The following is a 57671-nucleotide window of genomic DNA, read 5'->3' on the forward strand; positions in this document are numbered from 1 at the left end:
TTAATTAATCTCGCTAGTTTATTGTTCTTCCGTCTAGACCACTCCAAGTCCACAATAAGGCCAAAACGTTCCTCAAAGCTTAGCTCCTGGTAGGAATTATCCTTTAGCTGTTCCCTAAAGGAATCAGCCATTGCAGTCAAACGCATTTCATTTAATTTTGATACAGTAGTCTCGTTAATCATTACTGTTCACCCCCGTAGTATCCTGAACCTCTAGTAAAACCAAAGTTTGCTGTGGATTCATTACTAGGTGGGGTGGGATCTTCTTCTGTAGCAACTTTATCCTGACCCGTTTTCAGGATTGTTTGAACGCTCTTGTAACTGGGCTGTGGTGTATAAGTAAGAGCCTTTTTACAGGCAGCCTCTACACGGGTGACAGAATATTTATCCGCTAGTTTTAGCAGTGCCATGCAGGACTTATAGCCTTGTTGCTCTACCTTGTGTGCAGATAAGATCGCCCTAATGGTTGTAGCGGCATTAGGACCAACCCCTTCTGCCCAGGAAATAAACCTTTCAGCGTTCCAAGAGGTATAGTTTTTATGGTCGTCTGGCATATGGTCTACGATGGTACTATATTGTCCTACCCGCCCATGAAGCTTTACATGAGAAGCAATGCGGTGGTTGTTGAAGAAAACTTCTACTACATTTCTGGTTATGCGAACGTCGACTTTATGCTTGATATATTCATAGGGCACGGAATAATGCATTTTGTCCACAGATATGTGATAATTGAACTGCACAGTGGCTGTCTTCCAGATAGCTAATTCGTATGGGGTTGCAGGCAGTGGCATAAGAGCTGATTTCTCCTCTTCAAGAAATACGCTCAGCCTGCTCCCTGGTTTTTTCTGAAATGGCCTGATATTAAATTCAGCCAGCTTTTCTTGAATTGCATGATTCAACTCTCTTAAAGAGAAAAACTTCTGATTCCGTAAGGATGCTATGATCCATGTGGATATGTTACCCACAACACCTTCGGCATTTGGCTTATCTTTGGGCTTGCGAACACGGGCGGGGATAACCGCAGTACCGTAATACTCAGCCATTTCATGGTAAGTCTTGTTAATGGTAGGCGTATACCAAGAAGACTTTTCCACACCTGTTTTTAGGTTGTCAGGAACAAGAATTCTGGTCGCACCACCAAAGAAATTGTAGGCATTCACATGGGCTGCAATCCAGCATTCCTGATTCTGAGATAGAAATGCTTCTACATAGGCATACTGGCTGCAGGATAAAACCCCGACGAAAACATACGCTTTAATTGTTTCGCCCGTAATTCGGTCAACAATCTGGGCTGTTTGTCCAGCCCAATCCACTTCAAGTTGCTCCCCTGGCTTACGATCAATATGCATAGTGGCCTTTGTGGTATTGGCATATTTGCGATAATACCTGCAAAACTGGCTATACATGAGGGGAATCTCATTACTTAGCCTACACTGCTCACAATACTCATTCCACAAAAGGCTTAACGTCACTCCGCTCTTTGCCATCTCCCTGTGGATATACTCACAATCTGGAATTTTCCTCGAAGTGGGTAGGGCCTTTTCGGGAAACATTAAATCCTGAAGCTCGCTGTCCGATAGGTCTTTTTCAAACGGCCAGGATATTCCACATTCATCTGCTCGTTGAATAACAGCTGATGCGGTGTTACGTGAGCATTGGCAACTTGCTGCTATGCCACGCTGACTGATGCCTTGGCTATGGAGCCGAAGGATTTCACGGTACTTGATCATTTGCTGATCCTCCTAGATGTTATTTACACTGAAGAAGTGCAAATTCCATTATAGGGGGATTAAGAGGGCAGTGGCTCTCTTGAGTACCATGATGGCTCTATTTCATGCACATGGTGGCTCTCACAAATCGGAACGGTGGCTCTATCTCGTCATATTATTCACCCTAGAAAATCAACATAACTAGGTTCCTCCTCCATAGCTAGTTCGTTAGCGTCATTTAGAATTTCCCGGATATGTCCAAGCTTTAAGCGTTTTAATTTCTGATCCAGTGTAGATCGGTCTACTACGGCCATTTTGCGTATCATGAAACCACACCCCCGTAATAGTTCATATCACGTTTTTCAACATCCACCTGATAAGATGTGTCAAGCTCCTTTTTCCTTTTCTTATCCGGTGCATCAGGCAAACTTTTAGGATCTAACGCTTGTTTTTTAAGAATTCGTTTTAGTGTTGAGTAGCCAAAGGCATTAAAGGATAAAGATCTTTTCATAGCTTGGTTAATGGCCTCAGAATCATATTGCTTGCTTAGTTGAATAATTTCTTCCATTTGCCTCCTTAGGTGCCCCGGTTGATAACGACTTAATCCTTGTAAATAGGCGGCTGCTTCAAGCGCCAGTGCCTCAAATTCAGTTTGTAAGGCACATTTTCTTGGGGCTTTTTGCTTGTTATGTTCCGGGTAATGGGCATCGTCCATAACAGTCTTTCCTTTACCCTGGTTCAATCTATGTTTTGCAATAACTTTATTCTGGTGAATGATTTCAATATGATCTTCATAACGCTGGTAATTTACCGTTTTCCGGGATAAAAAGGAAGGTACTGAGTATTTGTTATTATCAATCGAAATTAAGCTTGTTTTGGTGGCCTTACGGGATTCATATACTGGGAGTGGTGTATCTATATTAGGAATGGGTTTTAGATAAGCTTGTTCTTCTACCAATTGCTCCATGGGAACACAACTAGTAGTGCTAACATAATAGTTGACCACCTTGGTGGCCAGTGATAATAAAAAAATTGACCACCCCGAGAGCCCTATCCTGTATGATTGAAGTTGACGAGACAACAACATACAGGAGGAAAGGACATGCTCAAGATGGTCGATATAGAGTATATCAGAAAAAAGCACTTTATTGAAGGTTGGTCAATACGTAAAATCAGCCGTAACCTTAACGTTGCACGGCAGACCGTCCGTAAAGCTCTTCAAAGCTCAGACATACCAAAATACAACCTATCCCAAAACAAGCCTTGTCCAGTTATGGACCCATACAAAAATATCATTAGGGAATGGCTAGAATTCGATAAAACCCAGCCTCCTAAACAACGGCATACTGCCAGACGTATTTTTAACCGACTCTGCGAAGAGTTTGACTTTACTGGCAGCGAATCATCGGTAAGACGTTTCATCCAGTTAGAAAGAAATACAACTAAAGAGGTGTTCGTTCCACTTACAGCTGATTGGGGTGAGCAAGCCCAGGTAGACTGGGGCAGAGCAAAGGTCTACATCAATGATCGCTTAACCGAGGTTTGCCTTTTCTGTCTAAGACTTAAAGCTAGTTTAGTTCCATTTGTTTGGGCCTCTCCTACTGAAAAATTAGAAGCATTTCTAGAAGGTCATAGACTTGCCTTTGAGTGGCTAGGTGGAGTACCCGAGACCATTGTGTATGATAACCCAAAGACAGCAGTTACTAAGATTTTAAAAGGGCCATATAGGGTTGAACACACCATGTTATCTAGCCTAAGATCCCATTACCTATTTGACAGTGAGTTTTGCACCCCTAGTAGGGCTAACCAGAAGGGTACCGTAGAGAACCTTGTTAAATATGTAAGGCGTAATGCCATGGTTCCCTTACCACGGGTTAATTCCCTTGAAGAACTAAATCAGAAATTAATAAGCTGGTGTGAAAAACAACGCCAAACTAACGCTAAAAATTGGGAATTGGAACGCCTGGAATTAAGACCTTTGCCAGCAAGTCCTTTTAGATGTTGTAAAACCAACGTAGTTAAGGCTAACAGTTTACTTCTGTTCCAGTTTGAACGCAATTATTACTCAGTTCCCATGGATTGTGGACACAAAAGACTCCGGGTAGAAGCATTTGTGGATAAGCTAGAAGTCTATGACAGTAACAAATTAGTAGCTGTTCATAACCGTTCCTATAAACGTGGCGAAAAAGTCATGGAACTGGAACACTATCTACCTGTAATTGCACGGAAGCCAAGGGCTGCCAAGAATGCCCTGGTAGTTAGAAAGCTTCCTGAAGTTTACCAAAAACTAAGGGTTATGTTGTGTAAACGTTCTCCGGAAGGATATCGGGAATATGCTAAAATTCTTCTCCTAAACATGGAGTATAATTTCAAAGATGTATTAACTGCCGTAGAAGATAGTCTAAAATCAGGCTACATAGGGCTTGAGCACATACGACAGTTGTTGATATCTAAAGGATTAAGAATAAAACATACAGTCAAAGGGGTCGCTACCAATACACTTCCCAACCTGGACATTCCCGTTGACAGCCCCTCTAAGTTTAATTACCTCATAGGGGGTGCCACAACATGAGTGAGCATTTAGATCCACGGGAGGCCATGGTGGATATCTACTGCAAGCAACTTAAGCTTCCAGGGTTAAAAGCTTCTTTCCGAGAACTAGCCCGGGATGCCATGGAACAAAACCAGACACCCACTTCATTTTTAGCTGCTTGTCTAGCTAAGGAAGTTGAAATACGGGTTCAAAAAAGATTATCTACAAGACTGAAACAAGCTAAATTTAGTGAAATTAAAACTCTGGAAAGCTTTGATTTCACCAGTATTCCTAAACTTCCTAAGACAAAGGTTATCTCCTTGGCAGAATGCAAATTCATCAAAGAACGAGAAAATGTCATTTGCATAGGCCAATCTGGCACTGGTAAGTCGCACATTGCCACAGCCATTGGGATTACAGCTATTCAGCTGGGATACAGGGTAAGATTCATAAAGGTTTATGACCTTATTCAAGAACTTTTAAAGGCAGAGAGTGAGTATCGCCTCCCGAGGTACCTTAAGATCTGGAATAAATATGACCTTGTTATTTTAGATGAGCTTGGCTACATAAACCTTGGTACCGGTAGCCCCCTTCTCTTCCAATTCTGCTCTGAGCGTTATGAACAGGGAAGCCTGGTCATAACTACAAACTTAGATTTTTCACGTTGGGAGGAGGTGTTTGGGGATAATGCACTAACAATCGCTCTCCTAGATCGGTTAACGCACCATGCCCATGTACTTCCGTTTGTGGGTGAGTCTTACCGATTTAAAGAGAGCAAGGAAAAACTAGACCCAGATTTAAATCAATAAACCGCCTCGAGGGTGGTCAATTTTTTGGTTGTCACGGTGGTCAACTTTTTGATTGACATTACTACCTTTTGAATTGTATCCTTAAAGAGGTCCTTCAGCATGTTATGAATGTCATCCATGCTCTTACATTCTTTAGCTAATTCCGCTACTAACCGATTCTTTGTGTCTTGCATAATTGAATCAACTCCTTATTGGTAGTTATATCCAATTACACAAAACTAGAGACGTTCTCATTAATTACCTTCAATTAATAGAAGCCATATCCCAACGCACCTAGTTAGGGAATGGCTTCTGCATTATCTTCTATCCATTCTGCGCGTTCTCCTTATTTTTTGACTACAAGGTTAGCTTAGGAAAGAAACCTGGGTCAAATATCCCGGGTTATATTTTTCAAAATATCCAAGTAGCCGCTTTGGTGGAATTTCTACGATATTCGGATAACATTTGTGGTCTGGTACTAAGTTTCTAGTTCTATAAGTATTTTGCGTATTTTTCAAAATTAGAGATAAACATTTAAAAGATTTCCTTCTTGAATTGTTTGGGAACTACGTCTTCGATTTTAATTCTTTTCTCAATGGTCTTGCTAGAAAGATGTTATATTTTCATAATTATTTATTGTTATCTCAACAAGAAGGAGTTATGTGATTTACATGGAAATTATTACAACATCTTCTTAAGAAGCTCTTATATAAGGAGGGTTTTATATTGGCTCATTCAAGTAAAAACATTTCTCTATCTGAATACCTAGAAGAAGTACATAACGAGAATATATTAGTTCCTCAGTTTCAAAGAGACTTTGTTTGGAAAAAAGCGAAAATGCTAAAGCTTGCTTCATCATTATTAAAGGGCTATCCCATTGGTAGCTTTTTACTAATGCAAAATTCAGGTGAATATGCTTGTAAATCTGTAGATGGTGTTATTACTGAGTCTAATGTAAATGACCAACATGTCAACAGCGAACAAATTGGGATAAATTTGAACGAAAAAGCTAACAGTTTACTAGTATTAGATGGTCAACAAAGGTCAACAACAGCATACCAAATTTTTTATGGGAAAGGTAAGTATAGGTTCTATTTTAACTATAAAAAGTTTATTGATGACATTAAAGAGGAACAAGGAAATACCATTGTGTCAATAATTGAAGATAAAATTGAAGACTGGTTAGTTTGTTTGCCTAAACATGACGCTATTACTCATCCTGATGACCAAAGAGCTAAAGGTTTTTTTCCATTAGATATTATTTTGCACGGACATAATGTACATGATTATTCACAGTGGCTGGATACTTACTCTATGTCTAATGCTTTAAATGAAAATCGCCAATTAGACATGGATAAACATGCAATGCTAATAAAATGCAAAAGCTACTTTATACGTCAACTTGTAGAATCGATAACTTCTTATCAAGCTAGTGAAATAATTATTGATAAGAATACAAGCCCAAATATTGTATGTACCATTTTTGAAACTATTAATTCAACAGGTCAAAAACTAACTATATTTGACTTATTAAATGCTAAATGTTTTCCTTCGGGATTTATTCTTAGAAATGAATTAGATGTTGCTTTTGAAAATAACGATATATTCAATGACTTTGACAAAGATAAAGACTCTCTAATTGGACTTTCTATCATTAAGATAATCGGTTTATTATGTAAAAAATCTTGCCATAAATCAGAATTATTAAGTTTAAAACCTAATGAAATAAAGAGTTACTGGAATAAAGCAGTTACATATTCGGCTAAAGCACTAGATTATATTAAGAATAATTTTGGAGTTTTGGGTTTGGATTTTTTTCCATACAAAGATATGTTACCAGTGATAGCAATCATTATTAATAACAAAAAGTTTATTGATAATGAAAATAACTGCAAAGCAAAATTAAACAAATGGTACTGGCATTGTGTGTTTACCGAATATTTCTCAAATGCAACTGATTCAAAAAGTAGTAGAGCTATTAAGGATATATTGGGTACTGATAAGGAAAAAGGCTGGTTTGATGATGATAACTTAATTCCAGAATTGATTAACACAAATCAAAGTAGAAATTATGATTACCTTGAAAACCTTGCTTCTTCTCAAAGCGCACAATATAAGGCAATTTTGAACCTTATAACGTTAAATCAAATCCAAGATTTTAGTAATCAAAGAACAAGTATCTTATTCCTAAAAGAGAGGCAATTAAATGACCACCACATATATCCCAAAAAGTTCCTAAAACTATATGGACTTAAGGGAAATGAAGCCAACACTATACTAAATAGAACACTTATTACGCAAGAGAGTAATTTAAAAATTAAGGACAGACCACCTTTTGATTATTTGAAATCACCAAATATAGTTGGGGATGTTGAATTTTCATCACAGGAATTATTCAGACATTGTATATTAAAAGATTTGGTTATGGATGATAATTTTACTTTTGAAAAATTCAATACCTTTAAGCAAAAGAGGAAAGAATTAATTATTGAACTGATTAAGATACATTTATAGTTACAGTTATTTGCCCCGGATTAGTCCTTTCTGTAGGAAGTAATGACTCACGCTTTAAGAGCTGAACAAAAACGTTAAAGAAAATGTGTAGGGGGGGGCTCTATGCAAGATAAAGAATTGCCATTATTAGATGAAGTGGTTGAAACCTTGGGTTTAACTAAGAAAATGCTGGAAGATGCAACTAGTTTTTTAGGTTCTTTAATAAAAGACCCTCTAAACGAACTGAGTCATCTTGTCCATGATAATGTAAGATACCTTAGAGTAAAAAATCAAGTAAGAATATTGTGTAAGGCTAAAAAATTTTTCGATAAAAACGGTTTATCTCCAAAAAAGATACCTGTTAAGGTTATAGTTCCGTTACTAGAAAACGGTTCGCTAGAGGAGGATATATTTATACAAGACAAATGGACAAGTCTACTAATTAACGCGGCTGACCCCAATAATATGGGTAATATTCTAATTAGTTACATAGAAATACTAAAGCAGATTAGTCCTGAAGAAGCGAGAATATTGGATTTCTTATATGAAAATAACTTAGAGAATAAATTCTATATCAACTATATGAAAGAAGCTTACGAAAAAAAATATGGTATTGTAGTCGAGCAATTTTATTTATATATTGAAAACTTTTTTAGACTTAACATAATAAAGTCATGCCTTAGTGAAGAAATCTATAACGAATTAGACAAAGAAAGAATGTTTAGTTATACCTGGGGTAGACAGGCTGAACCATATTATAATCATAATTGGAACATTAATACGGATACTATCAAATTTACACCACTTGGAATCGATTTTATAAGAAATTGTAAAATTGTTGATACAAAAACTGTCAATGAATAACCGGGCTTACGCCCGGTCTTCTTGTTCTTCAACCTTTTGAAATTTTATTCCACAATACCCGTATATTACGTTAATTTCGAGCTTTGTTCTTCTGATTATGGTTCCGTAATCACAAACCCATTTGACACTTGAACTATTCTTTTTGAAGTTCCTTTAAATAAAATATTAAAGGCTTCGGGTCGTCATAAGCCGTCCCCCTCTTAGGTCAAGATATTTTAACCCGTAGAAAAACAATAACCCGGGGAATGAAGCCCGGATTTTATAGCGTTTGTTGCTTATTCTATTTAAATCTTAATAATTTAGTAAATCATTTAGGCTACTTGTAACAAACGTATTATACCTTACATCAAGTTTATTTCGTTTTATCAAATCAACCCAAAGCCTTTCTGTAATTACAACATCACAATAGGGAACCGCTGTAGATAAAAATGCTATATCTTTAAAATCATTTTTATCAAAATTTCTTGAAACATTGTTTATAATTTCATAAGTTAATCTAATTTGTATTGCGAAAGAAGGGATTGATTCTAAGAAGTCCAAAGTACTTTCTTTAGTAGCAAACAACTTTTCAGGAAACATTTTCTCTTTAGGTATTCCAATCCTATGCATTGCGATATGGAATTCAAGCAATTCTTTTTTATAACCTTCAATATAATTATTAACAATAAACATAGAATATCTATGTTCTTTTGGTATTTTAATGTAGTGACTCCTCATTTTTTCGTATTCAGCTACATAGAAATCGTTATCCCTCTGAAGAGATGTGACCAATTCAATAATCGGAGTTAATTGCATAAATTCATAGAACATATTGTGACTATCCAAGATTCTCCGAGCAAACCTTTCCATTTCTTCTTTCATCATCGGGTCATCTACGCCAGAAATTATCAAAGATTTTCCATCTAACCCAACTGCTTTTACAAAATCCTTACTTATAACTTCATTTTTAAAGTCCACGGGTTCTAAATCATATACTTTTCGTAATGAATTTTGAAATTCGGCTTTATCAATATATATATAAGGTAGAATGCTGTAATTACATGATATTTCACCCATCACCTTTGCTAATTCGATTCTTGATCTAGTATCCAATCTAGACATTGTTTCAATGTGATGAATTATAGATAATGGGAACACCCATTCTTCATTCTTTACTTTCTCCAGTATTTTATTTTTTACATCTTCGAATCTTTCACTGCCAGGTTTATTAAGTATTGCTTTTGCAAGTTCTATCCACTTATTTTGATCTAAGTATATTACCTTTTTTTGACTCATCTATACTCTCTCCTACAATAAAATCTTTACAATAATTGGAATTATAGTATTCTTTGATAAACAACTATAATAAAAATATTACCATAATTTTGTTATCTTTTAAATGTGATATGTAGTATGAAACCAGAGTTTAAACCCCGGTTTGTTATTAAAAATTATGCATCTCTTGAGAGATTCATACTTAGATCATGCTTCAAACTCCACGTCTTCAACTGCCTTCTTCAATTCCTTCATACTTGGGGTTACATATCGCCGGGACGTTTCAATATTGCTATGACCCGCCAAATCCGCAACAACTTCCAACTTCCCGGTCTTGTCGGCAATCTGCTTACAAAATGTATGTCGGCACATATGCGGAGTAACTTCAAAGCCTACAGTCTTGGATATTCGTTCAAATAAATGTTGAACGGCTCGGTCTGTAAGCTTGGGCGAACGCTTAGAAGTAAAAAGGTAATCGGTTTCGGCGTCCTTCCGTTGCTCTAAATATTCATTAACGGCTTTGACCGTAGCTTTACCCAACGGAACCTTACGGAACTTGTTGCCCTTGCCGCTAAATACTGTCAATATCCCGTTGTCAAGATCGACGTCGGCGGTGCGTAGGTTAGCCAGTTCGGAAACGCGTAAGCCACAGTTCACCAAGATTGAAAGAATCGCCTTGTCGCGGGCTTTCTTTTCTTTTCCTTCGCGGGGCGCGGTTTCGATCGCATGGAAAAGCTTACTTACTTCGGGACGGGTAAGCCATTTAACTTCGTTTTGGGCTTGGATTGACTTTGTTTTGACGTCAGTTGTCGGGTTGGAAGTGATAACGCCCTTGTCGGTTAAGTATTTGAAGAACGCCCGAAGCGAAATGATACGTCGGTTGGCGGTGGCGGGCGCGAACTCACCCGAAGTTTTCAAAAATTGTGCGTAATCTTTTATTACTACTCTACCTATTTCCCCGGGGGTGGCGGGGGTGGTGTGGGGGTCGTGTCTGCCAAGCCATTCGACGAACTTGTTTAGGTCAACGCGGTAGTTGGTAACGGTGAGGTTGCTCTTACCTTGGGTTTCGAGTTCTTCGAGAAACTTGTTAATAGCTTCTTGGAATGTTATGGTATTGTTAGTTAGTAAGCGTAAAGGTTTAGTCATTACGATGAACCTCTTTTATTATACGACGTAAATCATTACTTGCTTTACCTATATTATACGACTAATCAAAGGGGTTAGTCTACATATTTCGTCGTATAATTTTTCTTATGCGACGTATCTAATAACGCCCCCGGGTCTTTAAAGGGAAATTATATCCTCTTATTTTGCAAGGTTCTTTAAGAACTTCACAACGCCCCGTTCTTAACAGAAGTCTTTAATAAACCTCTGTCATTGAACGTTAACTTTCAAAAGTGGAATTCGCCGGGGTGGACAGATTAGGACGCTCTACCGCTTATTTTATGTCAAGTTAAATAGCTTGACACTATATATTTCAAGGGTTAACGTTTCCCCCACGTCAATAACAACCGATTCCATTATGTCCAAATGCCCTTTTAGTCTAGAAATATTGGACATCTTGCATTTAATGCAGGGTGTACGACGATATAAACTCTCCCCCCTTACTTTTACCCCCCCGGGTGGTTTAGGTTTCACCTGTATAACGGGTGGAGTTAATAATGTAAATAGACGCCGACATTAAGCCGACGCCCTTTCCTTTTGTTCCTTGGCGTATTGCCGTTCAACCCAATCGTGGGCAAGTTCGTTGTACGCCTTATTGAAGTTTTCAATAGCCTTTTGGCTTGGCTTGTTGTGGTAAACGGCGATAATATTTAATTTACCGTTTTTAAACTTGCGAACGGTCTTCCCGTCTTCGGTTCGTTCTTCGCTAATCAACGGTATGCTTTTTTCAAGTTCGGGTGTTCCAAAGATAGTCATATAATACCTCCTCTAATTATTGTAAACTCTGAAAAAATATGTTATCTTTAACTACAGGACTTCCATTCAACGTGACCTGTACAAGAAAGGCAGTCCGTTAATTCTAAAGAACATCATAAAACGGGAACCCTTGAAAATAAAGGGCTAAGGTCGATAAATGGCGAAAAGTAGACTTAAAATCCTGCGATGGCAACATCGTGCCGGTTCGACCCCGGCTCCGGGCACCAACTTAGTATTTACAAGGGTTCCAGCGATCTAATAGGTCGTTGGAATTTTTGTTTTATAGCAAAAATCCTGTGTGTCTGAAAATGGTCTTTTAACACACAGGACTTGTTCCCTCTGTGGTGTTCTAAACACTAAGGAGGTTTTTTATTATGGCAAGGAAACAGACAACAATTAAACAAGTTATTGAGGTGTCCACAACATGGCAGGAAGCCGTACAGGGCTTTTTGTTTTGGAAACAAGCACAGGGTAAAAGCCTAACAGCGATTAATGACTATAGGCAACATTTACAAAAAGGTTCTTTAACCGCTACCCTGACAGTTGGCAATCTCCACAATTAAAGCAATGTCTAGTGGAGGAGAGCAGACAGCATGGATTATCTAAATGATTTCTTATCATGGTTACATAACGAGGGTAAAGACAGCAAAACTATCCAAGCGTATCGTACTTCTGTAGGACAATTCCTAACATGGTATGAAGGTAGTACAGGGCATCGCAGGATAGAAGAATCCAAACCCATTGATATTAAGGAGTTTCTTAGCTACCTCAAACATACTCTTAACAGGTCACAGGCTACTATTAATAAGGGAATAGCAGCACTAAAGACCTTCTTTTCTTTCCTTGCTGGCCAGGGCATTGTAAGGGATAACCCTATGACCAGGATTAAAATACAGAAGGTACAGCAGACCGACAAATTAAAAGGAACTACTAAATGCCTTACCAAAGAAGAACAATCCCGGTTTATATCTTACGTTGAACTGGAAAAGAACGAATTTAAAAGGCTTCGTAACTTGGCCGTGATTGACCTGAAGCTGGAGGATATGAAGGTCAATGGCAATATTGATATTACCATTAGAGAAGGTAAGCATGGGAAATATGCTGTACAGACTATGCTTGGCAAGTATTCACGGAATTTAAGAGCTTGGCTAAAATACCGTCTATCCTTAACAAAGGATATTTACAGTGATTCACCTTATGTCTTTATAAGTGAGAGGTCTGGTCAGTTTAGTGTTAGGGGTATCCAGCTAATGCTTAATAAATATGCTGAACTTGCGAACATGGGGTTCATTACTCCCCATAGGTTCAGACATAGCTTTAACAAGAACCTAGCTAATGCAGGGGTAGGTATTGAAACAATTCGTAGGCTTGCCCTTCATGAGAGCATCCACACCACAGCGATTTATATAGACCCTTCGCAGAAAGAGCAACTAGAAGCATTGGAAAAGTTATAATTATTGTCAATGAGAAGGATTAACCACCTTCTTATTTTTGTTTTATGCCGCGATATTTGATTGGGTAATGTAAGCGTACTAACTAAATATAACGTCCTGTGGAGCTAAATTGTGGACTTCTTAGGGGCATTTGAAAGTAGCAACTATCTGGTAACAATTTAAGTGACTTTATGGTCTGTATAATGCAATATCTATCTACAGAACTTATAAAGCAATTGGTGAACATTTGCTAAAAAGTGTGCACTAAGTGTTTAGCCAATATTATGAAGCGAATTAATTAGGATCGCTATAGAACCTAAGATAAGCAATATGTGGCAGATAATTCTTGCTTGATTATAAGGCAAGAAATAAACCAAGAAACCCATTAGAATTATTAAAAGAGAAACAATAATTCCTATTTTGCTAGATTTTTTCCTATAATTTTCGTCATTGTTAAAGATGAAGAAATTTATAGTACCCTTCCTATAAAGTACAAAAAAAGTCATGAGGACAAATCCGTAAAAACTTGTAAATAATACGAATGCTAGCTTAGGTTCAATTGTTTCTTCAAGGAGCCTATAAATAAAAACAAGTGCAAAATATGAGCCAGTTAATAAAACTAAAAACATAACCTCTTGTTTAGTAAGTTTCATGGTTCACACCTCTTGAATTTGCTAACTTGATTTTGAAATACATTCTTCAAAGCATTAATGATACCTTTAAAAAGTTTATCTATTTCTCATAACATCCATGTTGTTCAGCAAAAATATTACCCTTCAAATTCCTCCTCAACAGCCTTCTTCAATTCCTTCATACTAGGGGTTACATAACGCCTAGACGTTTCAAAATTGTAATGTCTGCAAGGTCGGCGAAGGCTTCTAACTTCCCGGTCTTGCCCAATACTTGTTGCGCCACATACAGAGTAAATCGAAGGTTAGCATTTGCTAAATTTTGTGCAGCAAATTTAGGATAATAAATTTATAGCATCACGGAAAATAAACAATGAAATTAATATAATACCGTATTTCCTTTACTGAACTAGCAAAGAAAACTAACAAGGAAGGTGAGGTCTAATGTTTCTTCAATACTTTGGTCTTAAATTCAATCCTTTCACTAAAGAAGTACCTGCAGACAAGCTCTATATCAGTCAGGATTTACAAGAGTTAGAGCAAAGACTAAAATATTTACAAACTACCCGGGGTATTGGTCTGGTAGCCGGAGAACCGGGGGCTGGTAAGTCCACAACCTTGCGTAAATTTGTCAGTGAGTTAAACCCATCCCTGTATCGGCACTGTTACTTTTTACTGGCTACGGTTACAGTATCAGAGTTTTATCAGGGACTTGCCCTCGAATTAGGCGAGCAGCCAGCCCATAAAAAAGTGGTCATCTTCCGTCAGATTCAGCAGGCGGTTAGTTCTATGTATTACGATAAATCGGATCATACCGGTTCATTATCTTAGATGAGATTCATCTGGCATCCAACAAACTACTGGAGGACTTGCGGTTAATCTTTAACTTTAAAATGGATTTACAGAATCCCTTCATCCTCATAATGTCTGGCCAGCCTACAATACGTAACAAATTGGATATGAATATTAACAAGCCTCTTCGACAGAGATTGACGGTTAAGCATATCATGCAAGGGTTAAAGAAAGAGGAGATTAAGGATTACTGCAAAAGCAGGCTTGAGTTGGCTGGAATGGTAGAAGATATTGTTACTGAGGCAGCCTTTGAGGCGATTTATGCAAATTCTAATGGGATGCCCAGAGTGGTAAACAGCCTAATGACAAACTCATTGATTTACGCTTGTAACCAAAACCAAAGAAGGATAGATGAGGAAGTGGTTTACCACGCACAAAACGAGCTTAATATTTAAACGATCGCCGGGGTGTTGCCCCGGTTATTTTTTTTAATGGCTATGGTGAGTGGTACTAATTTAATTTGATAACTGTACTGGTAACTGCCGAATTAATTTGCAAATCAGGGGTGGGTTTGGGTAGAAATGTGATATTTTAATGTGAGAATGCGGGCCTAATTAATTTGAGAATCGACAATTAATAACCCCCAGATAGTATCTAGGGGTTTATATAGCATAAGGTTTGCCTACTCTCAATATTTTAGTTTTCATGCCTTATGCTATAAATATTAATCAATAGAAATTTTTAAGCATGTGCTTCGGTTATTGTCTGTGAAAACTGGAATGTTTCCTGTAATTGTTCCTGTTCAGGCTTATATGGACGATACCAGTCTTTTTTTAGGGCTAATTCACTTGTACTTTGTTGTCCATTTAATACTTGAGTTACATAACTACTAAAGAGATTCTTTAACTCTGGAGTTGACGATTCGAGTGCTGCATTAAGATATCCCTGTGCTGCTGCTTTAGCTCCAGCTAGCATATCGTTTGCAATGATTTCATTGGAAATACCATGTTCAGCGTCACCGCCCATAAGCCCACCAAATAATGAAGGCATATTAATGCACCCCCTCTGTCCGAATTATTTCATTTTCGACAATAAATTGCTGTAACCCTCTAACCCTAGTATCCATTGCTTGAATACCGTTTACGGCTTCTCTCCGTAAATCATCATCGGTAATTAAGGGAAGTGTAGCCTTACTTTTAGCCAAAGCATTACTTTCCATTTGAAGCATTTCTCTAAGCTGAATAACTTCACTAGGTGTTAATTGTCTCAAAATTTTCCCCCCTAATTAAGTGTTTACTCTATTCTTCCAAAATCCATAAATTTTATTAATCGAAAAAAATAGTTAAACGTAAAAATTCTACATCCTCAATCGCCTTCTTTAACTCCTTCATACTTGGTGTTACATAACGCCTTGACGTTTCAATATTGCTATGCCCCGCCAAGTCCGCAACAACTTCAAGTTTCCCCGTCTTATCGGCAATCTGTTTACAAAAGGTATGACGGCACATATGCGGGGTAACTTTGAAACCTACGGTCTTGGATATGCGTTCGAATAAGTGTTGAACGGCTCGGTCTGTAAGCTTGGGCGAACGTTTAGAAGTAAACAGGTAATCGGTTTCGGCATTTTTCTGTTGCTCTAAATATTCATTGACGGCTTTGACGGTTGCCTTGCCCAACGGAACCTTACGGAACTTGTCGCCCTTGCCGCTAAAGATCGTCAATATACCGTTGTCAAGATCGACGTCGGCGGTGCGTAGGTTTGCCAGTTCGGAAACGCGCAAGCCGCAGTTCACCAAGATTGAAAGTTGGATTACTGACTCGTCATCACAGACATGGTCATTGTATGCTTAATTTAATGCGTAAACACTTTAAAGAAATGCACAATAAGTAATTCCAAGAAGAACTATTTTGAAACAAGAATGCGCCACTAAACCGCTTTGACGGTGTGGCGCATTCTTTATTAAAGAGATGCTAGTATTTTAAATATTTTTTCGTTCCGGTTGTCTCTCTATGGGATGTACATCTATAAAACGGATTTTACCTTCCTTATCGATGAATTGGTTTTGAGCAATTTAAGGAAAGTCAAAAGGTCATTAGTAATTTATAAATTAGCCTCCAATTGTTTTTCTCTTGGAAGTTAGCAAACTATACTTTTCATTTAACTTTATGAATCCTGCAGCAGCTTGCCCCTGAATCAGGAAGGCTAAAGAAACCATCAACGCTGCATTAGAGCCAAAGGCGGTTGCTGCCAAACCAATAGAAATAGATAGATTACGCAAAACAGTTGAAAACACTAGAGTAAGGCTGTCTTTTTCTTCAAAGAATTTTCGTCCGAGCAATATAGCTACCCCATAGTTGACAGCATAAAAAACAAGTTGAACCCCAAAAGCCACTGCAAAAACATCTAGATGAGAAGCTATTCTTTGTGCATTCATGCCCATACTAATGAAGATGATAAGCACCATACCCCAAGTGCTTGATGCAGGCAAATAGGGCTTGATTTGTTTTTGAAAATAATCCTGAGAGTATTTTTTCAGCAGGTAGTTATAGGTAAGCACTCCCAGGATCAATGGAATCAGAATAACAAGAGCAATTGTCTTAATTGTTGCTAAGATATCCACCGGAACATACTTACCGACCAAAAGATAAAGGTACCAGGGTGCAAGAAAAGAACCAAGCAATAAGCCAAGCGTTGTCATCTTAATTGAAGCTGGAACATTTCCTTTAGCTAGCATTGTAAAAGCTATTGTCATGTTGCTGGTTGGTAATAAGGAAGTAATCGCTAGTCCGGCAAAAAGTTCAGGCTCATTTAGGAGGAATTGGGTCCCCAGTAGATAAGCAAAAGCGGGGATTAATAGGAAGTTTAAAAGCATAACAGTGACTAGAAGTTTGCCGTGCGCGAAACCTAATATTTCGTTTGCTTTGAATCCGATCATAGTCGGATAAATCATAAGCACTGTAATAGGTAGGATTAGTTTTTTTAGTGAGCTGATATCCGTTAATATACCTGTAAAAAACCCCAGTAAAAGAATTATCGGTATAGCCCGAGAAATATTCTTTGAAGGCCAAAAAAATAACTGTTTAGCAAAACCTGTTTTTATTTGATCCATATTTCACTCATCCTTTTATTAATTACTAGTTATGTCCATTATTAATAAAACTTTGGACAAGCTTAGATAAACCGAGAAAAACAAACTATTCGAAACTTCTATTTGCAATTATGCTTCCATTGGGCTTTGTTAATGCAATACTAGTGTAGTTTGGATACTTTTTTAAGAGTCTTCAACAATTAATAGATGAGTTGTTCAAAATGGTTATCCCCGCGTTATAATAGTTTTAGTATGGAACTTAGCCACTAGTTTTGATAAGGGAAGTAGAGGCGATCGAAACTGAACTATTTATGCGTGGGTATGGGTGGTGTTTTTGGTGCTTTGGTGCGATTTTATCTAGGTACATCCATTCAGCAATTGACTATGACTGGCTTTCCCTACGGTACTTTGACTGTAAACCTGCTGGGAAGTTTTTTACTTAGCTTTATCGCTTATGGCAGTACCCTGCTCTGGAAACTGCCCAGGAATTATCTTTTAGCCATTAACACTGGGTGCATTGGTTCCTTTACCACCTTTTCCACCTTTTCTGTAGAAACTATTAATTTGCTAGAACAAGGTAATTTCTTAGCGGCCCTGGTATATGTGATAATTAGTGTGGCTGGTGGGCTGGCGTTGTCGTGGATGGGAATCAGAATGGCTAATAAGTTCTACATATGAAAATAAACGCAACAGGGGTGGCCAAGTAATGAATGTATTTTTATTGGTAGCTGTAGGGGGCTTCTTAGGAGCTATGAGCCGTTTTGGGTTGAATAACTATATCCAGTCTAAGCACAACAAGCCTTTTCCCTTTGGCACCTTTACCATCAATATTACCGGGTCCTTTTTACTGGGTCTGCTTTTTGGCTACAAGCAATTGCCGTCTGAAATGTTCTTCTTACTGGGTACCGGTTTTATGGGTGCCTTTACCACTTTTTCCACCTTTGAGTTGGAAGCAGTGGAGTTAATGCGTAAGAAAGAAGCGGTGACTTCGTTGTTGTATCTCGTTGTCAGTGTGGTGGTAGGGGTTATCTTGGCATATGGTGGCTTTATAATAGGAAAACAGCTTTAGAATTTAAAAAATCAACTTGGATTAAACACCATTTAACCATTGTCGAATAACTTCCCCCAGTTCCTGCTCGTGCTGGGAATAAAAATGACCAGATCCTTCAATTTCAACGATTTTACATTTCTCAAAATTACCAGCATTTTTCTTAATATTATCTAATAACTTACTGGAAACTGGCTGAAAATCCTGGGAGCCCCTTACAAGTAATATCGGACAAAAAATATTCTTGACTAACTCCTCGGTATCCGCGGGTGTATCAGGTCCGTAAAAACTTAGAAAGGTCTCAGGAGTAAAAATATAGGGCATAGTACCTCTCCCTCGCAAAACAATCAATTGATCCTCAACACCTAATTCCTTAAGTTCATTAGCTTTGAAAAGCCCTCTTTCATAGTAATTATCACCTACTAAAAAGCGCATCATTTTAGATACAGAGGGTGGGGGGCTAACCAGAACTAGACCTACAATTCTAGGATGCTGTTCGAGATTTTGCCAATATAAAATCTTGGGTACAGCTTGACTGTGCCCTAATAATATGATTTTTTCAAAGCCTTTCCGATGAAGATAATTGACCCAAGCCCACAAGTCATAAGCACAATCTTTAAAGCGTTCCCGCATAAGCCCTAATACTGGTTTTTTATCACTATCTGGTGCTGTACCAAAATCGTGTCCACGATGATTGGCACTCAGACAAGCATAACCATGTGGATTTAAGATCTCTGGTAAAAAACGGCCCACACCTGTATAAAAATTCATAGCAGCACCATGTAATATGAGTACAACTGGTTTGCTCAATGCACCTTCGAAAAAGGCTCCATGCAGAACCACCTGATCTTGTGTTTCTACCGAGACTAATTCAGATTTCATTAGAAATGTTCCTCCTGTAATTACTTTATCCATACACTATAACACAGACATGAAGAAAAAATGAAAATGAGTATAGTGTTAGTTATGAGTCCAAATTCAAAACTATATCCTAAAGACGCAAAATGCTATAATATACAAAATTTCTACTTTTTGGAGTTCGGATATGAAGATGCTAGATTTTTTTGTTAGAAAAAGACGAATTAGATCCTCTTTACTAATTATTTTTATGACCTTCATTATTCTACCAGCTCTTGCGGTGGGGATCTTTAGCTATGTGCAGAGTAAAAATGTACTAGAACGTTCAGTTTTTAATACCCTGGAATACCTAATTGATGCTGAGGAAAATGCTATTACTAACTGGTCAGATAATAGAAAGAATTTTCTTGTTGGCCTGGCTAATAATCAAAGGATTAAATCGATGGATTATGCTACAGCAAAAAGAATTCTTGAAAACTCATTAAATATGGATAAAAATTTTAAAACAATTGTTTTGGTAGGGACAGATGGTAAGATAAAGGTTGAACCCTTTAAGTCAAAGGTTAGTCATACATATATTGGTGACAGGGCGTATATTCAGCAAGCCATGAAGGGTGAAACCTACGTTAGTGAGGTTTTATTAAGCCGAAATACTAAAGAGCCAGTGATATTTATTGCTACTCCGGTCAAACAAAAGGATGAAATTGTAGGAATTCTTTTTGGTGTAGTTAAAATTGAGGTTATTACAAATTTGGTTCAGCAGACCTCCCTAGGGGAGCTTGGCGAAACTTATTTGGTAAACCAACAAGGGTTTATGGTTAGTCAATCTAAGTTTTTGCAGGAATTTACCTCATTAAGATTAAAGGTTATAAAAGAACCCCTTAATCAGTTTTCAGAGGGTAATAATAGTCGAGGTATTTACAAAAATTACCGAAATAAAAAAGTCTTTGGGGTGTACCGCAATTTAACAGAGATTAAAATAGGTCTAGTGGCTGAAATGGAATACCACAGTGCAATGATGAAATATGGTTTGCAAACTTACTTTCTTGCTGTGGTTGCTTCAGGCCTTATTGTTGTGGTGTTCCTATTGTTTGGTGTATATTACTCGAGGAAACTATCAAAACCCTTAGAGTTTCTTGCTGCAGAAGTAATCAGCATAGCCGAGGGAAATTACCGATCTATTATTAGTATCCCGGCTAACACTGAAATTCAAGAACTATCTACTGCAATCAACCATATGTCCGCAAATATACTTGAAAAGACAAACCAATTAAATAACCTAATTGAACAACTGGAGCAATATACTAATCACTTAAATCAAAAAAACTATCAGTTGGCCCAAATTTCTATCACAGATGAATTAACTGGACTTTATAACAGGAGATATCTGAATCAGGAAATAGAACGTCTAATTGTTCTCAGTGGTTCCATGAAGAAAAATATTTCGCTATTTATGCTGGATCTAGATCACTTTAAGCAGGTTAACGATAACTATGGTCACGCCACTGGGGATGTAGTGCTAAAGGAATTTGCTCAACTTCTCCGAAGCTGCAGTAGGGATCATGATGTGGTGGGGCGTTTTGGTGGTGAAGAATTCATTTTAATTGTTCCCTTTGTTAGAGGCCAACAGGTCAAGGAACTTGGCGAGCGCATCAGACAAGATGTGGAGAACTTTGTATTTGATAGAGAAAACTACAGGTTGAGAATTACTGTAAGTATTGGCATTGCCACCTTCACACCCTTACTAGAGGAACCAGTTGGTGATATTGCCGAGAAACTTCTAAAAACTGCAGATGATTGCCTATACCAGGCCAAAGAAACTGGTAGGAATAAAGTTATACAAGTAATTCTTAATGAGGAAAATACCTAAAAGGAGATTGAACGCGGTGTATAATAAAGGAAGCAAGAGAACTGTTCTCTTGCTTCCTTTTACTTAACGCCAGAATTTAACGCTAAAAACTAATAGAACTGTGTAAATCTCTAGTCTACCTAGCAACATTAAGGCAGTTAATATAACCTTACCTAAATCGGGGACTGTGGCGTAATTAGACATCGGCCCAACCATGCCTAATCCAGGTCCAGTGTTACTTAGGGCTGATAAGGCAGCTGATGAAGCTGATACCAAATCTAGACCCAAGGCGGTCATAGCGGCAGTGCCTAATGCTAAAAATAAAATATATAATGTAAAGAAGGTATGAGCAGACTCAACTACTACTTCAGGAACTACATCTTTGCCGATACGTACAGGAATAACAGCTTTAGGGTGGATAAGACGCATCAACTGGCGAGAAAAGGATTTCAGTAAAATCAATAATCTGCCAACCTTTAGGCCACCACTGGTCGACCCGGCACAGCCACCACAGAACATGATCAGCAATATAATAAGCTTACTAAAGGAGGACCATTGCTCAAAATCTGCTGTGGCATAACCAGTGGTGGTAATAATCGCAGAGACAGTAAAAGCAGCTTCCCTTAGGGCTTGCTCCCAGGCATTATCAGTAGTAAAGATTAGATTCAAGGTAATGACCAGAGTGCTAAGACCAACAATTCCAAGAAAAGTCCGGGTTTCCTTGTCCTTTAATAGTGGTCGTCCATTGCCCCGCATCCAATTGTAGTGTAGAGCAAAGTTTATACCGGAGATTAGCATAAAGAAAATAAGAATTGTTTCTATGATTGCACTTTGGAAATGTCCGACACTGGCATTGTAATTTGAAAAACCCCCTGTGGCCACCGTGCCAAAGGAATGAATTAGAGAGTCAAACCAAGAGAGACCTGCTAACTTCAAAGCTAGAATATTAGCTACTGTTATAATCAGATATACTTTATAAAGCTGACGAGATGTTTGAGCGACCCTTGGTACTACCTTACTTTTAGTCGGGCCAGGAACCTCCGCCTTAAACATCTGTATACCTGCTATATTTAAGGATGGAATAAGTGCTAAGGTTAGCACGATGATTCCCACGCCACCTAGCCAGTGGGTAAAGCTACGCCAAAAGAGAATGCTATGAGGTAGTACTTCAACATTGGGAATAACTGAAGCTCCAGTGGTAGTTAAACCTGACATTGTTTCGAATACCGCATCAATGTAACTAGGTACTGCTCCTGCTACAGTAAAGGGAATAGCCCCAAAGAGAGTTAAAAGAACCCAACCAAAGGTGGCAATAGCAAATCCTTCTCGGTAACCTACGTTCTTATTATGAATGGGCACGAGATAAAGCCCCATGCCAACTAAACCAGCAGCGCTGATTCCTACGATAAAGGGCAAGAGGCTAGATTCTTGATAAATGAGTTCCACTAAAAGGCTAGGAACCATTGCGACTGCCTCTATCAGTAGGACAAGTCCCAAAGTTTTTAACACCAAGTTGATATGCAATTCTAATTTCCCCCTGTATGTTAAGTGAATGGCCCACAGTTGGTTTTGAAGTCATTATATAGCCAATAAACATATTATTAGGATAAAGAAAATAATTATAGACATAAAGAAAGTATAAAGATGAATTAAGATTATATAAAACACCTCCAGTAATTAAAGGTTTTGTAAATTTTTTTATGATGCGTGCTGAGGGCCACTTGAAGGTACACTGAGAAGGAAAAACCAATCTGTCAAAGAATTAACTTTAAGTAACTAATGAAGGAGGATTGTAAAATGTCAGTTTGGGTTAAGGAATTTCCTGTATCAGTGACGGTATGTGATACAAACGGAAAAATTATTGAGATGAACGATAAGTCCTGCAAAAACTTTGAAAAGGATGGTGGAATGGACTTAATTGGCAAAAACGTATTGGATTGTCACGCTAGTAAATCTCAAGAGAAGCTTCAATTAATGTTAAAAAACCAGACCAACAATTGCTATTCTATTGAGAAAGAAGGGGTTAAAAAATTGGTTTATCAGTCCCCTTGGTATAAAGATGGTGTTTATCAGGGTATTGTGGAGCTGATTATTGAATTACCAAATGATATTCCACATTTTATTAGGAAATAGGGTAGAACGAGATAAAAAAATTGCAAGATTAAAATCGCCAGAATAGGAGAGGTGGAAATGTTTGTATCTTACTTTTTAGTATTTTTATTAGCTGCCATCCCTTTGTTTGAACTGGTTACAGTTGTACCACTGGCGATAATAGGAGGTCTATCACCGATACCCGTGGCTATACTAGGGTTCTTAGGAAATTTACTCACTGTGGTGCTGTTAATTGCCTTTCTAGATAAAGTAAAGGGATGGCTGAGGACAAGAAAATTAAAGCGTATATATGTGGAAGGTCATATTAAAGAAGAGTTGCCAAACAGTCAAGAATTACTATCAGAAAAAGGTTCTAAAAAGGAAGAACGAGCCAGAAGTCTTTTTAACAAATATGGTTTACCTGGGCTAACCATTTTTGGTCCACTCATCGTAGGTTCTCACATTTCTGCCTTTATGGCCATGAGCTTTGGTTCTAAAAGACGACTGGTGTTTATTTGGATGTTTGTTAGCTTAGTGTTATGGACGGTTGTATCTGCTATGACAGCCAGTTATGGGGTGACCATTTTTGTTCCCAATGTGGAGGAAAACGGATTTCTTATTCGAATATTTAATAAAAATTAAGAACACATTTATATAATGGCCTTATAGGAGGATAGAATGAACTTTAAGATGAGTTTATGTGATCCAAAGGCTGCGAGAATGACTTACCTAAAGGTAGGAGATGCCATAGTGGGGCTACAGAATCTGGATGTGATCGCCAAGGCCGTGCAAGGTCTCAAACTGCAGCAGATGGAAGATATCAAGCGTGAATTATTGTGCCGGGTAAAATTATTAAATTACATTCCCGACTCGGTAAACGAGAAGTATGCTGCAGCTTTGTGGGAGTATTATAAGAGCTACGACCACCGATGGGTAAATAGTGATATTAAAACAAATGACTAATGTTGTGAGACTCCTAATATGATATAAGAAAAAGGCACGAACATCTCTTATAGAGGGGTTCGTGCTTCAATGTTATTAGCAGTTTGAGACTAAGTTACCCTTATTTACTTTGGAAGGCGTTGAAATTACCCATCATACCTGGACCGAAACCATTAGAGTTGCCTATACCAGGGCAGCCTGCTGCGCCATTACCCATCATACCAGGGCCCATGCCGTATTGACTATGGAATTCTTTCATCTGTTCAAAATGCTGGGTCCAGTCTTTAGCTTGCTCTTCAGTCAGTTGTTTGTTTTTGACAGCATAATCGAGCCAGTCCTTATGATTTTCAAACATTTGATCAATAAACTGCTGATTTTGAGTACTGGGTGCAGTTGGTGCAGGGTTAGCTTGGTTGTTATCACTTGCAGCGAAAGCAACAGGTACCAATAGAGCTCCTAAGGCGAGTGTTACAATACTAGCAATTACTTTACGTTTCATTTTACATTCCTCCAAATATATTATTATTTTATCCCAAGGGGTTAATCATCTTATTTGGGACTAGCCTCGGCCAGTACGGTGAATATTTAGTTTGTTGTACTGTCTTTACGGCTACATGTAAATCATAACAATTAAATGTCACAAATCTTTCTCAAAAGTTTAACATTTTTGTGATATTTCTTTACCTCCTTTGACAGTAGTGTAGTGTTAGCTTTACCATTAACACATAATCCCGAAAGTAATTTGTAAAGGGGGATCATATGGGTCAAATACGTGTATTCATAGCAGACGGTGAAGAAAAAATTCGCCAGGTGAACAGATAGAGTATAAATGGCAGGAAAATAGCGGTAAATGATGAATAGTTGAATTTAGTATAGGGTAGAAAGAGGCGTTAAGGTGACTCTTCAAAAACCAATCTGTCAGAAGTGCAAATATTTTTATATTACCTGGGATAGCAGGTTTCCCAATGGTTGTAGTTCGTATGGTATAAAATCAAAATATCCACCTTCCCTAGAGATATTGAGGGCGACCGGTAAAACCTGTCTGCTCTTTGAAAAAAAGGTACCAAATATAAATAGGTAATGAGCTAGTATTCACAGCCCTTGATAAAAATACATAACCAAGCATTGAAATTGGCTATTCTATTAGCAGGTCGATCCCTCGGCTGCTTGTACTGCACATGAAAAAGCATGAAGTATAGCTAAAAATTATTAGGAGGACCACGATGCAATTTAGTTTTTTTTGTCCAACCAAAATATTTTCTGGCACAGAATGCATTAACTTAAACAGTAATCAATTTGTGCTGTTGGGTAATAAGGCTTTGATCGTAACAGGGAGTAGTTCTTCTAAAAAGAATGGCTCACTAAATGATGTGATAGCTGCCCTTGATAAAGAAGGTATTAAATATGAGATATATGATGAAGTTGAAGAAAATCCTAGCCTTGCTACTGTGTTTCAAGGAGGGCAAAGGGCTAAGAAAATGGGTGCTGAATTTATTATTGGTCTTGGCGGGGGTAGCCCTTTGGATGCTGCCAAGGCAGTGGCGATATTAGCTGTTAATGAGATAAGTTCAGAAGAATTAATGGCAAAAAAGTGGGAGGTCAAAGCACTACCGATAGTAGCAATACCAACTACTGCAGGTACTGGTAGTGAGGTAACACCCTATGCTGTTCTAACTGTTGATAGCGCTGAGACCAAAAAATCAATTTCTGGAGAAGATTTATTTGCTAAGGTGGCTTTCCTTGATGGCAGATATATGCTAAATCTTAATTGGCCTATTACTGCTAATACGGCTGTGGACGCCCTTACTCATAGTGTTGAGGGTTACCTGAATAAAAGGGCCACTGTGTTTACTGATATGCTTGCCTTGGAAAGTATTGATATTATTAGCAAGCTACTTAGAACAATGGAATCAGATAATATCTCTCTGGTACAGAGGGAAGAACTTCTTTATGCCTCTATGTTGGCCGGTATGGTTATTGCCCAGACGGGAACGAATATTGTACATGCTATGGGTTACCCCTTAACCTATTACAAGAATTTACCCCATGGCTTGGCCAATGGAATTGTCTTAAAAGCAGCACTAGATTTCATAGCCCGTCATAATCCGAAAAGGGTGACAAAGGTTGTTAAGGCCATGGGATACCATAATCTTCCAGAAGTCGGACAGTTGCTTACAAAAGTACTCCAACCTATCGACTTAAAACTCACTACTGAAGAACAAAACAAATATGTGGAAAAAATCATTAGAACAAAAAACTTAGCAAACTGTGAAACGATCCCGGAGGAAAGAGATATCTATGAAATATTTAGGTCAAGTAATCTTTCTGCTTGATAGAAATCATAGTTAGGATGTGTTTGCCGTGCATGAATAATAAAGTTGTACTGTTACATGGCTTTATGAGAGATTACAGAGATATGAAACCCTTGAAAAAGAATTTGGCTATGTTAGGTTATGAGGGTATTCTGGTCAATTTACCACTTACATATAAACGGCTTAATCACAGTGTATCATTACTAGAGAATACACTGGAGGAAAGACTGATAAACTTGAAAGGCCAAGAGAAAATACATTTAGTAGGACATAGCACCGGAGGTTTAGTTATTAGGAGTTGGTTAGCCAAGTCAAAGTATAGAAGTAAAGTAGATAAATGTGTTTTATTGGCCACACCAAACCAAGGCAGTGAACTAGCTGATATCGCTGGCAAATATTTTGGATTACTCCCCACTATATGTAAAACCCTAGAATCTTTACAAAGTTATCATGTAAGGAAGTTACCAGGTCTAAGCAATCTCTCTGTGGAAGTAGGTGCTTTAGCAGGCAACAAAAATAACCTTCTCCTTGGTAACTTATTAAAGGGAGAAAATGACGGTAGAGTTACAGTGGAGTCTGTGTGGCTGACAGGATTAAAGGACTTTATGATTTTACCCTTTGGTCATCTCGATATTCATAAGGAGTTCCGAACTGCCCAGCATATTGCGTGGTTTTTAAAGACAGGTAACTTTAAAAAAGTAGGTAGTGGATAATTTAGCCTAGGCTGAATTATCCACTTTTTTAGTTAGGTTGGAAAATTTTACGGTAAACTTTATTTTAAATATTGACATAATATTGTAGCCAAAATATTATTAATTCAACACTTATATGCAGCGTGCACATATTGGGAGGGGGTTGTTTTCTAATTAACGATTAATCCCTAATTTTGAAAGGAGGAAAACCTATGCATTTTCCTGTGTCAGGAGTTGACGTTCTTCCCTTCATACCACCCTTAGTGGCATTTTTAGTTTCTTCGTTAACTGCATCCGCTGGTGTTTCAGGTGCTTTTCTCTTGCTACCCTTTCAGGTTAGTGCACTGCATTATACTAGCCCTTCGGTAAGTCCCACTAACTTGATTTATAACATTGTGGCCATCCCTGGTGGTTTGTATCGCTATATTAAAGAGGGCCGGATGGCCTGGCCACTGACTTGGGCAGTGGTTATTGGTACTCTGCCGGGAGTTTTTATCGGGGCTTGGGTACGTATCCTCTATCTGCCCGACCCAAAAGCCTTCAAGGTTTTTATGGGTCTAGTGCTCCTGTATCTAGGTTATAGAATGCTGTCCGAATTGATGGGTTGGAATAAAAAAGTTGTAGAGCAAAATAAAGTTATGCAAAAAAAGTTTGCCCAGCAGGTGGCAAAAATGAAGGAAGAAAATTCCGGCCGGTTAGCTTCTGGTCTGCCTGCAGAGGCAGTGGTTAAAACAAAATCCATTTCCTGGAAGAAAATTGAGTATGAATTCTGGGGCGAAACCTATTCCTTTAGTGCAATGGCTATCTTGAGTCTTTCATTGGTGGTTGGGTTAATTGGTGGCATTTATGGTATAGGGGGGGGGGCCATTATTTCTCCTTTCTGTGTGGCTGTACTAGGATTGCCGGTATATACAGTGGCCGGTGCAGCACTGGCGGGTACTTTTATTACTTCTATCGCCGGTGTAACTTATTACCACATCTTGGCTACTACCAGTATTGCCAACCAGACAGCCGTGACCCCGGACTGGTTGTTGGGGGTACTCTTTGGTGTTGGGGGACTGTTAGGTACTTATGTTGGTGCCCGTATCCAGAAATTCCTACCAGATAAAATAATTAAAATAATACTTACCTTTTTAATCCTCTTCTTAGCTCTGAGCTATATTGGTCAGTATTTTTTTAGCTAGTTTGACTCACGGGACCTACAATAAATTAAACCCTGCAGAAGGGATTGATATGCTCTCTCTGTGGGTTTTTTATTGTAGAGATAGCTGTAGCAAGACCTTGAAATATGGTGAAAATCTTAGTTATTCCAGCTTGCTTGAGGGGATTGAAAGATCGGGAGTCCCTCTTCCTTGGACTCACTTTGTTCTTCCCGCTGTTTTGGAAGCATGTCCTTTACTTCTTTAACTAAGGTGGCAATTTCGGGATAAGCCTGGATAGTTCCTTTTATTACAATTGGCCGACCAATAGAAACCCATTTCAGTCGTCTTGAGGTGAAACCACCAATCTTCATTAGTAAATTAATGGTTCCTAGGGTACTTACCATTAGTAGTTCCCGGGGGTTACCTCCTGCTATCTGGTGCATATCCCGAATAGCAGGCACAACCACAGGACTGGCATACTGACAGCTTAGGGTATAAACTCTATTGCCAAATTCATCTGTACCAGCATAAATAATTCTACCGTAATCCGTTTTAGAGGTATTGTCAAATTTTTTCATTTTAAATAAATCTTCAGGTTTTGGAGTACCCTCCATTGGTAGGATATCTAGATGGATACCAGCGGCTGTTTGTACAGAATGGGCTCCTCCAACGTCATAATAAATTATGTACATTCTTTTTCACCCCAATCTAGTCTACCCAATTACTGCTTAGAAAAATTAAAGAAGGCAAATATTCTTTAGTAACCAAGGATCACCTTAGCTTTTTATACTGGTATATAGAAAAAAAGTCCCCGGGTATTTGATTACCCGGGGTATTATGGATGAGTACGATGCAAAATTGTTAGGGTAGATTATTTTACCCAAGAATTAACTAATTAAGATAAAGGCCACTATTCGCCAGCCTTATACATGCCTTTTTCCTGAAGGAATTCCATTAGAAGTTTGCCTGTATTACCAGTGATCTTTAAACAATTTTTTAAATGTTCTGGTGTATCGAAGGGATGCTGGTTTAATACGCGACAACAAGTAGAACCAAACTTTCCTACAAAGCGATCATGAAACTCATGGGCAGTATTATAGGCAGGATCACGCGGTTCTTCATGAGAAGTTCTACCTTTGACCATATTTAAAGCTATGATTGCCCCTGTTAAGGCACCACACATACATCCAGCATGTCCCAAGCCGCCACCAAAACCAGTTACTAGCTTTACGGTATCTGGACTCATTTCTGGTGCTAAATACTCACGAAAGGCTAAAAATACTGCTTCAGCACAGTTATAGCCATCCTTGAAATTACCACCTGCTTTATTACGAGCTTCAGTAATTATATCTTGACCCATCTTTTTCCCCCCAATTTATTAATTTTCTTAAAAAATTGCTTGAGAATTGGAATTAGTACATGAATTTTTCAGTATACTAACTAGTAAAAATTGTGTGGTGTATTACAATAAATAAGTAAGTATACATGATATCTTTAAGTCAGCCAGGCGAGTTCTTTAAATTTTCTTTACCACCTCCAGTATTCATTAGTCCATATGAGAATTACGGTGTTTAAAATAATAATAGCAACATTCATGCCAGCGCTATCTTACAAAGGATGGTCTAGTAAAAAGCATTGTGGCAACACTATTATTTTGGCACAACTGTTGCATCTTTTAATTGAATAATCTAATCATTTATGTTTCTAAAAGTATTTACTAGAAACGCTGTCCTTTCTGACTTTTTATTACAATAAAGGGTATAGATTAAGCAATTTTTTTTCTTGCTACCTCTAAAAAACGTTGCACCGAGACAACACTTAGAATAAATTTTTCTCTGTTGCGTACTTGATGTAACTGTTGTTCTGAAGCACTTCAAGCAAAGTAATTTATTACTTCATTAATTTTAGAGAAAATATTCTAAATTTTAAGTTTATTTAGTCTTTTCTTAGTGTTGCTATTAAGTATAAAATAAGTATATGGTAGCATCTGGTAATGATATTAATTTTTATAGGGATAAAACTAGTTAAGGTTCCCAAGGATAGCAGACATAAGGTTAATTGTTCCTTGGTGAAACTGATAACCAAGGGAAAGACAGAATCAGTCTTAACTTAAATTTAATGTTTTCAGGAGTGATTTAATATGAAAATCTGGGAGATTATGACTTCCCCTGTCTTAACCCTAAGCCCAAATCAAAAGGTAAGTGAGGTAGTAACTATTTTTATAGGAAATAAAATTGATGGTGCGCCAGTGACAGATAAAACCGGAAAATTAATTGGCCTTTTCACAAAGAGTCATATTTACCGTGTAATCAATAATGGTATGGATTTAAATAAAACCAAAGTTAAAGATTTAATGACCCGACAGCTTCTAACTGGCCACCCGGATGATGAGTTTAGTGATGTTATAAACGCTACGGTACCCAGGCTTCCGGTTGTTGATGAGAAGGGGAGGGTTGTGGGGATTGTAACCCGTGGGGATATAGCAAAGGCCTTTTTCTATTTACATCGCAACATAGCCTTGGAACTTGATACAATCATCAATTCTACTCATAACTTAATTATTTCCATTGATGATAAAGGAATTATTAAGGTCTGGAATTATTCCGCTGAAAAATTTCTTGATATGAAGGCCGAAGATGTCATTGGAAAACATATTTTAGATGTACTTCCTAATAGTGACCTTATGGATGTTATTGAGACTGGAGAAGTTGATACTCTGAAGAAAGTGATATTTAATAACCGTACCTTTATTTCCAACCGTTCTCCGATGATTAAGGATGGCAAAATAATTGGTGCAGTGGCAGTTCTTCAGGATATATCCGAAATAGAGAAAATGTCTAAGGAACTATGTTATGTCAAGGAATTAAATGAAGAACTAGATGCTATCGTTGAATCATCCTATGATGGGTTATTTATAACAGATGGTAAAGGAACGGTTTTACGCTACAATAAGGCCTTTGGACAACTAACTGGTATAGATCTTCATGAGTATCTAGGTTTAACCGTAGCGGATATTAAAAAAGATGGGATTATTTCTGAACCAGTAACTTGCCATGTGCTAGAACAGAAGAAATCTATTACAATGATGCAAAAAAGTAAAAGTGGTAAACTTACACTTACCACTGGAAACCCGGTAATGGATGTAAATGGGAAAATAATTAGAGTTGTTTGTAATGTTAGGGATATAACTGAGCTAAATTTATTAAAACATAAGCTAGAACAAGCTAAAGGGTTGAGCCAGCATTATGAAAATGAACTGCGTACCTTGAAGTTACGGTATGTTGGTTCTGAAAAGATTATCGCTACTTCGGCAAAGATGAAGAACCTGATCGATATGGTCGTAAGATTGGCATCAGTTGATTCAACGGTGTTAATATACGGTGAATCGGGTACCGGAAAGGAACTAATTGCGGAGATAATTCATAGCAACAGTTCACGTTCCAAAAAACCCTATATTAAGGTTAACTGTGGGGCTATTCCTGAAAATTTATTGGAATCAGAGTTATTCGGTTATGATGGTGGGGCCTTTACAGGAGCTAAAAAAGAGGGTAAACCAGGATATATCGAGATGGCTTCCGGCGGCACTTTATTTTTGGATGAGATTGGTGAAATGCCCCTCAACTTACAGGTTAAGCTGCTTCGCTTTTTACAAAACAAGGAAATTATTAGGGTGGGGGGTAAAAATTATATTAACGTTGATGTTCGCATCGTAGCTGCCACTAATAGAGACCTTTGGGACATGGTACAGAAAAAACAATTTCGAGAAGATCTATATTATCGATTAAATGTAGTTCCTGTCCAAATACCTCCCTTGCGTGATAGAAAAGAGGATATACCAGCCCTTGTGGCACATTTTATGCAAGTTTTTAATCGCAAGTACGAAAGAAATAAAAGCATATCCCCAGAGGTAGTGGATATTATCATGCAATATGATTGGCCTGGCAATATCAGAGAGTTAGAAAATCTTATCGAGAGATTGGTTGTTATTACTATAAAAGATACAATAACCAGTGAAGATTTACCTTTCCGCCTGCGGGATACAGTAGGTATCAGTTCTTCATATATTATGGTATCGGGAATAATTCCACTCAAAGACGCCATAGAAAGTGTTGAGAAACAGCTAATAGAAAGAGTTTATGCCAAACATCAAAGCACAAGACAGATGGCTAAGGAGCTAAAGGTAAATGCTTCTACTATTGTCAGAAAAGCAGCCAAATATCAAATCTCTAAGGATTTATCTGTGGAATAGGTAAATAACAAGCAATTCAGGGGAAAAATAAATTGTTGCTTATGTGCAAAGAATAAAAGGGGAATGGTAAAACCATTCCCCTTTTTACGTTAAAAAGGCCCCGGATAATTACTTTTTAAATTGCAAGACACATATTCTGGCACGGAAGTTGCTTGTGTTAAAGTTAAGTTCAGTGGTCGAAATACTAATAGTAACTGTTAATATCATCCAATTAATTTAGAACTGGTTGTGTCACCCATAATAAATTTTAAAAAAGGAGTTGGGAATATGGATTCTATTAGAATTAACGAGCATGGTCAAATACTGCTCCCCTTGGAGGTAAGTCAAATACTTAACTTACAAAATAATGATTCGCTGAAGGTAAAAATAGAATCAGACCGAGTATTATTGATCCCTCAAACAGATGGCTTAAATGATAACCTTGAGGAAATACTTGATCAGATTATTCATGAGGGAATATTGATAGACGTTAAATAAGTAGCCAGAAAATTCAATCTAATGAGCTGCTATTTTATGCGAAGGAAGGAAAAGATGGAAATTAAGTTAACTCCAAAAACAGAAGTTGATGTGAGAATTTCCAGGCTTCAGGAAAAGCTGGCTGAGCAATTCTTAGATGGGACGATTATTGTTCTTAACAGTGATATGTTTTATTTTACTGGTACAGTACAGAACTCGTTTTTGTATGTACCTGTCAGTGGCGAACCAGTATTAATGATCAAAAAGAGTTTAAATCGCGGTAGGAGCGAATCACCCCTTAAGAATATTGTTTCTATTGGAAGTCCTAAAGAGATTCCTACGATTCTGGCCGCATTTGGTTATACCAGATTTAAAAAAATAGGCTTGGAATTGGATGTACTACCTGTAAATCTTTATCTAAGATATCAAAAGGTTTTTCCTGATGCAACTTTTTTTGATATTTCACCCACAATTAAAGAAATTCGTGCAATTAAATCACCCTATGAAATAGAACTTCTTCGCCAATCTCTAGGTGTAATAGATAAGGCACATTTAGCTGTACCATCTTTTTTACGTGAAGGAATGTTGGAGATTGAGTTGGCTGCATTATTTGAAGCTGAAATGCGTAAAAGAGGGTACTCAGGTTGCTGTAAAATGAGAGCATTTAATCAAGATTTATTCCTAGGCAATACCTGTTCAGGAAATAGTGCCACCACCCCTAGTTTTTTTGATGGACCAGTTGGCGGAACCGGCGTTGCTGTAACCCATCCCCATGGTGCGGGCTGGAAAAAGGTTTGCCGTAATGAAGTAGTTTATATTGATTATACCTGTGTGGTTCATGGCTACACAGGGGACCAAACCAGGATATTCTGTATCGGTGAACTTAGTTCCCAAATGGTCAAGGCATTTGAAGCTGCATTATTTATCGAGTCGGAAATAATTAAATCTATTAAACCAGGTACTCCGGCAGAGGAACCTTATCTATTGGCACTTAAATTAGCAGAGGAAATGGGCTATAAAGATAACTTTATGGGTTATATGGAAGATAAGGTTAAATTTATTGGGCATGGTATTGGCTTGGAATTAGATGAACTTCCCATATTGGCCAAGGGGATAAAAGCCCCAATCATCCCTGGCATGACCTTTGCTCTAGAACCTAAGTTTGTTTTCCCTGAGGGGGCTATTGGCATTGAAAATAGTTTTGTTATGACTGAGAAGGGCCCTGATTATTTGAGTGTTACACCTAATGTTATTACCTATTTAAAATAATGGGGGGGGAATTATGGCGAAAAACTTAACCTGGGATGAGTCCCTTAGTAATGAGAATTTAGGCAAATTAGCCATGGATATGTTTCATCGCATAGTAATTCATCATGCTTTATGGTTTAATGAAGTACAGCATCAAATGGGCTTTCAGGAGGCTCTGAAAGTTTTGGACACTGCCTATCAGAAGAGTTTAAATATCCAAATGAAGCGTTTTGGGAAATTTTTTGGTTTTGAAATGGAAAACGGGGTGCCCAAACACTTTTTATCTATGCCTAGGGAAAAATTATTAGAACTACTCACCAATACCTCAATTAATTGGTTGGCGAACGACGGAATCTGGTTTCAAGCAGTTGAATTTAAACACGGTATGAATGATGCAAAAAGGTGTAATGATTCATGTTGGGGAAAATTTTCACCCTTTGAGGCAGATACCATAAAAAGATTTTTAGGGTTGTCAGAAAAACCGGGACTCGAAGGCTTAAAGAAAGCACTGCAAATGAGGATGTATGCTAGAATAAATGTGCAATCCGTTATCGATGAAGGTCCCAATAGTATTGTTTTCCAGATGAATGACTGTCGGGTACAGGCAGCCAGGAAGCGTCAAGGGTTAGAGGATTATCCCTGTAAGTCTGCCGGCTTAGTTGAGTACACTCAGTTTGCCAAAACCATAGATCCTAGAATTAAGACTGAATGTATTGGTTGCCCACCTGATGCTCATCCCGAAGAATGGTACTGTGCTTGGCGTTTTACATTGGTTGAAGAAGCTTAGAGTCATAGACCGAGAACAATTTAATATAATATTATAATTACTGGAATAGGTGCTTTGCTCAATATAAGGTAAAGCTTGAAAGGGAAGTCGGTGTAAGACCGACGCGGTACCGCCACTGTAATGAGGAGGGGCCCCACAAATCGCCACTGGGAAAAATCCTGGGAAGGCGTGGGGTTCCGATGATCCAGAGCCAGGAAACCTGCCTATTCTAGGTTACCACAATGCCTACGGATGTATAGGAGGTGGTTTCATGGTGTTTGTGCCGTCTTTACCGGCACCGTCATAAAACCCCGGTACATTGGTGGAACCGGGGTTTTTTATTTGTCACTGTGCTACAAACAACAGGTAATTATTAACAGAGAAGGTGAGTACAAACATGAAGAAAAAAAGAATTTGGTTAAGGCTTATGTCAATACTAACAACCCTTTGTTTTATTTTGAATATCACTGCGTTATTAACTATACCAAACTTGGCAGCGGCCAGTGAGCCGGGGGAGAGCTACACTGCCAGCCAGCTATCCCAAAAAGCCATTGAATTTATACATAAGCAATATAAGGCTGGAGTAAAAATCGATGGCTATACTGCCTATGTGTTAACCCTGAGCGGAGAGGATTTAGGGTCTGAAAAATGGACCAATAATGGCAAAACGTTAAAAAAGGAAATAGTAGAATTGTCTGATTTGCTGGGGGATAATCTTACTTTAGTTAGTTATATATGCGCCACCCAGAATGGTGATGGTAGTTTTGGACCTTTGGGCAATGAATATGGAACTAAAGTACCATTGCTGGCTTTAGCATCCATTAAAGATGACCTAGAGAGTGGAGCAGATAAGCAACAGGTAGAGGATACCATTAGTAAAGCTATTACCTATTTCAAACAAAAGTATCAAAACGGTACTATTGCCTATGATGCACAAGGGTTTGACTTTGATTATCGTTGTATAGAAGCCTTAGTCAAGGCGGGTGAAGATCTGTCAGTAGGAGGTTGGGTTCAGCAGGAAAAGTCTTTAGAAGAAATTGTAATAGCTTCTGCTGTGGCTACTGCCTCTGATCAATCAGCCACAGCAGTGGAATTAGCCAAAGAGTTGACAGCACTAAATGCAGTTCAATCATACTCAGCAAATGCAGTTGAACCAAGGTTAGCCACTGCAGTTAGTTTGGAGGCGGCACCAAATGAAGCTGAGTCAGCCCCGGCTACAGAGGCTACAGCCGAAGAAGTAAACAATGAAACTGAGATAGACCAAGACGAAGCCACAGAGGTCGAAATAGAAGCGACGTTTGAAACTGAATCAGTCCCAGCTACAGAGGCTACAGCCGAAGAAGTAAGCAATGAAACTGAGATAGACAAAAACGAAGCCACAGAGATCGAAATAGAAACAACGTTTGAAACTGAATCAGCCCCAGCTACAGAGGCTACAGCCGAAGAAGTAAACAATGAAACTGAGATAGACCAAGACGAAGCCACAGAGATTGAAATAGAAACAAAGGTTGAAGTTGAATCAGCCCCCACCACAGAGGCTCCAACTGAAGAGGAAATCAATGAAGTTGAGTTTGGCGAAACCACCGAAACTAAATCATCTTTAACTGATGAAGTGTACTCAGATATTGTCACAGAAATTAATTTAGACGAAACAAATCTAGCTGACTCTACTGTAGATCCGACAGTTAGATTTGCCTTAGTTAATAAAGAAAGCCTTGGGGCACCGGATATAGCTACCTTAGCCAGTGCTATTGCAGAAAGACAGGCAGCAGATGGAAGTTTTGGAAACAACATCTACGATCATGTGACAGTACTTATAGCATTGGGTAAAGCAGGCATACTGGGAAGTATCGACCAAGGAAAGGCTTTTACCTATATCGATGGGTTAAAGAAGAGTCATAAGGATATTTTTGGCTATGATGCTGGGGTAGCCTGGGGATCAGAATGGACACCAGAGGAGGCAGACACAACTGCCCAGGTAATTACTGCCCTTAGCTATTTTGATAAAACAACGGATGTAAATAAGACTATCCAGGACGGTCTGACTTACCTTATGGATGTGCAAGATCCTGATAGGGCCGCCATTGCCATCAATAGCTGGGACAGTACCTATAACACTGCGGAAACATTGATTGCCCTGAAAGCTCTGGGAAGGTCATATGACGAATATGCTGGTTCTAATTCAACTTGGAAGAAAAAATCTAGAACCAATACAATGGCTAAGTGTTTACTGGCCTTGAGCCAATGGAATGATACCACTCTTAGGGGAAAATTGGCAGATCAGCTAGTGCAGCGACACGTTGGAAAGGAATCCTTTGAAAACAGTGTTTATAGTGATATGTGGGCCTATATTGCCTTGGGTGAAGTGGGGATGATTGGCAGCCTAAATATCAATGATGTTAAGGAATATATACTGGCCAAACAAAATAAGGTAGACGGTTCTTGGGGTGAAACCTTTGGTAGCTATTATCCTGACTTTCTCTCTACCACCCAAGCCATTCGGTCACTTGCTTATCTGCCGGATGCTAGTACGGACCAAGAGATTCAATCAGCCATTAACAATGGTCTAAAATATCTAAAGGGTTTACAGCAAACAGATGGTGGTGTTTACTCCACCTGGGATGACCCGGCCATGGATAACTCTGGGGTTATCATTACCCTGAAGAAACTGGGTATAGATCCCTCAAGTACTGAATGGAAAAATGCCAATGGTTTAACACCGGTAGATTATCTTCTGAACAATACCATGAATGGCGACGGAACTTTTGGTACTTTAAAAAACATTACTGGTGCCACAGAAGCATTGGCTGCTTATAGATTAGTCTCAGGTCAGGGGAATCCTGGTGGCGGAAATACTCCCCCAACAGACCCAGCTCAGGACCAATGCAGTGTAGAAATTGCTATTGTAGGTAAGGGTGGTGATTTACTTTTCGGGCCAAGTAGTGTGATGGTGGGTAAGGATAGTCAGGGGAAACTCACAGTCCTGGGTGCCTTGGAAGCTACGGGATTGGGTTACACTGAGTCCGGTGGCTTGGTAACAAGTATTGACGGTCAAAGAAATGAAGGTTTAAAGGGTTGGATGTATAAGGTGAACGGAAGTTCACCGGCCGTAGCAGCCTCCGATAAAACGGTCAAAGAGGGAGATGAAATCCTTTGGTGGTATAGCACCAGTGCCAGTAATTCAGGTCCCACCTGGGATAGTGTCTCCGAGGGTGAAGTTGTTACACCAGAACTTGGTTTGCTAACTAACCTTCAAGAACAAAATAAAAACCTGCCTGCAGCCTTACAGGCCTCGGAGGATACCCTGGCAGCTCTAGAAAATATTAACCAAACCCTGGGGTTGCAAGAAAATACCTTTGAACTGGGCAACCTTGGCCAAGGGGGTCAAGCGGTGGTTGTTGTGGGTGATAGAAAACCGGTAAATATGGTTGCCTTGGCCTCCGAAAAGGATATTTTACAAAAACCCTTACAAATACAGCAAAGGGTTGCAGCAGATCAGGGTGCAGCACTGGCAGAAGAGGGGGGCCAGTTAGGATTGATTGTTCCTGCCCAGTCACTGGCAAAGGATACTGAAATAACGATTAGCAAGCTGGCCAAGGATAATACCCAATTACCCACTGGTCTACAACGATTGTCTGCTACCTATGAATTTGGTCCAGACGGAACAGAATTTTCTATACCAGCAACCCTAGCACTTCAGGTGGTTATTCCTCCCTTAGTAAAACCGGAAAGCATATATTTGGCCTGGTTTAATCAAAAAAGCGGTAACTGGGTAGCAGTTCCGGCGGTGGTGGATTTAAACAAAGGGTTAGTTTGGGGTAGAATTCAACACTTTAGCAAATACGCCATATTTGCCCAAGAAGCAGTCAAATCTTTCACTGATGTCAACTCTGGGTCCTGTGGCTGGGCTCAAAACTCCATAGAAGTGTTGGCTGGAGCAGATATTGTGGGTGGTGTAGATGGTAACATCTTTGAACCCCTAAGGCCAGTAACCCGGGCTGAATTTACAGTTATGCTGGTTAAGGCCTTAGCTTTACCGACGCAGAATGATGTTGCTGAAACCTTCACAGATGTTAAAGCCGATGATTGGTATGCCGGGGCACTAGCAACAGCATATGAGTCCGGTTTGGTTAAGGGATATAAGGATGGCTTTTTCTGTCCTAACAATACTATTACCAGAGAAGAAGTGGCTGCTATTTTAGCCCGAGCTTTGGACCTACAACCCTCTGAACAGATATTGCCCTTTGCGGATAGTGATAATGTTAAACCCTGGGCCAAAGCCAGTGTGTTGGCTGTCTCAGAAAAGGGACTGGTAAAGGGTTTTCCTGATGAAACATTCCGGCCCGATCGTACTACCAGCAGGGCAGAATGTGCGGTTATGATTTACCGGATGCTGGCAAATCTATAGTATTTTTATTGGAGTGTGTTGAATGAAGGGAAAAACTAAAGTTATTGTTATGCTGTTTGTAATTCTAGCGTTTCTTTTGGGACCCGCCCTTTACAACAACAAATTAAGCAGTGTCGACCAGCCTAAAGAAAGTTCCCAACCAACCTCCCTTATTAAGGGTAAAGCAGAGATCGAGAATGTAGTAAAGGACAGGAATGTTGCATCAACTGAGGTTGAAGTAAAAAATCAAACTTCTGATCAAACTTCAGCCGTGTCTCAGCCAGTAACTAGCCAGCAAAAGGACAATACGTCTTCACACACTGTTAGTCAAGCTAAAACCTCCGGTGCCAAGGTCGGCGAAACCGGAGCTAATGTTGGCAGTACTGCAGTACCAGCCCATAGCCAGGGGAATGCAACACCAGCGGAGTCAAAGGAGAATCAATGGATCATAAATCTTGCCGTAGTTGGTATGAATGGTGAATTGCTTTATGGACCAAGTGGAGTTGCTGTGACTATAAAAAATGAGAAGAGTATGACGGTATTAGATGTGTTAGATGCATCTGGTTTAGCCTATACCATGTCTAATCGCTATCCAGGATTGGTTGATTCTATTGCTAATCAGCGCAATAGAGGGCAGGGAGGTTGGATGTATAAAATTAATAATCAAAGCCCCATGCTGGGAGCTAGTCAAATGGAGGTAAAAAAAGAGGATAAAGTAATTTGGTGGTATAGCCAAAGTATAAATGTTCCAGCCCCTGAATGGGATCAGTTAAAATAGCCATGAGCCAGGAGCTTTTGTGCATGTTTTGCTTTGGGGTTCTTGGCTCATGGCCCACGGCACAGGGCTGTTTGTGACTGATGGTCGTGGGCGGTTAGTATAAAAATGATTTAGGAGAGAAGATCGGATGATGATTAGAAGAAAAACAATGGCTAAAATAATAATATTAGTCGCTTTATTATTGATCCTGCCAATGCAAGCTCTAGCCCAAACCACCGTTGATATCAAGCCGGCAATGGACCGGGCAACTAAAGCACTTACGGCCAGTGTTAAACAGTCTGGTACACAATTTACCACCTGGAGTTATCTGGCCTTGGCCGCTGCCGGTCAAAATCTTGCCGTATATCCGGTTAATCAGGTCTGTAAACAACAATTGGCCTCGGCTCAGACCACTGCTGATGATAGTATATTAATTCTCACTTTGCTGGCTGCAGGGAATGACCCGGCAAATTTCCAGGGGCAAAACTTAATTCGAAAAATTCAAGCCAATCAGCTTGCCAATGGTAAATTTGCTGATAATAGTGATGGTAGCGGACAAGGAGATAATGACTCCCAAGTACTTGTTAATGCACATATTTGGGCCATACTGGCTTTGCACGCTGCAGGGGCCAATATCCCAGACGAGGCAAAGGCTAAAAAATGGCTAATTGACCAACAGCATAAAGATGGCAGCTTTAATTGGTATACCAACGAAAAAACTCCGGATGTGGATTCCACCAGTATGGCCTTGCTGGCTTTGGGGGCCCTTGGTGAAAGGAAAGATAGTCCGGTGGTACAAAGGGCCTACGCCTTTTTACAAAGCGTACAGGGGCCCAAAGGTGAGTTTGCTTCCTGGGGGGCAGTTAATGCTGAATCCTGTGCCATTGCCATTAGGGGATTGCTTGCGGTAGGTATAAATCCTATTAACGAAGAACTTAGCAAACCCGGTGGCAATCCTGTTACAGCTTTACTGGGTTTTCAATTGAAGGATGGTTCCTTTGCCCATATGGCAGGTACTGGTTCTAATGAAATGGCTACACAACATGCGTTAATGGCTTTGGCCGATCTACACTATGGAAAACCTTTTGAACAGAGGCTAGGTGAAGGAAAGAAGCCGCATCCAGTACCTACTTCTGCTACACCAAAAATTTAATTTCGGGTGGGTGTAAGAAGTTATCAAGTGGCATGGAATGAATCAGTGCAAACACTCACAATTGTTAAGTAGTTTAGAACAGGGAGTGTTTTAGAATGTCAGACTGGTTGATGTATAAAGAAAAAGGGCTGTTTTTACAGAGTCTTCACCCGGCAGCTTCGCTGTTATACCTGGGAACACTGTTTTTACTGGCCTTGTGCTTTAGTAACCCCCTTTACCAAGTTGGGCTGTTGTTGGTACTACTGCTAGCTATTTGTTCCGTAGATGGGTTAGAGATTTGGGAAAAATACTTAAAATTAAGTTTGTTTTTGGCTATACCCATTGTACTTATTAACACCCTAATGGGTCAAAATGGTAAAACAATAATCTGGTTGGGTCCCAGTGTTCCGGTGGTAGGACAACTGACAGTTTCCATGGAAGCACTCTATTACAGTGCTTCCATGAGCATCAGACTGATTGAAATAGTAAGTGTTTTTTGTTTGTTTAATCTTATGGTCCATCCTGATAAGGCCATGAGTTTATTTTCCAGATTTACCGGCAAATCAGCGTTAGTTATCAACATGTCCACCAGATTGTTTCCGATTATGGTAAGGGAATTTGAACGTATAAAGAATGTACAAAGGATGCGCGGGGTGAACTTTAATAAGGGTAACTTTATCGAGAGAATTAATAAATATACATCCGTAGTCAATATTTTGCTGTTATCATCTCTGGAAAATTCCATGGAAATGGCTGAATCTATGCAAGCCCGGGGATTCGGCAGTGGACCTAGGTCCTGTTACGTTCGAAATTTATTGAGACCCCGGGATTTTATCTGCCTCATTAGTTGTGTCTTTGCCTTAGGCATAAGTCTTTGGGGATTGGCTCACGATTGTGGCACTTATACCTTTTATCCACTGATTGGTTATTTGATCAGTGGTACAGCATCAGTGATTGTTTTAATTGTTTTAGTTTTATGTTTATCCATGCCGGTGATGTTAAGTTGGGGGGGACAACATTGTCTCTTTATCAAATCCAAAATTTAACTTATTATTATCCTGAAAATGAACGGGCTTCCTTAGCTAAGATTAACTTAAATATTGATACGGGGGAGTTTATTCTGGTGGCCGGTGCATCTGGTTCCGGCAAATCTTCCTTAGCCCGGGTGCTGGCTGGTTTACTTCCAAATTTTTACGGCGGCCGCTTTGGTGGTGAGATTTATTACCGGGGCCAGGAGCTGCGTGAGATAGATCGGCGGCAATTGGCAAGGGAAGTGGGTATAGTTTTTCAAGACCCGGAAAAGCAGTTGGTTATGTCCAGTGTGGAAGCTGAGATAGCTTTCGGCTTGGAGAATTTGGGCCTGTCACAACGGGATATGTTTCGCCGGGTGGCAGAGGTAATCGGCTTCCTTGATCTTACGGCACTCAAGCAGAAGGATATTACAAATCTGTCTGGGGGCCATAAACAGAAGCTAGCCCTGGCTTCTGTTCTGGCAATGCAACCCAAGGTATTGATACTAGATGAACCTACATCACAGTTAGATCCAGTAGCAGCCGAAGACTTTCTAAATCTAATCAAACGACTTAACGAAGAACTGGGATTTACGGTGGTACTTATCGAGCAGAGATTGGAAAGATGCTTTCACCTAGCGGATCGGGTAATAATGATGGAAAGGGGCAAAGTGGTACAGGATGCTCAACCAGTTCAGGTTGCTCGCTGGGCAGCAAAAAAAGGTATCCCCTTTATACCTCCTGTGGCCAGATTGTTTTCCCTATTAGGCTATCATACTGTTCCCATTACCATAAAAGAGGGAAGAAAGCAATTAATTAAGTTATTCGGAGAAGAGGCCACTTCTACCGAGGTTAACCTGACACAGCCGAAAAATCAGAGCACGGAAGCAGGTTTAGGCCAAATTCCCCTACTGGAAGTTAAGAAATTATGGTATTCCTATCCCGGCGGTAAGGAAGTATTACAAGAAATAAATCTAAAAATCAATAATGGAGAATTTATCGTTATACTGGGAGAAAATGGGGCCGGTAAATCTACTTTATTAAAAAATCTTGTGGGTCTGGTGCAACCAGGACGAGGAAAGGTGAAGCTTAATAATAATAGCCGGGTTGCCTACCTATCCCAAAATCCAAACGACTATTTATTTCAAGATACAGTAGAAGATGAGTTAATGTTTACCTTAAAAAATTTCAAGCTAAAGGATGACGGTATTATAGATCAGATACTGGAGCAGCTGCAGCTAAGCTGCAACAGAGGAGTTAACCCCCGTGATTTAAGTAGCGGAGAACGGCAGCGGGTGGCTTTGGCTTCAATTATGGTCACAAGACCAGAACTGCTGGTACTTGATGAACCGACCCGTGGACTAGACTATCACTTAAAGGAAGAGTTGGGTAATTTTTTAATTAACCAGACAGCTCACGGTGTTAGTGTGGTTATGGTTACCCACGACATTGAATTTGCTGCTAAATATGCTTCTCGGGTGATCATGATGTTTGATGGAAGGATTGTAAGTGACGGAGACACGTGCGAGACCTTTGCCAAATCAATCTATTATTCCACACAGATAGGCAAACTTTTCCGAGGATTTAGTCAAGGGATTCTAACATTTCAACAGGCTATAGAAAAAATTGAACCACTGCTGCAAGAGAGGAAAAACTGCCAGACCATCGTTCTGAAAGAGGGATTAAGGTGAGTATACGCAGATTAGCTTTTCCTATTTTTTTATTGATTACCCTTGGATTCCTGTTAGCCAGCATAAAAAATAATAATATTGTGGCTAAACAGGGGTGGGGCATGCTTTCACTTGAAATATTGATCATTGCTTTGGCCTTTCTCTACTGGGGTTTTGAACAGAGGGAGAAGACAGCTCGGGAAATAGCTTTTATTACCGTAATGGTGGCCATTGCTGCGGTGGGGCGTATTCCCTTTGCTGCCTTACCAAATGTGACGCCAACAACCTTTATTGTGATTATTTCTGGCTTTGTTTTGGGACCTAACGCAGGTTTTATGATTGGATCAACGGCGGCCTTGGTGTCCAACTTTTTTTTAGGACAGGGGCCTTGGACGCCGTGGCAGATGTTTATCTGGGGCTTAGCAGGTGCTTCGGCAGGGCTACTCAAAAAGGTCTATCCGGGCATTGGAATTAAGGGACTAACATTTTTTAATTTTTTTTGGGGCTATCTTTTTGGCTGTATAATGACCATTTGGTCATGGGCTGCCTTTATTCAACCTTTAAATTGGCAGTCCTTTGTTCTTACCTATGCGGCCAGTTTCTGGTTTGACACTTTTCATGCTTTAGGAAATGTTGTTTTTTGTTTATTGTTTGGAACAAGTTTTATTAAGATATTAAAGCGATTTCAAAGAAAATTAAAAATCAGTATCATAAAAGATAACCTTAGTGATATAAAAAAAATTAGCCAAGATAATAGTATATAGGATACTGCGTTACAACAACAGTGCATCAACTGTGCAACGGCAAAGTTTTATGCTTAGTGTTGTCAAGCAGCAACGGTTTAATTGAAGAAGGATTGAAGAATGATGGAATAGTTCAGTGAACTATTCCTTTTTTTACGAGAAAATGTCAGAAAAAAATATTGATTGAGGTAAATGACAATAGCTAAAGGATCAAACCAATGCTTTCTAAATAATATGCAACAGACCCAACAAACCCTAAAGTGTTGCCTTTCTGCTCAGAAAAGAAAAACAAGAAGTATCTTTAAATCATTTTTTGTTTAGGAGGGAGATATTAAATGCTGGCATGAAAGTTGCTATTAATAGATTTAACATTCAGAATTTTTTGATACCAAAATAGTTGCCTGAAACAAGTCAAAAATAATAAGGGGGTGAAAATGTTGGGTGAAATGAAATCTACTGCCAGTATAGCCAAACGTGGATTGGTAATGGTGATTACAGGCAACGGTAAGGGTAAAACAACATCTGCCTTTGGTCAGGCTTTAAGGGCCACTGGGCAGGGCTATCAAGTATGTTTAATCCAGTTTATGAAAGGACGCAAATATGGAGAAGTTCTAGCAGCTGAAAAATATCTGCCGAATCTTCATATTCATCAATTTGGCCTTGATAGTTTTGTTATGAGGAACAATCCTGCACCGGTGGATGTTGATTTGGCTCGGCAAGGTTTTGAAAAGGCTAAAGAGATAATTACCAGTGGGAAATACAACATGGTCATTCTGGATGAGATTAATGTTGCTGTTGACTTTAATTTAATTCCAGAGGAAGAAGTGCTAGATCTTGCCAAAAATAAACCTATTGAATTAGATCTAATATTAACTGGACGATATGCTTCAGAGAAGCTGAGAGAAATAGCTGATTTAGTAAGTGAAGTTACGGAAATTAAACATCACTATAATGCGGGGATTAAAGATAGGGCTGGAATAGAGTACTAGCACTATCACAAAATAAATGTTAGGAGGGAATAATTTTTGTTTACTGAAGAATTATTGAATCAAGCAAGTAGCTTAAGGCAAAAGTGGGAAGATGAAGTTAAAAAATCAGTTGCTAAGCATGCTGACCAAAAAGAAAAGTGGACCACAGTTTCTGATCTGGAAATTAAGAGAATTTATGGTCCCGAAGACATAAAGAACATGGACTTTGAGAAAGATATCGCTTATCCTGGACAATTTCCATATTTAAGAGGAAATCAGCCCACTGGATATAGGGGGAAATATTGGACCTTTAGAATGTTTGCAGGTATGGGTACTGCTGTAGAGACCAATAAACGCTGGCATTATCTATTAAAAACCGGCCAAACTGGTCTGAGTACAGCCTTCGATTTTCCGACACTAATGGGTTATGATACTGATTCCCCCAAGGCAAAGGGTGAGTGTGGAAAATGTGGTGTAGCCATCGATACAATTGATGATTTTAGAGATCTTATTCAAGGAATTCCTTTAGACAAAATCACCACCTCCATGACTATTAATCCTCCTGCAACGGTATTATGGGCCATGTACTGTGCCTCGGCACAGGAACTGGGAATTCCCCTTACCAAAATTGGAGGAACAATTCAAAATGATATGTTAAAGGAATTTATTGCTCAGAAAACTTTTATGTGCCCGCCTGAGCCGTCGGTAAAATTAATCAGTGATACTGTTGAGTTTGGTACCAAATATGTTCCCAAGTGGAATACCATTAGCATCAGCGGCTATCACATCCGAGAAGCTGGAGCCACTGCTGTTCAGGAATTGGCCTTCACTTTAAGAGATGGTATGGAATATGTTGAGGATGCTATTCGGCGTAAAGGCTTACATGTCGATGAGTTTGCTCCTAGGTTATCTTTCTTCTTTAACTCACATATTGATTTCTTTGAAGAAATTGCCAAGCTGAGAGCTGCCCGCCGGATCTGGGCTAAGGCTATGCGTGACCGTTATGGCTCTAAAGATCCTCGTTCCTGGTGGATGAGATTCCACACCCAGACAGCTGGATGTTCACTAACTGCTCAACAACCTTACAACAACGTGGTTAGAACTGCTACCGAGGCTCTGGCTGCTGTACTGGGAGGAACTCAGTCGCTGCATACAAACTCACTGGATGAAGTATTGTGCTTGCCTTCGGACCATGCAGTACAAATTGCCTTGAGAACACAGCAGATTATTGCTGAAGAAACTGGAGTTGTCAACACCATCGATCCATTGGCTGGTTCCTATTTCGTAGAGGCACTGACCAATGAAATGGAAGAAAAGGCTTGGGAGTACATTCATAAGATTGATGAAATGGGTGGCATGATTGCAGCCATCGATAAAGGTTTCCCACAATTAGAAATTTCTGATGCTGCTTATAAATTCCAACAGCAAATTGATGCCCAGGAAAAAGTTATGATCGGTGTCAATAAGTATGTTGAAGCAGACGAGCAAGTTGAAATTCCATTCCTGGAAATCGATGATTCAGTTGAAAATGAACAGTTAGAACGCCTTGCTGCAGTTAAGAGAAAGCGCGATAGCCGTAGGGTGGCTGAGACACTGAAAGATCTGGAAAACGCTTGCAGAAGAGGCGACAATGTGATGCCATATTGCATTGAAGCAGTTAAGAGTTATGCCACTGTTCAAGAGGTCTGCGATGTTTATAGAGAAGTTTTCGGTGAATACCGTGACCCTGGAATTTACTAAAAATCTTTGGGGATCTTTATAAAGGAGGTAAAGTGATGTCGGAAAGAAGAATTCGCATACTGCTTGCTAAACCAGGGCTGGATGGTCATGATCGTGGTGCCAAGGTATTGGCTAGATGCTTCCGTGATGCTGGTTTTGAGGTAATTTATACTGGTTGCCATCAAACCCCAGAGCAAATTGCAGCTGCTGCCCTGCAGGAAGATGTTGATGTTGTTGGTTTAAGTTGTTTATCCGGTGCACATAAGTACCTATTCCCTCAGGTAGCCAAACTACTCAAGGACGAAGGAGCAGAGGATATAGTGGTTATAGGTGGGGGTATTATACCAGAACAGGATATGGATGCATTGTATGAGGCAGGTCTTAAAGCTATTTTTACTCCGGGAGCCACTCTTGATTCATTGGTAGAGTGGATTAATAAAAATGTAACTCCAAGGGCGTGAGTAACATGAAACAATTAGGCAAAAAGGTTTTAGCTGGAGATATCCGTGCTGCCTCTCGCCTCATTAGGAATCTGGAGGACCAAATTCCCAATACCTATATCGCCATGCAAGAGATTTTTAATAATACTGGTAATTCCCATGTAATAGGTATTACCGGTGCACCAGGTGCTGGTAAAAGTACACTTACAGATGAACTTATCTATGCCTATCGCCAAAAGGATAAGACTGTGGGAGTACTGGCAGTTGACCCAACCAGTCCCTTTACCGGCGGAGCACTTTTGGGAGATAGGATCCGTATGCTAAGACATGCCGAGGACAAAAGAGTATTTGTCAGGAGCTTGGCAACCAGGGGCTCTATGGGAGGCCTATCCAAGGCAGTTGGAGAAGGTATTCATGTCATGGACGCCTTGGGTAAGGAAAAGATAATCGTTGAAACTTGCGGTGTAGGGCAACAAGAGGTGGAAATTATCAACCATGCTCATACTGTAATTGTAGTTCTGGTGCCTGGCATGGGGGATGAAATACAGGCACTGAAGGCCGGCTTAATGGAAGTGGCGGATATCTTTGTCATTAATAAGGCAGATCGTGATGGTGCCGGAAAACTGTATAAGGAAACTTTAAATATGGTCCACATGTCTAAAGGTTCCGCAGAAGATGATAAGAGTTGGAATATACCTGTACTATTGGTTGAGAGTGTGCTAGAACCTCATAAATTTGCGGAAAGTGTGAATGTAATACGAGAAAAGGTAGAGGAGCATTATCAATATCTTGTTGATAATAATCTATTGTCTGATCGTATGCGCCGCAAGACTACAGCTGAGATTAACGAAGCGCTATGGGGAGCTATTCTTCAACCAGTATTAAATGACCTGGAAAAAGACGGGGAAATTCAAAAAATGGTTGACAGGGTTTTGAAAAAAGAAATCGATCCTTATAGTTTAGCAGACGAAATAGCAAGTAGGTATATTAAATAAGGCCAAACAAATTCGATGATGAGTTAGTTAAAAGACTGACTCATCATCGAATATTATTTAGCATATCAGCCGTCAGCTTTCAGTTTTAGGAGCCTTGGCAGAGACCTTGAGTCGTAGGCTTTTTGTATATGTTTTACTTTAAGGCTTGTGCTCATGGCCTACCAAATATATTTTCCGTTGGATGTGACTGATGGTCATGGGGGGTTAATATGTATAACAAAAAGATTAAAGTTTTGCTGGCAAAAGTTGGCCTAGATAATCAAAATAAAGGGATTCGCTTAATTGCTCGGGGTTTAAGGGAGCAAGGTGGTATGGAGGTTATTTATTCGGGTATGTATTGTACACTGGAAGAAATTGTTGCCATAGCGTTAAAAGAAGATGTAGATATAGTGGGATTAAGTATCCATAATGGTTCCCATAATGAGATATTCCCAAGTTTATATAAAATGTTAAATGAGAAAAAAACCAACGGTACCTTAGTTTTTGGAGAAGGTATGATACCTGAAAAACATCGGCAAGAACTTAGGGCTTCAGGAGTAGTGGATGAGATCTTTGAACCAGGTGCCTCCGTTAGTACTATTATTACTTGGATAAATAAAATGATGGTTCGATGATAAGTTAATCTTTGGCCTGAAAAGGAGGGAGGAGACGCTTGCCAGAACCTTTGTTAATGAATATAGATAATAACGTTTTTCTAAGGGATGATTGCCTTGTCCTTATAGATCGTCGTCACTTTCCTCATCAAATAATAAATGTCCTATGCCATGACTATGAAGAAGTGGCAAAAAGTATAGAAGATATGGTAGTTCAGGGAGCAGGAGATATTGCTATAACTGCTGGCTATGGGCTTTATTTAGCAGCTCGTCAGCTGGAAGCTAAAGTAATAGCAGCCGATGAAGTTCGAAAAAATCTATTAATGGTAAAGGATCGTTTAGTAAATACCCGTCCAACTGGTTTTCATACACAGGTCTTATTAGGACGATTGCTGGATCAAATAAACTGGGAGCGACCTAATTGGTCTGAACAAATACTAAAAAATATTTATGTGATTTTAAAAAAAGCCGATATTCGTTCGCAATTAACTGGTAAGTGGGCTGAAACCTTAGTGCAAGATGGGGACTGTATTCTTTCTCACTGTTTTCCGGGTCCAGCACTATTATACATGCTGAAGTTTGCAATGGAGCATGGCAAAAAAATAAAATTAATAGCTACTGAAACCAGACCCTATCTTCAGGGGGCAAGGCTTACTGCTTGGTCAGCCTCTGAGCTGGGAGTTCCAGTAACTCTGATAAGTGATAATATGGCGGCCTATTGTATGGGTCAAGGTATGATTGCAAAGGTTTTTACTGCTGCTGACCGAATAGCCCTAGATGGAACTGTGGCTAACAAGGTGGGCACTTTTCAACTGGCCATTGCTGCTAAATACCACCAATTACCCTTTTATATTTTAGGTTATGGGGGACCGGATAAAAGATGTCCAACAGGTAAGGACATCCCTATTGAACAACGGGATCCCAAGGAAGTATTGACTTTTCATGGGGTAAAAATCAGTGGTGAAAAAGTAAAAGGGTTTTACCCTGCCTTTGATATAACACCTCCGCAGTTACTTGCAGGGATAATTACAGATCGGGGAATTATTTCTCCTGAGGAAATTGGTACCTACTGGACATTACCACGTTTAATAATTTAAAAACTTTGAATGGAGGTATATCAATGCCTATTTTAAAAGATGCGGTTATCATTCCGCTTAATCGTCCTTTATTTATTCCCAAAGAAGGAAACCTTAAAGTGGAGGATTTGGTTATTGAATCAAACGGTGAATATAAGGTGATTGATAAACAAGATTACATTATCGTACAGAACGATCATTGCTGCAGGAGTATTAAGGTTACAATTAAGACAAAAGATTAAATTATAATCACACTTTGGTCTTAAGTCATGGGTTAGGAGACGTCCTGGTGCTATGTGCCATGGGGCTAGCCTGGGGCCCACGGCACATAGTGCTTTCATCAATAGTTTATGATTTTAAGATATGGACGGTTAGGAGGTTGAAGCTATGGTGCGGTTATTTAGAGCCTGGTCAGTAGTTGATAATTTTAATGGTCAGGATCAGGTGAAGTTTAACTGGTTCGTAGTGGGCAGGCAAATACCTATAGGTTCTTATGAAGAATTAATTGAGAATTATGATCAAAATGACCAGGACGCCTGGTGTGATCAATTATTATTAAATGAATTTTTTACCGAAGCTGAAATAGGGGAATTGAGGCACTATCTATTAAATTATCATCATTTAGAGGTTCAAGTAGAAGAAGTATTCTTGCCCATAAGATCTGGAGGGTTAAGTTACGGATTGCAACTGATCAATGGCGTAAATGGTTTTTATTCCCTGGCTGATGAAGCAGATTATAGCCTAAGTATATCTGTACTTGGGCATTTTGATAATCAAGAACAGGATTCGTCTAATTTGTTATCCAATGAGGATTTGCAAAAAGGCTTAGATTTCTTGAAAATAGTGTGTAACTATCTGAAAGTACCTTGGGCCGAACAGAAAAACTTAACTACCTTATTAAATAAAATTTATGAAGAAACTGGTTTTTGCGTACAGCAGAAAAATATAAAAAAGGCCAAAAGACGTGTAGTATAAAAAGAATAATTTAACTAATAAAGGGAGCGAAATGCATCCCTTTTTTGGTTATCAGAGTATTTATACCTTAGAGAATTGTATTATTCAGGTATTGCAAACCTTATTTCATAATTTACCACATTTTATCCATAATTTACCCACATTTATTTTATAGAATTTCTTCAGTTTAAAAAAAGGCGAGGTGGAGGTAATGAGGTTTAAAAAAGGATGGATTATTGCTATGAGCATATTCCTTGCTGCAGCAATGGTTGGCTGCGGTGGTGGTACAGCAACAACTGAAAAGGCTGCAGCAACAAAAGAAGTCGCTGCAGAGACTTCAGAGAGCCAAAAAATATCCATGCCGGAGGAAAGACCGATCTTAATAGGAAAAGTAAAAGAGATAGTCGGTAATGAAGTAACTATCTTTAAAGCTGAGGTGGATCAAAATGGTACTCCAGCTCAGGAAGCGCCAGTAAAGCAAACGCAAAATCAGAATAAGCAACAGGAAAATAATCAGAACAATCAACAGGTCAATCCAGGGGCAAGGATGGGTAATGGCGGCTTCAGGATGAATTTTAGCGAAGAAACTGAGACCTTTATGATCCCTGTCGGGGTTCAGATAGTATCTATGCAGCGGGGTTCTCAGGAAGCAACAGATGTGGGAATTACGGCCATAAAAAAAGATTCGGTGTTACGGATATGGAAGACAAATGGGGAAATTTCCTTTGTTCAGGTCACAGGTGGTAGTAGTACAAGGACCACCATAGAAAATACAGGTAATAACCAGAGAGGCCCTCAGGGTGGTATGGAAGTAATGGGTCCACCACCGGGGATGTAAGACTGTGGAACAAAAATGTATAATTGATGCTGCTCATCTTGTCAAGATATACCAAAATGGCTCCGAAGAACTCATGGTCTTGGATGATGTCAGTATCAAAGTATTTGATAGTGATTTTATGGCCGTGCTGGGACCTTCCGGTTCGGGAAAATCTACGCTAATGAATATATTGGGTTGTCTCGATGTCCCCACGTCCGGCCAATATTATTTAGATGGTTTAGATGTCCTAACAGCCACTGACAACGAGTTAGCTGAGATTCGCAATAAAAAAATAGGTTTTATCTTTCAAAAATTTAACTTGCTGCCTAGATTGACAGCCCTGCAAAATGTCATGCTACCCTTGCTCTACCGCGGCATGGAAGAGGCAGAAGCAATGGAATTAGCCAGGGAAAAATTAACTATTTTAGGCTTAGAAGCAAGGCTGGGTCACCGTCCCAATGAGCTTTCTGGTGGGCAGCAGCAAAGGGTGGCCATAGCTAGGGCCATTGTAGGTAATCCTCAATTATTATTAGCAGATGAGCCCACTGGAAACCTGGATAGTAAATCCAGTGAGGATGCCATGCGGATTTTTAGAGAGCTAAATGAACAAGGAAACACTATTGTCATTATTACCCATGATGTTGAGGTGGCAAATCAGGTCAAAAAGTTAGTCTATATACGGGATGGTAAGTTATATGAAAATCATTAGTGAACAAAGGTTAAAAAATTTAGCAAAACTAAAAACGAGAAAAACCCTTTGGATTGCTCTATTGGCGACCGTTGTTCTGACCATTGGTACCAAGTACTGGTTTGAAAAACAAAGTAATCTGCAAAGTACAGAGGCCCAAGTCCAGCAAGCTCAGGTGCAAAGGGGTAATATTCTAGTCGGTTTAGATTCTGACGGTACCATTGATTTCTCTAAAGTAACTCTGCGCTTTGATGTCAGGGGGACCATTGCTGAGATCCTTGTCAAGGAAGGTGACCGAATCAAAAAAGGAGATATCATAGCCAAGTTGGCTGACCAGGATTACCAGGATCAGTACCAATTGGCTCTAGCCAAACTGCAGGAGGCCCAGGAGCAAGATTTAACCAATCAGTTAGACAATGAGCTGACATTAAAAAAAGCAGAAACAGAATTGGCAAAATTGCGGGATGAATACAAGGAGATGGAAGCCATTCCCGATGCCTATGCAGTCAATGAGTTGAAAATGAAAAAATTAGAGCTCTCTAACAAAGAGGTAGAATACAAAAATTTGCAGCAGAAATTTGAACTGGAAAGGGCTCGGGGCCTAGATCAAAATGAACTAGAAGTCCAAATGGCCAAGGAAGATTTGGAAGACACTATTTTATACGCTCCGGTTTCTGGTGTTATTTTAAACTTTGCTAATAAGGTCGGGGAAAGTTTGACAGATGAACAAGACTTTGCAACCCTGCATGAAAACAATACAGTTAAGGCCGTTACCAATGTCATTGAGTATGATATTAGCCAAATCAAAGTTGGACAAAGGGTATATGTTTCGGTGGAAGCCCTACCAGAGAAAAAATTTTCAGGTCAAGTGACCAAGATCAACGCGTTACCCAGTGAAGAATCTAGTGGATTGGTTAACTATTCAGTAGAAATTACTATCAAGGATCCAGTAACAGAGTTAAAGGATGGCATGACTTGCTCAGTATCCTTTGTCATCAAGGAGGTTCAGGACTGTTTGATCGTACCCTATCAGGCGGTGAAAATGGTGCAAGGTAAACAGGTTGTGACAGTGCTTAATGAACAGGGCCAACAGGTAGATAAACAAATTAAGACCGGTTTTACTGATGGTACCGATGTAGAGGTTACAGAGGGACTTAGAGGAAATGAGACAGTGGTTTATCAAAGGGCCAGCACTGGTAAAACCACTACTGCCGCCCAGACGAACTCTGGTCAAAGAAGCAGGTGATTTCGTGAAACTAAAACAATTGCTTAAATTAGTTTTCACCAATATCACCCAGAACAAGGTGCGAACCTTTCTTACAACCTTGGGTGTGATTGTGGGAACTGCCACCATCTTTCTGGTTGTAGCCATAGGAAAAGGTGGTGAAGCCCAGGTCAATGAACAGTATTCCAAACTAAATGTGGGCACCATTATTGTTATGCCTGCCCAAAGGGGAAAGATAGTTGATCCTCTGACGAAAGCAGATGCTGAACTGTTTTTAGCCAGTGAAAACATTGCCCAGGCTTTTCCTCAACTGCGGGGCAACGGCGATATTAGCTACAATAATTACGCCACTACTGGAACATTTATGGCAGTACAACCAGCTTTTCAGAACAGTAATAACCTTATAGTCGAAATGGGTCGGGCCATTGAGGAAGAAGATGAGATGAAAAGGAACAGGGTTGTTGTGGTTGGGGCGGAGCTAGCCAATACACTGACCGACGGCAACACCATGGAAATTGTGGGACAAAGCATTAGCATCAATGGACGGCGGTTTGAGGTGGTTGGCATTTACAAGCGGGTGGGGGATTCCGGTTCTGGACAGAGCTATGATGATGCTGTCTTTGTACCCTACACAGTGGGAGAAAGATTTTTGTTAGGTGCCCGGGCCAACCCCACCATTAACGTACAGGCCACCAGCCTAGAGACCGTACAGTTGGCCATAGAGGATATTACCAACAGCCTCAACGAAAACCATCGAGCTGGCGGTGCTGAGCAATTCCGCATTATGGATGCTGGCAGTAGACTGGCAGCGGCTCAAGAGACGGCTAGGTCCATGTCATTACTCCTCTTAGCGGTGGCCGTGGTGGTCCTGGTAGTAAGCGGCATTGGCATTATGAATGTTATGTTTGTCACGGTAAAGGAGCGAACCAAAGAAATTGGTACCTTGAAGGCCATTGGGGCTAAGAAACAGGAAATACTGAATCAGTTTTTAATTGAAGCGGTAATTATCAGCTTAGCAGGCGGTATTATTGGTGTCATTCTGGGTTTTGTTACGGTACCCATTCTACAATACTTTGAACTGGCAGCACTACCTTCAGTCAGTGGGGTTCTCCTGGGTTTAATCTTTTCAGTGGTAACAGGCGTCTTCTTTGGTTTTTATCCTGCCTGGAAGGCTGCGGAATTGAGTCCTCTGGAAGCATTACGCTATGAATAAGAGGTGGTGTCTATGAACAAACAACGAGTCCTTTTCCTAGCCTTGTTTCTTGTATTGGTAAGCTTTTCAACTGGCTATGCTGCAGAACCAACAACTACCCAGATAAATGTTATTACCTTGGAGCAAGCCAAGAGTCTTGTTAAAGAAAACAGCCGCAGTTTAAAGAAATACCAAATTAATGTGGACAAGGCAAAGTACCAGGAGCAGCAGGCAAATTACGATTATTATGATGCCATTGATAAATATAACGGTGAGGACTATTCAAAAATAGAATCAGCCTCCGATAACATTGATAATGCAGAAAACAATTATGATGATGCTATAAAGGATGAAGAGAATTATCTTAAACAAATCGATTACCTGGTCGAGGAAATTTATACGAGCCTTTTAAATCAGGAAGAAACAATGCTTTTATTGAAAAAAGAGTATGAGTTAAGACAAAATCAGCTTAATGTGGAGAGACAGAAGCTGGCATTGGGTACAAGCAGCCAATATGAAGTTGACGAACTGTCTGCTAGCCTAAATACTCTAAATAAAAAAATTATCGACCAGACCAATAGTATCCAAACCAATAAGGGACAATTCAACGATATGATGGGCAGAAGTTATAATGATGAACTGCAGATAGCTCCCTTTGAGGTTTCTACAACTGTCGAGCTTCCTGAGTATGAGACCCTTTTGTCCAATGTGACCTCTTCCTATGATCTGCTTTCTCGTTTGAAAAGGGATTTAAAAGACATGGAAGATGAATTGGACTACGATGAAGATGATTTTGATTATTACGAGTACTTAGTCTTAAGGCAGGAAATTAAGTCTAAAGAACTGGAACTGGCAGATGAAAAAAATAATTTAAACGAAATAGTTAACAATTTGCTGGCAGATTTAACATCGAAACAGCAGGACTATCAATTAGCCTCAACTAATTGCCTAAATGCCCAGAAATCCTATGACTGGGCTAAGAAACGTTATGAACTGGGACAGCTTGCCAAACTTGACCTCCTAGAAAGTGAGCTAAACTTTCTAAACGCTAAAAATCAAAGGATATCTGCAGGCAATGCTCTCTACCTGTCCCAAGGCAAAATAAGATTGGCAGCAGAGGGGATTTTAGTTAATTAAATTTACATTCATAACCCCTTAGCAGATACAACCTGCTGAGGGGTATTATTTTAGAAAAAACAGTCTTACATAATTTCCCATAACTTTTTTATATTTGTCCCATATTACCCTCATATACTGAATAATATGGAAAAATACATGGGGGGATAATCATGAGAAAAAGTCGCCAGCTTCACTTGTGGATTGGCTTGTTAACATCATTTATCATCTTAATTGAATCCATTACCGGGCTGTTACTCTTAGAGCCAAGGTTAATGGGGGTTAACGGACCGGTACACCAACAGCAACGCATGAAGATGGAACAAGCAGCAATGACTACACAAGGAGAGCTACAAGAGGAGTCGCAGGTAGGGCGTCAATTAGACCCTGTTAATCAGGGAGGTAGGATAATGGGCTTTGTAAAAAATATTCATAAGGGAAAAATAGGGAATACAGATGTTTCATTTCTAATGGAATTAATGGCTGTTGGTCTAATTATCCTTACCATTACTGGTATGACCATGTCCATTAAAATTCTTAAGGCGCATAATACAAGGAGAAATAGAAGGATATAATTTCATAATTTCCCATGGTTCTTTGATAATTGTGCCGCATTCCTGACCTATATTATAGACAAGGTTATAATGATAATAATTCTAGGAGGAATAAAAAGATGAAAAATTGGAAAACCAAAGCTGTATCCACTATCTTAGCATTTGCTGTACTGGTACCTTCAGTTGCTTTTGCCGCCGATGCAGTCAATGGTAATGTGGCAGTAACCGGAAGAGGGGGTTTTGTTCAGGATCAACCTTTCAATCAAGAAAAACAACAGGAATTTAATGAAAAGCTTTTGGCGCTGGTTAGCAAATATACACCAGAAAGCTTAGAAGAATGGCAGAATGCTATAGCAAAACAAGAGCAATTAAGGAAAGCGATGAAAGAGAATAAACCAGTAGAAAAACAAAAACCAGAAGTATCTGAGGAAGTAAAAGAAAAATTGAAGGACATACATGACCAGATCCAAAGTGGCAAG

Annotated in this window: 60 protein-coding genes and 1 riboswitch (2 of these 61 running past the window's edge); of the genes, 42 read left to right on the top strand and 18 right to left on the bottom strand. The window is 39.4% G+C overall.

What is annotated here, in order from left to right; translation table 11 throughout:
- The 4 genes from istB (ACYQ03_RS15930) to ACYQ03_RS15945 form a co-directional block, all read right to left on the bottom strand.
- On the bottom strand, positions 1 to 182 hold the 5' end (the start) of the coding sequence (istB, locus tag ACYQ03_RS15930) for an IS21-like element helper ATPase IstB (RefSeq protein ID WP_459906873.1). It extends 565 nt beyond the left edge of the window; 182 of the gene's 747 nt are visible here — the first part of the coding sequence; its start codon is at positions 180 to 182; the stop codon falls past the left edge of the window.
- Positions 182 to 1729 carry an IS21 family transposase gene (gene istA, locus ACYQ03_RS15935; RefSeq protein ID WP_459906871.1) on the bottom strand — a complete coding sequence of 516 codons (1548 nt, stop codon included), beginning with the start codon at positions 1727 to 1729 and terminating at the stop codon, positions 182 to 184. Before istA (ACYQ03_RS15935) ends, istB (ACYQ03_RS15930) begins: the two co-directional genes overlap by 1 nt.
- A gap of 158 nt (positions 1730 to 1887) precedes the next feature.
- Entirely contained in the window at positions 1888 to 2034 is a 147-nt protein-coding gene (locus ACYQ03_RS15940; RefSeq protein ID WP_459910948.1) for a hypothetical protein, read from the bottom strand.
- On the bottom strand, positions 2031 to 2675 hold the full coding sequence (locus ACYQ03_RS15945; protein WP_459910949.1) for a Mu transposase domain-containing protein: 645 nt from the start codon (positions 2673 to 2675) through the stop codon (positions 2031 to 2033). The genes ACYQ03_RS15940 and ACYQ03_RS15945 overlap by 4 nt, the downstream gene beginning before the upstream one ends.
- A 135-nt stretch (positions 2676 to 2810) precedes the next feature.
- On the opposite strand from ACYQ03_RS15945, the gene istA (ACYQ03_RS15950) reads away from it, so the two are divergent.
- Together istA (ACYQ03_RS15950) and istB (ACYQ03_RS15955) are read left to right on the top strand one after the other, a co-directional pair.
- Positions 2811 to 4280 (top strand): IS21 family transposase, encoded by a 1470-nt coding sequence (istA, locus tag ACYQ03_RS15950; protein ID WP_459910950.1) that lies wholly within the window; start codon positions 2811 to 2813, stop codon positions 4278 to 4280.
- Positions 4277 to 5050 carry an IS21-like element helper ATPase IstB gene (gene istB, locus ACYQ03_RS15955; RefSeq protein ID WP_459909266.1) on the top strand — a complete coding sequence of 258 codons (774 nt, stop codon included), beginning with the start codon at positions 4277 to 4279 and terminating at the stop codon, positions 5048 to 5050. Before istA (ACYQ03_RS15950) ends, istB (ACYQ03_RS15955) begins: the two co-directional genes overlap by 4 nt.
- Here istB (ACYQ03_RS15955) and ACYQ03_RS15960 read toward each other — a convergent pair.
- Positions 5044 to 5223: a hypothetical protein gene (locus tag ACYQ03_RS15960; protein ID WP_459911433.1), complete on the bottom strand. Its 180-nt coding sequence runs from the start codon at positions 5221 to 5223 to the stop codon at positions 5044 to 5046. The genes istB (ACYQ03_RS15955) and ACYQ03_RS15960 overlap by 7 nt on opposite strands.
- Before the next feature lie 532 nt (positions 5224 to 5755).
- Here ACYQ03_RS15960 and ACYQ03_RS15965 point away from each other — a divergent pair.
- Both ACYQ03_RS15965 and ACYQ03_RS15970 read left to right on the top strand, forming a co-directional pair.
- Complete coding sequence (locus ACYQ03_RS15965; protein ID WP_459910951.1) at positions 5756 to 7543, top strand: GmrSD restriction endonuclease domain-containing protein; 1788 nt, start codon at positions 5756 to 5758, stop codon at positions 7541 to 7543.
- A 102-nt stretch (positions 7544 to 7645) separates the two neighbouring features.
- Positions 7646 to 8386: an Abi-alpha family protein gene (locus ACYQ03_RS15970; RefSeq protein ID WP_459910952.1), complete on the top strand. Its 741-nt coding sequence runs from the start codon at positions 7646 to 7648 to the stop codon at positions 8384 to 8386.
- A 291-nt stretch (positions 8387 to 8677) separates the two neighbouring features.
- Here ACYQ03_RS15970 and ACYQ03_RS15975 read toward each other — a convergent pair whose 3' ends face one another.
- The 3 genes from ACYQ03_RS15975 to ACYQ03_RS15985 form a co-directional block, all read right to left on the bottom strand.
- Complete coding sequence (locus tag ACYQ03_RS15975; protein WP_459910953.1) at positions 8678 to 9661, bottom strand: hypothetical protein; 984 nt, start codon at positions 9659 to 9661, stop codon at positions 8678 to 8680.
- 186 nt (positions 9662 to 9847) lie between these two features.
- Positions 9848 to 10786 carry a tyrosine-type recombinase/integrase gene (locus ACYQ03_RS15980; RefSeq protein WP_459910954.1) on the bottom strand — a complete coding sequence of 313 codons (939 nt, stop codon included), beginning with the start codon at positions 10784 to 10786 and terminating at the stop codon, positions 9848 to 9850.
- A 534-nt stretch (positions 10787 to 11320) separates the two neighbouring features.
- The gene (locus tag ACYQ03_RS15985; RefSeq protein ID WP_459910955.1) at positions 11321 to 11560 is read right to left on the bottom strand and encodes a hypothetical protein; all 240 of its coding nucleotides are present in this window, start codon (positions 11558 to 11560) and stop codon (positions 11321 to 11323) included.
- A 374-nt stretch (positions 11561 to 11934) separates the two neighbouring features.
- On the opposite strand from ACYQ03_RS15985, the gene ACYQ03_RS15990 reads away from it, so the two are divergent.
- Both ACYQ03_RS15990 and ACYQ03_RS15995 read left to right on the top strand, forming a co-directional pair.
- Positions 11935 to 12123 (top strand): hypothetical protein, encoded by a 189-nt coding sequence (locus tag ACYQ03_RS15990; RefSeq protein ID WP_459910956.1) that lies wholly within the window; start codon positions 11935 to 11937, stop codon positions 12121 to 12123.
- A 30-nt stretch (positions 12124 to 12153) separates the two neighbouring features.
- Entirely contained in the window at positions 12154 to 13014 is an 861-nt protein-coding gene (locus tag ACYQ03_RS15995; RefSeq protein ID WP_459910957.1) for a tyrosine-type recombinase/integrase, read from the top strand.
- A 251-nt stretch (positions 13015 to 13265) separates the two neighbouring features.
- On the opposite strand, the gene ACYQ03_RS16000 is transcribed toward ACYQ03_RS15995, so the two are convergent.
- The gene (locus tag ACYQ03_RS16000) at positions 13266 to 13646 is read right to left on the bottom strand and encodes a hypothetical protein (protein ID WP_459910958.1); all 381 of its coding nucleotides are present in this window, start codon (positions 13644 to 13646) and stop codon (positions 13266 to 13268) included.
- 420 nt (positions 13647 to 14066) lie between these two features.
- Here ACYQ03_RS16000 and ACYQ03_RS16005 point away from each other — a divergent pair, with 420 nt between their 5' ends.
- Both ACYQ03_RS16005 and ACYQ03_RS16010 read left to right on the top strand, forming a co-directional pair.
- Entirely contained in the window at positions 14067 to 14453 is a 387-nt protein-coding gene (locus ACYQ03_RS16005) for an AAA family ATPase (protein ID WP_459910959.1), read from the top strand.
- Positions 14454 to 14491: 38 nt separating this feature from the next.
- On the top strand, positions 14492 to 14869 hold the full coding sequence (locus ACYQ03_RS16010) for a hypothetical protein (RefSeq protein ID WP_459910960.1): 378 nt from the start codon (positions 14492 to 14494) through the stop codon (positions 14867 to 14869).
- 286 nt (positions 14870 to 15155) lie between these two features.
- On the opposite strand, the gene ACYQ03_RS16015 is transcribed toward ACYQ03_RS16010, so the two are convergent.
- The 4 genes from ACYQ03_RS16015 to ACYQ03_RS16030 all read right to left on the bottom strand — a co-directional run bounded on the left by ACYQ03_RS16015 (position 15156) and on the right by ACYQ03_RS16030 (position 17524).
- A complete protein-coding gene (locus ACYQ03_RS16015) occupies positions 15156 to 15464 on the bottom strand; it encodes a spore coat protein (protein WP_459910961.1) in 309 nt (102 codons plus the stop codon).
- A gap of 1 nt (position 15465) precedes the next feature.
- Positions 15466 to 15684, bottom strand: coding sequence for a hypothetical protein (locus ACYQ03_RS16020; RefSeq protein WP_459910962.1), 219 nt, complete (start codon positions 15682 to 15684; stop codon positions 15466 to 15468).
- A gap of 55 nt (positions 15685 to 15739) precedes the next feature.
- Entirely contained in the window at positions 15740 to 16207 is a 468-nt protein-coding gene (locus ACYQ03_RS16025; protein ID WP_459911419.1) for a tyrosine-type recombinase/integrase, read from the bottom strand.
- Between the two features lie 315 nt (positions 16208 to 16522).
- The gene (locus tag ACYQ03_RS16030) at positions 16523 to 17524 is read right to left on the bottom strand and encodes an arsenic resistance protein (RefSeq protein ID WP_459910963.1); all 1002 of its coding nucleotides are present in this window, start codon (positions 17522 to 17524) and stop codon (positions 16523 to 16525) included.
- A 300-nt stretch (positions 17525 to 17824) separates the two neighbouring features.
- On the opposite strand from ACYQ03_RS16030, the gene crcB (ACYQ03_RS16035) reads away from it, so the two are divergent.
- A complete protein-coding gene (gene crcB, locus ACYQ03_RS16035; RefSeq protein ID WP_459910964.1) occupies positions 17825 to 18181 on the top strand; it encodes a fluoride efflux transporter CrcB in 357 nt (118 codons plus the stop codon).
- Between the two features lie 28 nt (positions 18182 to 18209).
- Positions 18210 to 18572 (top strand): fluoride efflux transporter CrcB, encoded by a 363-nt coding sequence (crcB, locus tag ACYQ03_RS16040; RefSeq protein ID WP_459910965.1) that lies wholly within the window; start codon positions 18210 to 18212, stop codon positions 18570 to 18572.
- Between the two features lie 21 nt (positions 18573 to 18593).
- Here crcB (ACYQ03_RS16040) and ACYQ03_RS16045 read toward each other — a convergent pair whose 3' ends face one another.
- The gene (locus ACYQ03_RS16045) at positions 18594 to 19433 is read right to left on the bottom strand and encodes an alpha/beta hydrolase (protein WP_459910966.1); all 840 of its coding nucleotides are present in this window, start codon (positions 19431 to 19433) and stop codon (positions 18594 to 18596) included.
- A gap of 163 nt (positions 19434 to 19596) precedes the next feature.
- Between ACYQ03_RS16045 and ACYQ03_RS16050 the strand changes: the two genes are divergently transcribed.
- Positions 19597 to 21279: a sensor domain-containing diguanylate cyclase gene (locus tag ACYQ03_RS16050; RefSeq protein WP_459910967.1), complete on the top strand. Its 1683-nt coding sequence runs from the start codon at positions 19597 to 19599 to the stop codon at positions 21277 to 21279.
- Between the two features lie 63 nt (positions 21280 to 21342).
- Here the strand turns inward: ACYQ03_RS16050 and ACYQ03_RS16055 are convergent, their stop codons facing one another.
- The gene (locus tag ACYQ03_RS16055; protein ID WP_459910968.1) at positions 21343 to 22782 is read right to left on the bottom strand and encodes a TrkH family potassium uptake protein; all 1440 of its coding nucleotides are present in this window, start codon (positions 22780 to 22782) and stop codon (positions 21343 to 21345) included.
- A gap of 273 nt (positions 22783 to 23055) precedes the next feature.
- Here ACYQ03_RS16055 and ACYQ03_RS16060 point away from each other — a divergent pair, with 273 nt between their 5' ends.
- The 3 genes from ACYQ03_RS16060 to ACYQ03_RS16070 are packed head-to-tail and all read left to right on the top strand — an operon-like array spanning position 23056 to position 24312.
- Entirely contained in the window at positions 23056 to 23391 is a 336-nt protein-coding gene (locus ACYQ03_RS16060) for a PAS domain-containing protein (protein ID WP_459910969.1), read from the top strand.
- A gap of 57 nt (positions 23392 to 23448) precedes the next feature.
- Entirely contained in the window at positions 23449 to 23991 is a 543-nt protein-coding gene (locus ACYQ03_RS16065; protein WP_459910970.1) for a small multi-drug export protein, read from the top strand.
- Between the two features lie 36 nt (positions 23992 to 24027).
- Complete coding sequence (locus ACYQ03_RS16070; RefSeq protein WP_459910971.1) at positions 24028 to 24312, top strand: hypothetical protein; 285 nt, start codon at positions 24028 to 24030, stop codon at positions 24310 to 24312.
- Positions 24313 to 24412: 100 nt separating this feature from the next.
- On the opposite strand, the gene ACYQ03_RS16075 is transcribed toward ACYQ03_RS16070, so the two are convergent.
- Complete coding sequence (locus ACYQ03_RS16075) at positions 24413 to 24790, bottom strand: hypothetical protein (protein WP_459910972.1); 378 nt, start codon at positions 24788 to 24790, stop codon at positions 24413 to 24415.
- A gap of 724 nt (positions 24791 to 25514) precedes the next feature.
- Here ACYQ03_RS16075 and ACYQ03_RS16080 point away from each other — a divergent pair.
- The 3 genes from ACYQ03_RS16080 (at position 25515) to ACYQ03_RS16090 (ending at position 28479) form a co-directional block, all read left to right on the top strand.
- Entirely contained in the window at positions 25515 to 26624 is a 1110-nt protein-coding gene (locus tag ACYQ03_RS16080) for an iron-containing alcohol dehydrogenase family protein (protein WP_459910973.1), read from the top strand.
- Positions 26625 to 26656: 32 nt separating this feature from the next.
- Positions 26657 to 27316: an esterase/lipase family protein gene (locus ACYQ03_RS16085; RefSeq protein ID WP_459910974.1), complete on the top strand. Its 660-nt coding sequence runs from the start codon at positions 26657 to 26659 to the stop codon at positions 27314 to 27316.
- Between the two features lie 191 nt (positions 27317 to 27507).
- On the top strand, positions 27508 to 28479 hold the full coding sequence (locus ACYQ03_RS16090; RefSeq protein WP_459910975.1) for a sulfite exporter TauE/SafE family protein: 972 nt from the start codon (positions 27508 to 27510) through the stop codon (positions 28477 to 28479).
- 116 nt (positions 28480 to 28595) lie between these two features.
- Here ACYQ03_RS16090 and ACYQ03_RS16095 read toward each other — a convergent pair whose 3' ends face one another.
- Together ACYQ03_RS16095 and ACYQ03_RS16100 are read right to left on the bottom strand one after the other, a co-directional pair.
- A complete protein-coding gene (locus ACYQ03_RS16095; protein WP_459910976.1) occupies positions 28596 to 29129 on the bottom strand; it encodes a DUF3189 family protein in 534 nt (177 codons plus the stop codon).
- 218 nt (positions 29130 to 29347) lie between these two features.
- A complete protein-coding gene (locus tag ACYQ03_RS16100) occupies positions 29348 to 29797 on the bottom strand; it encodes a C-GCAxxG-C-C family (seleno)protein (RefSeq protein WP_459910977.1) in 450 nt (149 codons plus the stop codon).
- A 780-nt stretch (positions 29798 to 30577) separates the two neighbouring features.
- On the opposite strand from ACYQ03_RS16100, the gene ACYQ03_RS16105 reads away from it, so the two are divergent.
- The 25 genes from ACYQ03_RS16105 to ACYQ03_RS16225 all read left to right on the top strand — a co-directional run.
- On the top strand, positions 30578 to 32686 hold the full coding sequence (locus ACYQ03_RS16105; RefSeq protein WP_459910978.1) for a sigma 54-interacting transcriptional regulator: 2109 nt from the start codon (positions 30578 to 30580) through the stop codon (positions 32684 to 32686).
- Positions 32687 to 32953: 267 nt separating this feature from the next.
- Positions 32954 to 33163 (top strand): AbrB/MazE/SpoVT family DNA-binding domain-containing protein, encoded by a 210-nt coding sequence (locus tag ACYQ03_RS16110; RefSeq protein ID WP_459910979.1) that lies wholly within the window; start codon positions 32954 to 32956, stop codon positions 33161 to 33163.
- 54 nt (positions 33164 to 33217) lie between these two features.
- Positions 33218 to 34411 carry a M24 family metallopeptidase gene (locus ACYQ03_RS16115; RefSeq protein ID WP_459910980.1) on the top strand — a complete coding sequence of 398 codons (1194 nt, stop codon included), beginning with the start codon at positions 33218 to 33220 and terminating at the stop codon, positions 34409 to 34411.
- A gap of 13 nt (positions 34412 to 34424) precedes the next feature.
- A complete protein-coding gene (locus ACYQ03_RS16120) occupies positions 34425 to 35177 on the top strand; it encodes a DUF6125 family protein (RefSeq protein WP_459910981.1) in 753 nt (250 codons plus the stop codon).
- 30 nt (positions 35178 to 35207) lie between these two features.
- Positions 35208 to 35398: riboswitch (cobalamin riboswitch) on the top strand.
- Between the two features lie 155 nt (positions 35399 to 35553).
- Positions 35554 to 39564 carry an S-layer homology domain-containing protein gene (locus ACYQ03_RS16125; RefSeq protein ID WP_459910982.1) on the top strand — a complete coding sequence of 1337 codons (4011 nt, stop codon included), beginning with the start codon at positions 35554 to 35556 and terminating at the stop codon, positions 39562 to 39564.
- 22 nt (positions 39565 to 39586) lie between these two features.
- Positions 39587 to 40321, top strand: a complete 735-nt coding sequence (locus ACYQ03_RS16130) for a DUF4430 domain-containing protein (RefSeq protein WP_459910983.1) — start codon at positions 39587 to 39589, stop codon at positions 40319 to 40321.
- Positions 40322 to 40448: 127 nt separating this feature from the next.
- On the top strand, positions 40449 to 41453 hold the full coding sequence (locus ACYQ03_RS16135; protein WP_459910984.1) for a prenyltransferase/squalene oxidase repeat-containing protein: 1005 nt from the start codon (positions 40449 to 40451) through the stop codon (positions 41451 to 41453).
- Between the two features lie 95 nt (positions 41454 to 41548).
- On the top strand, positions 41549 to 42478 hold the full coding sequence (locus tag ACYQ03_RS16140) for an energy-coupling factor transporter transmembrane component T (protein ID WP_459910985.1): 930 nt from the start codon (positions 41549 to 41551) through the stop codon (positions 42476 to 42478).
- Positions 42451 to 44133, top strand: coding sequence for an ABC transporter ATP-binding protein (locus tag ACYQ03_RS16145; RefSeq protein WP_459910986.1), 1683 nt, complete (start codon positions 42451 to 42453; stop codon positions 44131 to 44133). Before ACYQ03_RS16140 ends, ACYQ03_RS16145 begins: the two co-directional genes overlap by 28 nt.
- The gene (locus tag ACYQ03_RS16150; RefSeq protein WP_459910987.1) at positions 44130 to 44876 is read left to right on the top strand and encodes an ECF transporter S component; all 747 of its coding nucleotides are present in this window, start codon (positions 44130 to 44132) and stop codon (positions 44874 to 44876) included. Before ACYQ03_RS16145 ends, ACYQ03_RS16150 begins: the two co-directional genes overlap by 4 nt.
- 413 nt (positions 44877 to 45289) lie before the next feature.
- Entirely contained in the window at positions 45290 to 45844 is a 555-nt protein-coding gene (locus ACYQ03_RS16155; protein ID WP_459910988.1) for a cob(I)yrinic acid a,c-diamide adenosyltransferase, read from the top strand.
- Between the two features lie 36 nt (positions 45845 to 45880).
- The gene (locus ACYQ03_RS16160) at positions 45881 to 47563 is read left to right on the top strand and encodes a methylmalonyl-CoA mutase family protein (RefSeq protein ID WP_459910989.1); all 1683 of its coding nucleotides are present in this window, start codon (positions 45881 to 45883) and stop codon (positions 47561 to 47563) included.
- A gap of 35 nt (positions 47564 to 47598) precedes the next feature.
- Complete coding sequence (locus ACYQ03_RS16165) at positions 47599 to 48003, top strand: cobalamin B12-binding domain-containing protein (protein ID WP_459910990.1); 405 nt, start codon at positions 47599 to 47601, stop codon at positions 48001 to 48003.
- Positions 48004 to 48008: 5 nt separating this feature from the next.
- A complete protein-coding gene (gene meaB / locus ACYQ03_RS16170) occupies positions 48009 to 48977 on the top strand; it encodes a methylmalonyl Co-A mutase-associated GTPase MeaB (protein ID WP_459910991.1) in 969 nt (322 codons plus the stop codon).
- A 209-nt stretch (positions 48978 to 49186) separates the two neighbouring features.
- Positions 49187 to 49591 (top strand): cobalamin B12-binding domain-containing protein, encoded by a 405-nt coding sequence (locus ACYQ03_RS16175; protein WP_459910992.1) that lies wholly within the window; start codon positions 49187 to 49189, stop codon positions 49589 to 49591.
- A 38-nt stretch (positions 49592 to 49629) separates the two neighbouring features.
- Positions 49630 to 50667, top strand: coding sequence for a s-methyl-5-thioribose-1-phosphate isomerase (locus ACYQ03_RS16180; RefSeq protein WP_459910993.1), 1038 nt, complete (start codon positions 49630 to 49632; stop codon positions 50665 to 50667).
- Positions 50668 to 50690: 23 nt separating this feature from the next.
- Positions 50691 to 50888, top strand: coding sequence for a hypothetical protein (locus ACYQ03_RS16185; protein WP_459910994.1), 198 nt, complete (start codon positions 50691 to 50693; stop codon positions 50886 to 50888).
- Positions 50889 to 51033: 145 nt separating this feature from the next.
- Positions 51034 to 51621 carry a hypothetical protein gene (locus tag ACYQ03_RS16190; protein ID WP_459910995.1) on the top strand — a complete coding sequence of 196 codons (588 nt, stop codon included), beginning with the start codon at positions 51034 to 51036 and terminating at the stop codon, positions 51619 to 51621.
- Between the two features lie 190 nt (positions 51622 to 51811).
- Positions 51812 to 52438, top strand: coding sequence for a hypothetical protein (locus ACYQ03_RS16195; RefSeq protein ID WP_459910996.1), 627 nt, complete (start codon positions 51812 to 51814; stop codon positions 52436 to 52438).
- 73 nt (positions 52439 to 52511) lie between these two features.
- Entirely contained in the window at positions 52512 to 53126 is a 615-nt protein-coding gene (locus tag ACYQ03_RS16200) for an ABC transporter ATP-binding protein (protein WP_459911420.1), read from the top strand.
- Positions 53113 to 54351: an efflux RND transporter periplasmic adaptor subunit gene (locus tag ACYQ03_RS16205; RefSeq protein ID WP_459910997.1), complete on the top strand. Its 1239-nt coding sequence runs from the start codon at positions 53113 to 53115 to the stop codon at positions 54349 to 54351. The genes ACYQ03_RS16200 and ACYQ03_RS16205 overlap by 14 nt, the downstream gene beginning before the upstream one ends.
- A complete protein-coding gene (locus ACYQ03_RS16210; RefSeq protein WP_459910998.1) occupies positions 54269 to 55543 on the top strand; it encodes an ABC transporter permease in 1275 nt (424 codons plus the stop codon). The genes ACYQ03_RS16205 and ACYQ03_RS16210 overlap by 83 nt, the downstream gene beginning before the upstream one ends.
- A gap of 12 nt (positions 55544 to 55555) precedes the next feature.
- Positions 55556 to 56659 (top strand): TolC family protein, encoded by a 1104-nt coding sequence (locus tag ACYQ03_RS16215; RefSeq protein WP_459910999.1) that lies wholly within the window; start codon positions 55556 to 55558, stop codon positions 56657 to 56659.
- A 152-nt stretch (positions 56660 to 56811) separates the two neighbouring features.
- Positions 56812 to 57213, top strand: a complete 402-nt coding sequence (locus ACYQ03_RS16220; protein WP_459911000.1) for a PepSY-associated TM helix domain-containing protein — start codon at positions 56812 to 56814, stop codon at positions 57211 to 57213.
- A 98-nt stretch (positions 57214 to 57311) separates the two neighbouring features.
- Positions 57312 to 57671, top strand: the 5' portion of a protein-coding gene (locus tag ACYQ03_RS16225; RefSeq protein WP_459911001.1) for a hypothetical protein. It continues 354 nt past the right edge of the window; the window shows 360 of its 714 coding nt (coding positions 1-360); it begins with the start codon at positions 57312 to 57314; its stop codon lies off the right edge, out of view.

This window comes from Desulfotomaculum defluvii, from assembly GCF_054657375.1.

Coding starts and splice junctions, on each gene's coding strand:
- istA (WP_459906871.1), bottom strand. CDS start 1,729: ATGATCAAGTACCGTGAAATCCTTCGGCTCCATAGCCAAGGCATCAGT.
- ACYQ03_RS15940 (WP_459910948.1), bottom strand. CDS start 2,034: ATGATACGCAAAATGGCCGTAGTAGACCGATCTACACTGGATCAGAAA.
- ACYQ03_RS15945 (WP_459910949.1), bottom strand. CDS start 2,675: ATGGAGCAATTGGTAGAAGAACAAGCTTATCTAAAACCCATTCCTAAT.
- istA (WP_459910950.1), top strand. CDS start 2,811: ATGCTCAAGATGGTCGATATAGAGTATATCAGAAAAAAGCACTTTATT.
- istB (WP_459909266.1), top strand. CDS start 4,277: ATGAGTGAGCATTTAGATCCACGGGAGGCCATGGTGGATATCTACTGC.
- ACYQ03_RS15960 (WP_459911433.1), bottom strand. CDS start 5,223: ATGCAAGACACAAAGAATCGGTTAGTAGCGGAATTAGCTAAAGAATGT.
- ACYQ03_RS15970 (WP_459910952.1), top strand. CDS start 7,646: ATGCAAGATAAAGAATTGCCATTATTAGATGAAGTGGTTGAAACCTTG.
- ACYQ03_RS15975 (WP_459910953.1), bottom strand. CDS start 9,661: ATGAGTCAAAAAAAGGTAATATACTTAGATCAAAATAAGTGGATAGAA.
- ACYQ03_RS15980 (WP_459910954.1), bottom strand. CDS start 10,786: ATGACTAAACCTTTACGCTTACTAACTAACAATACCATAACATTCCAA.
- ACYQ03_RS15985 (WP_459910955.1), bottom strand. CDS start 11,560: ATGACTATCTTTGGAACACCCGAACTTGAAAAAAGCATACCGTTGATT.
- ACYQ03_RS15990 (WP_459910956.1), top strand. CDS start 11,935: ATGGCAAGGAAACAGACAACAATTAAACAAGTTATTGAGGTGTCCACA.
- ACYQ03_RS15995 (WP_459910957.1), top strand. CDS start 12,154: ATGGATTATCTAAATGATTTCTTATCATGGTTACATAACGAGGGTAAA.
- ACYQ03_RS16000 (WP_459910958.1), bottom strand. CDS start 13,646: ATGAAACTTACTAAACAAGAGGTTATGTTTTTAGTTTTATTAACTGGC.
- ACYQ03_RS16005 (WP_459910959.1), top strand. CDS start 14,067: ATGTTTCTTCAATACTTTGGTCTTAAATTCAATCCTTTCACTAAAGAA.
- ACYQ03_RS16015 (WP_459910961.1), bottom strand. CDS start 15,464: ATGCCTTCATTATTTGGTGGGCTTATGGGCGGTGACGCTGAACATGGT.
- ACYQ03_RS16030 (WP_459910963.1), bottom strand. CDS start 17,524: ATGGATCAAATAAAAACAGGTTTTGCTAAACAGTTATTTTTTTGGCCT.
- crcB (WP_459910964.1), top strand. CDS start 17,825: ATGGGTGGTGTTTTTGGTGCTTTGGTGCGATTTTATCTAGGTACATCC.
- crcB (WP_459910965.1), top strand. CDS start 18,210: ATGAATGTATTTTTATTGGTAGCTGTAGGGGGCTTCTTAGGAGCTATG.
- ACYQ03_RS16045 (WP_459910966.1), bottom strand. CDS start 19,433: ATGAAATCTGAATTAGTCTCGGTAGAAACACAAGATCAGGTGGTTCTG.
- ACYQ03_RS16050 (WP_459910967.1), top strand. CDS start 19,597: ATGAAGATGCTAGATTTTTTTGTTAGAAAAAGACGAATTAGATCCTCT.
- ACYQ03_RS16060 (WP_459910969.1), top strand. CDS start 23,056: ATGTCAGTTTGGGTTAAGGAATTTCCTGTATCAGTGACGGTATGTGAT.
- ACYQ03_RS16065 (WP_459910970.1), top strand. CDS start 23,449: ATGTTTGTATCTTACTTTTTAGTATTTTTATTAGCTGCCATCCCTTTG.
- ACYQ03_RS16070 (WP_459910971.1), top strand. CDS start 24,028: ATGAACTTTAAGATGAGTTTATGTGATCCAAAGGCTGCGAGAATGACT.
- ACYQ03_RS16075 (WP_459910972.1), bottom strand. CDS start 24,790: ATGAAACGTAAAGTAATTGCTAGTATTGTAACACTCGCCTTAGGAGCT.
- ACYQ03_RS16080 (WP_459910973.1), top strand. CDS start 25,515: ATGCAATTTAGTTTTTTTTGTCCAACCAAAATATTTTCTGGCACAGAA.
- ACYQ03_RS16085 (WP_459910974.1), top strand. CDS start 26,657: ATGAATAATAAAGTTGTACTGTTACATGGCTTTATGAGAGATTACAGA.
- ACYQ03_RS16090 (WP_459910975.1), top strand. CDS start 27,508: ATGCATTTTCCTGTGTCAGGAGTTGACGTTCTTCCCTTCATACCACCC.
- ACYQ03_RS16095 (WP_459910976.1), bottom strand. CDS start 29,129: ATGTACATAATTTATTATGACGTTGGAGGAGCCCATTCTGTACAAACA.
- ACYQ03_RS16100 (WP_459910977.1), bottom strand. CDS start 29,797: ATGGGTCAAGATATAATTACTGAAGCTCGTAATAAAGCAGGTGGTAAT.
- ACYQ03_RS16105 (WP_459910978.1), top strand. CDS start 30,578: ATGAAAATCTGGGAGATTATGACTTCCCCTGTCTTAACCCTAAGCCCA.
- ACYQ03_RS16110 (WP_459910979.1), top strand. CDS start 32,954: ATGGATTCTATTAGAATTAACGAGCATGGTCAAATACTGCTCCCCTTG.
- ACYQ03_RS16115 (WP_459910980.1), top strand. CDS start 33,218: ATGGAAATTAAGTTAACTCCAAAAACAGAAGTTGATGTGAGAATTTCC.
- ACYQ03_RS16120 (WP_459910981.1), top strand. CDS start 34,425: ATGGCGAAAAACTTAACCTGGGATGAGTCCCTTAGTAATGAGAATTTA.
- ACYQ03_RS16125 (WP_459910982.1), top strand. CDS start 35,554: ATGAAGAAAAAAAGAATTTGGTTAAGGCTTATGTCAATACTAACAACC.
- ACYQ03_RS16130 (WP_459910983.1), top strand. CDS start 39,587: ATGAAGGGAAAAACTAAAGTTATTGTTATGCTGTTTGTAATTCTAGCG.
- ACYQ03_RS16135 (WP_459910984.1), top strand. CDS start 40,449: ATGATGATTAGAAGAAAAACAATGGCTAAAATAATAATATTAGTCGCT.
- ACYQ03_RS16140 (WP_459910985.1), top strand. CDS start 41,549: ATGTCAGACTGGTTGATGTATAAAGAAAAAGGGCTGTTTTTACAGAGT.
- ACYQ03_RS16155 (WP_459910988.1), top strand. CDS start 45,290: ATGTTGGGTGAAATGAAATCTACTGCCAGTATAGCCAAACGTGGATTG.
- ACYQ03_RS16165 (WP_459910990.1), top strand. CDS start 47,599: ATGTCGGAAAGAAGAATTCGCATACTGCTTGCTAAACCAGGGCTGGAT.
- meaB (WP_459910991.1), top strand. CDS start 48,009: ATGAAACAATTAGGCAAAAAGGTTTTAGCTGGAGATATCCGTGCTGCC.
- ACYQ03_RS16175 (WP_459910992.1), top strand. CDS start 49,187: ATGTATAACAAAAAGATTAAAGTTTTGCTGGCAAAAGTTGGCCTAGAT.
- ACYQ03_RS16185 (WP_459910994.1), top strand. CDS start 50,691: ATGCCTATTTTAAAAGATGCGGTTATCATTCCGCTTAATCGTCCTTTA.
- ACYQ03_RS16190 (WP_459910995.1), top strand. CDS start 51,034: ATGGTGCGGTTATTTAGAGCCTGGTCAGTAGTTGATAATTTTAATGGT.
- ACYQ03_RS16195 (WP_459910996.1), top strand. CDS start 51,812: ATGAGGTTTAAAAAAGGATGGATTATTGCTATGAGCATATTCCTTGCT.
- ACYQ03_RS16200 (WP_459911420.1), top strand. CDS start 52,512: ATGGTCTTGGATGATGTCAGTATCAAAGTATTTGATAGTGATTTTATG.
- ACYQ03_RS16205 (WP_459910997.1), top strand. CDS start 53,113: ATGAAAATCATTAGTGAACAAAGGTTAAAAAATTTAGCAAAACTAAAA.
- ACYQ03_RS16210 (WP_459910998.1), top strand. CDS start 54,269: ATGAGACAGTGGTTTATCAAAGGGCCAGCACTGGTAAAACCACTACTG.
- ACYQ03_RS16215 (WP_459910999.1), top strand. CDS start 55,556: ATGAACAAACAACGAGTCCTTTTCCTAGCCTTGTTTCTTGTATTGGTA.
- ACYQ03_RS16220 (WP_459911000.1), top strand. CDS start 56,812: ATGAGAAAAAGTCGCCAGCTTCACTTGTGGATTGGCTTGTTAACATCA.